Raw genomic sequence first — 57124 nt, 5'->3', positions numbered from 1 at the left:
GGACGGCTCCGCCGGGCCGGCGTGCGTCGGCGGGCGGTCGGGCGGTCGGCCCTGCCAGGTGGGCCACGGGCCGGGCGACGGCGGCGGGCCGCCGGTCGGCGAGGGCAGCAGGGGCGCGGGTGAGGGGATGACCAGGGGCGGCGGCAACCCGGGTGACTCCGTGACGCCGAGGGGGCGCATGGTCGTGGCGTCGACGATGGGCACCACGGTGACGGGAAGATTCTTCGGCTCGCCCTGCCAGGGCAGTCTGATGCCGGGCGGCTCGCCCGTCGGGGGGAAGGCCGCCGTCGCGACGCCCGACAGGCCGCCGTTGTCCCTGCCGATCTGCTGGAAGATCACCGCTATCGCCACCACGGCCGCGACCGCCGCCAGCGCACCCGCCAGCGCCTGAGGCCACCTTCCAGCGCCCTTGTCCGCGGGAACGGGAAACCCGGCGGCTCCAAGGCCGCTGGTCCGCCTGGCGACGTAGCGCCGGTAGGGCAGCAACTCCGGGTCGCCGAAGCAGCTCAGGACCCTGACCCGCAGCGGCTGCGGCAGCGCCACGGCCGGCAGCAGCGCGTAGACCTTGGGCGCCGACACCTCGCGGTCGCGGTGGGGCGCGCAGGTCTCGCAGCGCGACAGGTGCCTGACCAGGTGCTCGCGCATGTCCTGGGTCAGCTCGCCGGAGAAGCCGGCGAGGATGCGGGCGCGCGTGGGGCAGTCGTACGGGCCCTTCCTGGCGAGGATCTCGGCCGTGATCGCGCCGCCGAGTCGTTCACGGGCCTCCTCCATGACCTGCTCCACCTGGCGCGGCGGGAGCGCGAGGACCTGGGCGAGCTCGGTGGTGGGCAGCTCGTGCCGGTAGGCCAGCTCCAGCGCCTCGCGGTCGGTGACGGGCAGGCCGTGGACCGCGTTCCACGCCATGACCCGCAGGTCGGCATCGGCCGGGTCGTCCAGCGGCGGTGCCTCGGCGAGCGCCTGCGCGGGGCCGGGCGGCGCGCAGGCCCTGCGCCGGAGGCATTCGGCGCGGGCCAGCGCGTACAGCCAGGTGCGCAGCCGCTCCGGCTCTGCCAGCGCGTCGGCGTGCGCCTCGGCCGCGATCAGCGTGTCCCGGAGCGCCACCTGCGCACTGTCGGCACTCATGAGGAGGGACCAGCAGTAGCGGTAGATGCTCTCCGCGTGTGCGTCGTAGAGAGCGGCCACGGCGTCGGTGTCGCGGGCACGAAGGGCTTCCACCAGAACGCGGTCATCCATGTGACCGAAGGTAATGGATCGGTAACTAGTAGTTCCACCATTTCCGCGCCGGTGGCATGGCTTGTCGGGCGGCATGTTCCGGTTCCTCATGAATATTCGCGATAGCCCCCTGCGACTAGATTTATCGAGCTTTGAGGTAGAAAATCATTGCTTATACTTGCTGACGATCTCGGTGCTCCGGTCCACCGCGAACGGCTCGGTCGTCGGCTTGACCGTGTGCACCGGCAGAGCGCCCCCGAGCGCCAGATCCTCGTAAGGGCGGCCGGTCGATCCCCAGGTCCGCGCGGTGATCTCGGTCTTGGCCACCTTGGCGCGCGGGGGCACCCCCGACACGGTGAGGATGAAGCGCGGGGGGCGGCCCGCCTTCACGTCGTCCACGAACGTGCTGCCACCGGCCAGGAGTTTGCCCGTTTTGTCGCGCAGGAGAGCATTGACGACAAGACTGCTCGCCGCCGTACGATAGGGATTATCCACATATCCGGTAATAAGGTATGAGCCGTCTTTCTGGCGCAGAGTCTGGGTCCGGGTGATAGGAAACTCACGGAACGCCGACGGGATCCGCGCCGCCAGCCGCCACTGCGCCGGACGGTACTGGATCGTCACCTTGGCCGGCTTCTGGGTGGCGGTGGCCTGGCCGGTGAAGGCCAGCGACCCGCCCGGCGGCACGGCGTCGAGCGGCTGGTCCATCCTGACCACCTCGGCGCCCTTGGTGTCCTGTCCGACGATCGTGGCCACCACGTGCTCGCCGAAGTGCCACGGGTTGGCGTTGCTGAGCACGCCGGCCCAGTTGACGGCGTACCCGTCGGCGGACTTGACGATATTGGAGACCTGCTCCTTGAGCGCGAGCGGCTTGAGCTCTTGGACGGGTTGTTCCTCGCTCGCGCACCCGGTGAGGCAGATCGCCCCGAGTGCGAGGAGGCTGACGGTTCGGCTACGCGGGATCACTTTGCCGTGATAACCCGTGCATGGGCACGGATGGCAGGAGACACGCGCCTGCCGTACCAAGTCTTTAACGCGGGTCCCTCAACGCGGGCGCACGACCCTGGCTTCGTCCCAGACCGGCTCGGGCGACTCGTAGACCGTGCCGTCGGAGCCGAAGACCAGGAAACGGTCGAAGTCGGTGGCGAACCAGCGGTCGTGGGTGACCGCCACCACCGTGCCGTCGAACGCGTCCAGCCCCGCCTGCAGCGCCTCGGCGCTGGCCAGGTCGAGGTTGTCGGTCGGCTCGTCGAGCAGCAGCAGCGTGGCGCCCGACAACTCCAGCAGCAGGATCTGCAGGCGTGCCTGCTGCCCGCCCGACAACGACTCGAAGCGCTGCTCGGCGGCCCTGCCCGCCAGCTCGTAGCGGGCCAGCGTCTTCATCGCCTCGTTCTTCAGCCGGGCGTGCTCGGTCATGACGATCTCGACAGGCGTGCGGCCGAGCAGCTCGGGACGGGCGTGTGTCTGGGCGAAGTGCCCCGGCACGACGCGGGCGCCCAGTCGGGCCACGCCCTCGTGGCGGACCTGCTCGCCCGCCAGCAGGCGCAGGAAGTGGGACTTGCCCGAGCCGTTGGAGCCGAGCACCGCGACGCGCTCGCCGTACCAGACCTCCAGGTCGAACGGGCTCATCAGCCCGCTGAGCTCCAGACCTTCGCAGATCACCGCGCGCTTGCCCGTGCGGCCTCCGCGCAGCCGCATCGTGATGTTCTGCTCGGCCGGCGCCACCTCCGGCGGCCCCGCCTCCTCGAACTTGCGCAGCCGCGTCTGGGCGGCGTGGTAGGCGGGGGCCATGCCGTCGTTGTAGCGGGCTTTGTTCTTCAGCATGTTGACCAGGGCCCTGAGCTTGGCGTGCTCTTCGTCCCAGCGCCTGCGCAGCTCGTCGAGCCGCTCGTTGCGCGCCCTGCGCGCCTCGGCGTAGGTGGCGAACCCGCCGCCGTGGATCCAGATGCCGCCGGACTCCACGGTGATGATGCGGTCGGCCGCGTTGGCCAGCAGCTGGCGGTCGTGGCTGACCAGCAGCACCGTCTTCGGCGTCTCCCTGAGCTGCTGCTCCAGCCACTCCTTGCCGGGCACGTCGAGGTAGTTGTCGGGCTCGTCGAGCAGCAGGGTCTGGTCGGGGCCGCGCAGCAGCGCCTCCAGGACCAGGCGCTTTTGCTCGCCGCCCGACAGGGTGGCCACGTCGCGATATTTCACCTGTTCGTACGGAATGCCGAGCGCGGCGACCGTACAGGTGTCCCAGAGCACCTCGATCTCGTAGCCGCCGGCGTCGGTGTAGTCGCTGATGGCCTGCGCGTAACGCATCTGCGTCTTCTCGTCGTCGCGCTCCATCATCGCCAGCTCGGCCTCGTCGAGCCGCCCGGCCGCCTGCCGGACGGCGGGCGGTGCGACACCCAGCAGCAGGGCACGCACGTCGCTGCCGTCGCGCACGCTGCCGATGAACTGACGCATCACGCCCAGCCCGCCCGAGCCCGCCACGCTGCCCTCGACCGGCTGAAGGTCGCCGGCGATCAGCCGCATGAGCGTGGTCTTGCCCGCGCCGTTGGGCCCGACCAGCGCCGCCTTCACGCCTTCGCCGATCCGGAAGGACACGTCGTTGAGCAGGGGCCGCCCGTCGGGCAGCACGTATGTCAGATGTCCTACTTCGACGTGGCCCATGCTGCGCAGGCTACCCGGCCCGTTCGTGACGGAGCATCACCTTTTCCGGCCGCTCAGATCAACTCGGTCTTGTAGAAGATGCTGGCCTTGCGCGCCTTCGGTACGCCCGAGGCGAGTCCCAGGCACAGGCGGGGACCGCCGGAGGTGAGCTGGATGGCCATGCCCTCCGGCTCACGGAAGTCGAGCGACCTGCCCGCCTCGGTGCGCGCCCGCTGGACGCGGTCTCCCGTGCGAAGGTCGAGGCACGTGATGAACGAGTTGCCGGGCGGCGGGTTGTCGTCACTGTAGGCGTTGCCGGTCAGGATGTACACGTAGTCGCCGTAGGGGGCGTACCCCTGGAAGGTGCCCAGACCCGACATCTGCGGCACGTCGTGGATCGGGTCGGCCGAGCCCGACTTGAGCGCGGCCAGCGAGAACACAGCGAAGCGGAAAGAGCTGCCGTCGTGGTAGCGCATGACCAGCCGGCCGGTCGAGGGGTCCGTCGCGCAGGTGGTGTTCACCGCTCCTGAGATCGGACTGAACTTGGTGAGCGCCGACGACGACCTCGTCAGCGTCTGCCCGTTGACGAACTTGAAGCGGGCCAGCCTGCTTCCCCTGGCGGAGTCGCCGTCGCTCACGGCGTCGGTCTCGGTCCACAGGTACGCCGAACTCCCCGACGGCTCGACCCCGATCTGCACGCCGTGGCCGAAGCCCATGAGGTACATGTGGCCGAGAACCGAGCCGCTCAGGCTCAGCTTGGTCAGGCACAGGTCACCCGCGGCGTTGGACCCGCCGCCGTTCTTCACCTGGACGGTGTAGATGTGACCGTTGTCGTTGTCGAAGGAGAACGACTGCAGCACGGTCTCGTCGCGCAGCGCCTTCCTCCAGATGAGCGGGCTGGAGGGGGCGGTCAGCTGGAAGCGGCCCCCGGCCCAGGCGGCCGCGGCGGCTGAGGCGGTTGTCGCGCCCGCCACGGCCGTGAGGGCGGCGCCCGCCCCGATTCTGAGCAAACCCCGACGGGTGACCGGCATGTGCGAGGACATCATCACCATCCGTTCTGCTGTGATCAGCACCCGGGCGTCACTGTAGTGGTGGCGGCCTCAGATTTCGGATGGAATTCGGATGGAATACGGAGACTCTAGACAGTAAGTGATCTAATGACTAGAACTGTAGGGAGTCTCCTCCCCCAAGGACCAGTGATGACGCGATTCCGCTCCGCCCTCGCACCCCTCGCCATCGCGTTGACCGGCCTGACGGCCGTGCCGCAGCCGGTCTGGGCCGCGCCTCCCCGGCCGGCGCACTCGGCGGCGCCACAGGAGCGGCAGGCCACCGCCGCCTCCGAGTGCGCGCCGACCGTCGCCGGCGCCTCCACGAACGCCCGCCTGACCAGGTTGTTCACCGCCTACGGCAACGACAACAGCCGCCTCGACGACTGGACGGGCGCCGACGGCACCTACTCGCTCAAGCTGCCCGGCGGGAAGGACCTGTGGATCTTCTCCGACACCTTCCTCGGCCAGGTCGACCCGGACGGCTCGCGGCCGCCCGTGGTCGAGGAGGGCGGCACGACCGTCTTCCTCAACAACACGTTCGCCGTCGAGCGCGACGGCAGGCTGTCCACGATCCACGACGGCACCCCGGAGAAGCCGACCGCCGTGATGCCGCCGCGCGACGAGGACCACTGGTTCTGGGCCGGTGACGCGACGCTGGCCGGCGAGATCGTGGAGGTCACCTACCAGGAGTACGAGCGGTTCGGCGAGGGCGCGTGGGACTGGCGCTGGCACCGCAACGTGGTGGCCAGGTTCGCCCCCGGGCGGCTCGACGAGCCGATCAGCGTGCACGACCTGCCCTCGGGGCACGGCGTCTCGTGGGCCTCGGCGACGCTCAAGGACGGCGGGTACACCTACGTCTACGGCGTCGAGGACCTCGGGTCGCCGAAGTACATGCACGTCGCCAGGGTCAAGGGGCAGAGCCTGCTGGGCCACTGGGAGTATCTCAAGGCCGACGGCACCTGGTCGCCCGACGAGGCCGACTCGGCGCGGGTGATGAGCGGGGTGGCGAACGAGTACAGCGTCAGCAAGGTCGGATCCGGATATGTCCTGATCACTCATGACACCACCGAGGAGCTCAGCCCCACCATCGTCGCCTACTCCTCCTGCTCCCCGTCCGGCCCGTTCACCGGCAAGCAGCACGTCTACACGACCCCCGAGACCAAGGGCGACGTCTTCACCTACAACGCCCACGCCCATCCCGACGTCAAGGGCAACGGGCTCGTGATCTCGTACAACGTCAACAGCTTCGTGAACACCGACCACTACCGTGACGTGACGATCTACCGGCCCCGGTTCCTGGATGTGACCTTCGAGTGAGACGTAACTGGGCGGCCCGCCTGCGGTACATCACGATCGACGGGCTGCGGGCGGTCGTGCTGGAGAACGAACGGCTGCGCGTGACCGTCGTGCCCGACAAGGGCGGCGACGTGGTGGAGTTCCTGCACAAAGCCACCGACACCGACCTCGTCTGGCTCTCCCCGCAGGGACTTCGCAACCCGCGCGACCACCTCCAGGGCGCGGCCGACGACGTCGCCCAGTTCGTCGACCACTACGAGGGCGGCTGGCAGGAGGTCTTCCCCAACGGCGGCGCTCCGAGCGAATACCGGGGCGCGCGGCTGGCGCAGCACGGCGAGGTCTCGGGGCTCCCGTGGGAGTGCGAGGTCGTGGCCGACTCCGAGACCGAGGTCGCCGTACGCCTGCGCGTACGCACGCGGCGGCTGCCGTACCTGGTGGAGAAGGTCTTCCGGCTGCGCTCGGGCACGGCGGCGCTGGAGATCGAAGGACGGGCCACCAACGAGTCGGACCTCCCGCTGCACGCCATGTGGGGCCAGCACATCGTGTACGGCCTGCCGTTCCTGCGCCCCGGCGCCACGATCACGCTGCCCGAGGGCGTCACCGTGATCCCGCACGAGAGCGCGATCGGCCCGGGAGGGCGGCGGGTCAGGGCGGGCGGGCCCTGGCAGTGGCCCGTGGTGCCGGCGGACGGCGGCGGCGAGACGGACCTGAGCGTGGTGCCGGAACGGGGTACGCCGAGCGACATCGTGTACCTGACCGGCTTCGACGAGGGTTGGTACGAGATTTCTGGGGACATCGGTATGCGGGTGGAATGGGACGCCACGGTCCTGCCGTACCTGTGGATGTGGCAGGAGCTCGGGGCGTCCACCGATCACCCCTGGTGGGGGCGGGCCTACACGGTCGGCCTTGAGCCCTTCTCCAGCATGCCCACCGACGGCCTGGCCGCCGCCGTGGCCAACGGCACGGCCCTCACCCTTGATCCTCACGAGACGAAAGAACTGCGGTTGCGCGCGGAGGTGCTGGCATGAGTAGCGAGTTCGGCGGGAAGGTCGCGCTGGTCACGGGCGGCTCGATGGGCATCGGGCGGGCGGTGGTCGACCGGCTGGCCGACGGCGGCGCGTCCGTGGTCTTCTGCGGCGCCGACAAGGACGCCGAGCTCGACAGCGAGCACGTCGTCGGCAGGATCGCCGACGTGCGCAGCGCCGGCGCCATGCGCGATCTCGTGGACCTGGCCGTGGCCAGGTTCGGCGGGCTCGACATCGTGGTGACGTGCGCGGGCGTGCAGCGTTACGGCACGGTCGAGGACACCCCTGAAGAGGTCTGGGACGAGGTGCTCGACATCAACCTCAAAGGCGTCTATCTCACGTGCAAAGCCGCCGTCCCGAGGCTGCGGGCCCGCGGCGGCGGCTCGATCGTGGTCATGTCGTCGGTCCAGGCGTTCTCCTCGCAGGCCCAGGTGGCCGCCTACACCGCGAGCAAGGCCGCGCTGAACGGCCTGACCAGGGCCATGGCGCTCGACCACGCGGCCGACGGGATCAGGGTGAACGTGGTCTGCCCCGGCTCGGTGGACACGCCGATGTTGCGCTGGGCGGCCGACCTGTGGCGCGGCGAGCTGTCGCAGGCGGAACAGGTCGCGCAGTGGGGCACGTCTCACCCGCTGGGCCGCGTGGGCAGGCCCGAGGAGGTGGCCGAGATGGTGGCGTTCCTCGCGGGCCCGCGCGCGTCGTTCATCACCGGGGCCGAGCACCGCGTGGACGGCGGGCTGCTCGCCCAGAACCCGGCGGCGCTGCCCGAGTAGGTAGAGGGGAGGCCACGGGTTCCTCCACCGGCGCACCAGAGCCGGCAACAGTTCCGTCAACGCGACGAAAGCCCATGTCACAGGCCTGATACGAGTGAGTCGGCGAGCCAGGGCACGCGACCTTGCACGGGCGCGCAGCCCTTGTGGATCGGCGAGTCACAACGACTCGTGTTCGATTCGGCACGCTAAGTTACCGAGGTCGAAAACGACTCACCGATCGAGGAGAGACCTGTGAGGCTATCCAGGAAGGCCGCCGGCATCGTCGCCGTGGCCGCGATGTTCACCGTGGTCGCCCCCGCGGCTGCCGCGGTGGCGAGCCCCCGCTCGACCTGCTACGGCGGTCGTGTCTGCCTGTACGCGGGCTTCGACTACAACCGTGGCCAGATCGACCACTGGCGTGACTTCGTCAAGGACGACTCCAACCTTGCCGACAACAACTGGCTGAACTGGGACTTCAGCAACACCTGGCACAGCATGGACAACGAGACCAGCTCGGTCAGGAACCGGGTCGGCTGCAGCGCCACCCTCTGGCAGCACCCCGGCTACACCGGCGCGCACAGCACGTTCACGCACAACTCGAACGACGGCTACCTGTCGAACAACGCCATCGGCAACAACCGCACCAGCGCGATCGACATCTGGTGCCGCTGAGAATTGACGGGAGTGCCGGTTTCCGGGCTTGGCCGCCGGAAACCGGTCGCCGGGGACTCCTCGCGAGCGCGCTGCTGCTGGTGGCGTCAGCCGCGGCCTGCGCCGCCGACGAGCCAGCCGCGCCCGCGTCGCCCGACCAGGACAGCACCGCGATGACGCAGCTGGTGCTGCCGTTCGACGCCTACAAGACCACTCCCGAGCAGCGGGCCGTTCTGGGCAATGCCCACAACCATCTCGTCGTCCAGTGCATGCGCGAGCGGGGCAGCACCGTCACCCCACCCGCCGAGGACGCCGCCGAGATCGCCGCGGTCGATCCCGGCAACTCCCGCCGTTACGGTGTCACGGACATCGAGGCGGCCAAGCAGTACGGCTACCACCTGGCCAGGCCGCCCTCGCCCGACACGACCGGCGCGTGGGCCGCCAAGCTGCCCAGGCCGGTCCGCCACCGCCTGTACGGCACGGCCGCCGACCGCGGCTGCCTCGACCGGGCGACGCAGGCCCTGGACAAGGGGGCGCGCAAGGCGGACTGGCCGTGGTTCTCGCTGCAGGACTCGCTCACGCTGGAGCAGGCCGCCAAGGATCCCACGGTGAAGGAGGCGGTCAAACGCTGGCAGTCGTGCATGCGCCAGGCCGGCCACTCCTACCCGTCGCCCGAGGCGGCCATCGCCGACGGTCGCTGGAACCTGGACGATCCGGCGGTCACCGAGGAGGAGAAGCGGACGGCGACCGCCGACACCAGGTGCAAGTGGTCGTCGGGGCTCGTCCTGGCCTGGTACGGAGCCGACGCCGAGCTCCAGCAGGCCGTGATCGCCGACAATCCCCGGCGGTTCGCCGCTCTCCGCTCCAACCTCAAGCAGCGGCTGAAACGGGCTTCAGGCCTGCTCGCCCAGCACAAAAGCGGCGAGGTCGGCTGACTGGCGCAGCCTGCTGGGCTCGTGGACGTACATCATGTGGCCGGCCTCGTAGTACTTGAACTCGACGTTGGCGGCCAGTTCCGTGGGCACCGGCAGGTGGGCGACGGCGTGCTCGGCGGCGTAGTAGGGGGTCGCGCCGTCGTGGTAGCCGCAGGCCACGTGCACCCGAAGGTGCGGGTTGGCGCGCATGGCGGCGGCCAGCTTGTCGGTGACGGCGACGTGCGCGCCCTCGAACTCCTTGTACGACCACGGCCGCACGCGCGAGGTCAGCACCTCGTACGGCAGGTCGTTGGCGTAGCCGAGTTCCGCCCGCAGGTAGTGGTTGAGCGCGGCGCTGTACGGCCCCATGATCGCGTTCATGCTGGGGTCGGCGAAGAAGTGTTCCCGCCCCGCGTCGGGATCCCACCCGGTGAAGCGCCCGTCGAGGCGGCCGACGACCTGGCGGCGCGGGCGCAGCAGTTCGGTGAAGAACCGGATGTGCTCGATCCGCAGGTCCACCCGGTCGACGTAGTCCTCGGTGAGTCCCGTCAGCGCGGCGATCCTGGCCACAGCCGAGGCGCGCTCGTCGGGGGCGAGCCGGCTGCCGCGGGCCAGCGCCCAAGGGTAGTCGCGCTCGGCGAACTCCTCGGCCTCGCGCAGCACGTCGGCCAGCGGCCGGTCGCCGTGCAGGCCGTGGTAGTGGGCGATGGCCGCGTACGTCGGCAGGTAGAGGACGTGGGCCAGGTCGTTGCCCTGGTTGAACTCGCCGGTGATGAAGTCGAGCACCGAGGAGATCAGCATCAAGCCGTTGATGTACATGCCGTAGCGCGACTGCAGGTGCTCGGCCAGCCCGGCAGCCCTGACCGTGCCGTACGACTCGCCCGCGAGGAACTTCGGCGACATCCACCGGTCGTTTCTCGTGGTCCACAACCTGATGAGCTCGCCGACCGACTCCAGGTCTCCGGTGAACCCGTGGTACGGCTCCGGCTTCTCCCCCTCGGCCGCCCGCGAGTAGCCGGTGGAGACCGGGTCGATGAAGACCAGGTCGCTCACCGTCAGCAAGCTCTCCTCGTTGTCGGCCAGGCCGTACGGGGGAGGCAGGAGCGCCCCCGCGTCCCCCATGACGACCCGGCGCGGCCCGAGCACGCCGAGGTGCAGCCACACGCTCGACGAGCCGGGCCCGCCGTTGAAGGCGAACGTCACCGGCCGGCTCAGCGGGTCGGCGCCCTCCAGCGTGTACGCGGTGACGAACATCTCGGCCTTCGGGCGCAGGCCGTCGAAGGCGCCGTCGGTGAAGACCTCCTCGCGCAGCACCATCGTGCCGGCGGTGGCGGTGTAGCGCTCCCCTGACGGCAGGGCGTGGGAGGTGGTGACCAGGTTGTCGGCGGGCGGAGCGGGCCGCGAGGGTTCAGACATAAGGCACCATTATGGCGTTACCTCGACAGACACGGAGGGGTCGGCGAACCGTGCGTTCGGCACGGTCGCGTACCAGCCGGGCCTGCCGGGGTCGCGGTCGTACGGGTAGCCGCCCATCTCGCGGTAGAGCTCGGCGTACTGCGCCACCCGGTCCCTGTCGAGCCGCACGCCCAGCCCCGGGCCGTCCGGCACGGCGATGGCGCCCTCCGAGTACGCCATCTTGCCGCCCTCGATCACGTCGTCGCGCAGCTGGTGGTAGTGCGCGTCGGCGGAGTAGGTGAGGTTCGGCAGCACGGCGCCGAGGTGCAACATGGTCGCGAGCTGGATGCCGAGCTCGCCCGACGAGTGCACGGCCACGCCGACCTGGAACGTCTCGCAGACGCCGGCCGCCTTCACGCACGGCCGGATGCCGCCCCAGAAGGTCGTGTCGAGCAGCACCACGTCGGCGGCCCTGCGCAGCACGTTGGAGGCGAGCTGCTCGAAGTTGACCACGACCGTGTTGGTCGCGAGCGGCACCCTGACCTGCTCGCGCACGGCTCTGAGCCCTTCCAGCCCCCAGACCGGGTCCTCAAGGTAGTCGTTGTTCAGCCCTTCGATGGCCCGGCCGAAACGCAGGCCCTCCGCCACCGACAACACGGCGTTCGGGTCGTACCTGAGCCGGTCGCCGGGGAACGCCTCGGCCAGCGCCCGGTAACACTCCAGCTCGTGGTCCGGCGGGAACACGCCGCCCTTGAGCTTGTGCACGGTGAACCCGTGCGCCGCCTTGAGCCGCGCGGTGTGCTCGACGAGCTGGCCGGGCGTGCGGATCTCGGCGTGGCCTTCGGCGGCGTACCGGAAGAACAGGTAGGAGGCGAACGGGACGGCGTCGCGCACGCGCCCGCCCAGCAGGTCGCTGGCGGGCACGCCGAGGTGCTGCCCGATGAGGTCGACGCAGGCGAACTCGATGGCGGCCAGCAGCTGGGTGCGGTTGTTGTAGAGCGAGGCCGTCGGGTTGGCGATCTTGAAACGCAGCGCCTCAAGCTGGAAAGGATCATGATCTTCGAGGTACGGCATGAGCGCGCGGAAGGCCGCCTCCGCGCTCTCGCCGCCGCCGCCCATCTCCCCCAGGCCGATCAGCCCGTTGTCGGCCTCCACCTCGACGATCGTGCGGACGAACCGCCCCCAGTGCGCGCCGTTGCTGTGCCGCAGCGGCGCCTCCAGCGGGACCGCGACCGTCGTGGCCCTGATGTCAACGATCTTCACGCGCACGTCCCCCTGACGACGGCCACCCCGCACGCGGGCAGCCGTACCTTGACCGATTCGTCGACCACGTCCAGCCCGCGGGCCGAGCTCAGGCCCGGCAGCGTGACAGTGGCCTCCACCGGCTCGGCGGCCAGCGACTGCAGCCGCACCACCCGCTCGTCACCCGACCGGCCGAGCGACGTGACGAGCACGTCGGGGTGGTCGACGGAGACGTACGTCCGGCCGGCGGCCGGGCCGTCGCCGATGAGCGCGCCGACGAACGGCTCGGTTAGTCCCGAGGCCACCGCCGCCCCGAGCCGTCTGTCCCCTGTTCCGGCCTCGCTGGTGACCGCGTAGCGGAACGTCGTCTCGCCCTGCTGCTGGGCGGGGAAGTTCGTGTCCCAGATGTTGTTGAGCGCCCACGAGTAGACCGTGCCGTCCTCCTGGTCGAGGGTCGGCGGGAACGGCGCGTACGGCATGTGGATGGTGCCGAGCTGCACCAGCGGCGCTTCGAGCGTGGCCCAGGCGATGGTCAGCTCCGAGTCCTCGAACGCTATCCAGTGCCGGATCGGCAGCATGTATTCGGCCGAACCCGGCACCCGCGGCACGTCGGGACCGCCCACGCCGCCGGTCAGCTCCCAGGCCGTGGCCTGGCCCGCGGCGAACGGGAAGGCCAGGAACACCGCCTCCTTGGAGGAGGTGCCCTGCTTGGCGAGCTGGTAGGTCAGGTCGACCCTGGGCACGCCGTTGTGCACCTCGATCGTGGTGCGCAGCCAGTCGACGCCCTTGGCCCGCAGCTCCACGACGAGCTTCTCGCCCACGGCGGTGCGCTGGACCTCGGTGATGACGGCGTTCCTGCCGACGGCGCGGTCGCCGAGCAGGGTGCGGTCATGCGCCCCCACGTGTCCGGACATGTGGTTGAAATGCGGGGCGGTGGCGTACTGGTCGTAGACGTATTGGCCGAAGCCCGCCGCGGCCTCGCCGTTGACCAGCTCGCGGCCCGCCCTCTTGTCGAAGATCGAGCTGACGTAGCCCTCGCGCACGTCGTACGCGACCCGGTAGAACTCGTTCTCGATGACCCCGTCCGGGCCCAGCTCGACCGGCTCGGGGGCCTGGGTCTGGCCGGGCACGACGTCGAGGCGCGCGTAGCCGTAGCCCGGGATGTCCTCGACGACCGCGTGCACGTGCCGTCCGATCGGCCTGGTCGGCCAGTCCACCGGGTCGACCAGCTCCTCGTGGTGCGGGAGCGTGCGCCCGGTCCGGGCGTCCACCAGCTCGATCGGCACGTCCACGCCCACCACGTCCCTGGGCAGGAACGCGCGTACGACGTCGGTGCGCGCCCGCGTGCCGGGGTTGAAGACGGCGAACGCGGCCAGTGCCCCGCCCGTGCCCTCCTCGCCGCCGGCCCTCGTCAGCGCGGCGGCGAACCTGCGGGTCGCCGCGTGCAGCAGGTCGGACGCGTCGTCCTGGGCCTGGTAGGCGCCCGACGACTTGCGTGTCCACTGCAGGCCGCCCGAGTCGCCCGCCTCCTCGGCGTCCTCCCACGGGTTGGCCGCGCCCCAGGTGTGCTCGTTGAACAGCGCGACCTTGTCGTAGGCGGCGTCGATCTCCTCGGTGGCGTCCTCGCCGGCCAGCGTGTGCAGCGTCTCGGCCGCCCGCAGCGCCGACTGCGCCCTGCGCACGTAGCCGAGCGGGCGCGCGCCCGAGCCGAGCCCGTCGGCCCACCAGTCGGTCCAGTCGCCCTCGTGCACGGCCAGCCGGTCGAGGTAACGCTCCTCGACGTGCTCGAAGAAGTCCTTGTTGGCGGCCGAGCGCAGGCGCGGGTAGGCCCACTGCTCGTTCCACCTGCGGGCGATCGACGCCGGCACGATCGACGGGCCCGCGTTGTCGGCGTGCGCGCCCTGCACCCGCAGGTGCAGCACGTCCAGCTCGTACGGCTCCTTGGGCGCGTCGGGCCCCTGCCAGCCGAAGGTGCCCGGCCCGTACGGGTAACCACGCGTGGCCAGCGCCGACAGGTAGCGCGGCAGCAGGTCGTCGGCCAACTCGAAGGAGTCGGTCAGCCCGACCGTGTTGCCCTCCATGTACGCCATGCCGTGCGGCGTGTCCGTGAACCACACGACGACCTCGTTGCCGCTCGGCGCTCGCCATCGGAACGGCCTGGTCAGCTTGTCACCGCCGTGCAGGTAGGGCACCGAACGCCCGGCCCAGTTGTGGGCCGCCGCCAGGTAGCGCACGCCGTGCGCGCTGAGCGCGTCGACCAGGCCGACCACCGCGCCCGGCACGTCGGTGTGCATCGCGGACGTGGTGGCGAAGCCGTACCGGTCCTTGAGCTGGGAGGTGAAGCGGAGCTGCCGGTGCAGTTCCTCGGTCGAGCAGGCCTCGGTGTGCAGCTGGAACGGCAGCGCCGTCACCTCGATGACGCCCTCGCGGGCCCGCGCGGCGAACTGCTCGACCAGCTCGGGCGGCCGCGCGTCAAGCCACTTCAGCGCCGGCATCGACGACTCGACGCTCCACCGGAACTTGGCGTCGTCCGGCCAGGACGAGGTCTCCTCGGCCAGGCGAAGCGCCGCGTCCAGGTAGTCGAGGTGGTGGCGGAGCACCGTGCCCTGCGGGTCGGTGTAGCCGATGTCGAGGTGGGAGTGGTGCACGACGAACACGCTCCACTTGCGCTGCGGCGTCACCGTGACCTGGGCCGAGCCGACCACGCCCGCGTCGTCGCGGCACTCCAGCGTCAGCTCGCGGGGCGCGTCCACCTCCGGCACCAGCAGCGTCACGTCGCCGCCCGACGCGCTGTCGAGCTCGTTCTCCGCGTCCGCCAGCGTGTGGGTCAGCGGCCGGGTGCTGGACACCCTGACCGCCTGGCGGCCGTCGTGGGTGAACAGCGGCAACACCGAGACCCGCACCTCCAGCCCGCGCACGCTGATCACCGGTGTCGAGGTGTCGTCGCGCAGCGCCTGCCTGATCCCGTCGTAGTCGGGACTGCCCAGACTCTGCTGGAGCAACCGGCTCGTCATCAAAAACTCCCTAGAGACAGGCCCCTGGCGAAGAGGCGCTGGGTGGCGAGGAACAACACGACCGTCGGCAGCGAGACCACGAGGCCCGCCGCCAGGCCGACGGGCACCGGGGTTCCGGCGTACACGTCGGTCATGAGGCCGGCGATGGCGGTCATCACGGGCCGCACCTCCTCGGTCTGCGTCAGCGTCAGGCCGAAGATGAGGTCGTTCCAGATGAAGGTGAACTCGAGGATGAACACGGCGGTCAGCGCGCTGGCCGAGATCGGCAGGTAGATGCGCCAGAAGATCCGCCACGTGGACGCGCCGTCCATCCGGGCGGCCTCGAAGATCGAGAACGCCACGCCGGAGTAGAAGTTGCGCAGCACGAACGCGGCCAGCGGCACGTTGATCGCCGTGTAGATGAGGATCATGCCGAGCCTGGAGTCGTACAGGCCGGCGTCGCTGTAGCCGACGAAGAGCGGCACGAGCAACATCTGCGAGGGGAAGATCGTGCCGCCGAAGATCAGCAGGAACCACCAGAACCCGTACTTCAGCCGCAGCACCACGATCGTGTAGCCGGCCAGCGCGCCCACGAGCACGCCGAGCAGCGGCGAGACGGCGCTGTAGAGCGCGGTGCTGGCCAGGCTCTGGGTCAGGTCGGCGCCCTCCAGCGCCCGTCCGAAGTTCTCGAACAGCGCGAAGTCGCCGGACGGCACCCACGCGCTGCCCGGATCGTACGACCCGGCCGGGCGCGCGGCGTTGACCAGCAGCAGGTACGTCGGCCCGATCCAGACCAGCCCGAGCAGGACGAGCACGGCACGCCTGATCATGTGGCGGTCACCTGCCTCTTGAGATAGAGGTACGACGCCAGCCCCGTGACCACCGTCAGCATGACGGCCACCGCGGAACCGTAGCCGTATTCGCTGGCCACGAACGTCTCCTTGTACATCGTCACCGCGAGGGTCTCCGAGTTGCGGCCGGGCCCGCCCTGCGTCAGCACCCACACGATGTCGAACGTCTTCAGCCCGGCCACCAGCGCGAGCCCCACCACGACGGCCGTCAGCGGCCTCATCAGCGGCCAGATGACGTGCCGGAACAACCGCCACCCGGAGGCGCCGTCGAGCCGGGCGGCCTCGATGGGGTCCTTGGGGATCGACTGCAGGCCCACCACGAACAGCAGCGTGTTGACGCCGAGCTGCTGCCACGTCCAGACCAGCAGCATGGCGACGGTGTTGGCGGGCGCGTCCTGCAGGAACGCGGTGTCCACGCCGAGCATCAGGTTGGCGATCCCGCCGTGCGACAGGATCGGGCTCCACACCATGGCGAGCCCCGCGCCGCTCAGCGCGTACGGCAACATGAACGGCAGGCGGTACCACGCGCCGCCCCTCAGGTCGTACGACAGGACCGCCACCAGCAGCCCGAGCCCGACCGGCAGCACCATCGTGCCGACCACCCAGATGAGCGTGTTGCGGGTCGAGGTGAGCAGCGCCGGGTCGTCGAACAGCTTGGTGAAGTTGCGCAGCCCGATCCACGTCGGCGGCTCAAGGCCGTCGTAGCGGGTCAGGCTCAGGTAGGCCGTCCACAGGAACGGCGCGTAGAGCAGCCCCGCGACCAGGAGAGCGGCCGGCGCGACGTAACCGTGCCTGAAGCGGCCGAGCATGGGACCACGCGTGCTCCTGGCCGCGCTCACTACTGCGTGCTCCAGTACTCGTCGGCGGCCTGCTGGATGGTCTCCAGCACCTCCTTGTACGAGCCGGGCTGGGTGACGAACTTGCTGAACCCGTCGAGCGCGGCCGTCAGCACGGGCGGCGGCGTGGCCTCGAAGTAGCGGTTGACCAGGCGGTATTTTCCGCTGCCCGCGTCCTTGGTGACGGCGCCGAGCGCCTTGTCGTCGATCTCCACCTTCGGGTTGGCGCTCACGTCACCCCGGCTCGTCGCCCACTTCTCCTGGGCCTCCGCGGTCGTCCACCACTTGAGGTACTTCGTGCCGGCCTCGGGGTCGGCCGCCTTCGTCAGCGAGCACAGCGGCCCGCTCTCGAAGATCATCGAGGTCTTGGGCAGCGCCGGGTTGAGGTTGGGGATGACGAAGAAGTCGTAGTCCTCGCCGGCCTTCAGGTCGCGCTGCGTCATGCTGGTGTTGAACCAGCTGCCGGACGACACCATCGCGGCCTTGCCGTTCTTCAGCACGTCGGCGGGGTCGGTCTTGTCGCCCGGGTTGATGAAGTAGCCGGCGTCGATCAGTTGCTTCCACTTCTCCATGACCTGCACCACGCCCGGGTCGGTGTACTTCGCCCTGCCGGTGGACAGGCGGTCGTACAGGTCGGGGTCGGTGCCGGCCAGGAGCTGCTCGAACCAGACGAACGAGAACAGCACGCTGGTGTGGTAGAAGGCCTTGACGTCGTTCTGCTTCAGCGTGTCGGCGGTCTTGACGAGGTCGTCCCAGGTCTCCGGGGGCTTCAGGTCGTACTTGTCGAAGATTCTTTTGTTGTAGAACATGCCCCAGTAGGCGACGTTCATCGGCACGCAGTACTGCTTGCCGCCGATCGTGTAGTAGGGCAAAAGGTCCTTCGACAGGTCGCCCGCCTTGATCGCCTCCTGCCAGATGGCCGAGGTGTCGGCCACCTGCTTCTGCTTGACGATCTGCTCCAGCATTCCCCCGGTCTGCCAGGTGAACAGGTCAGGTTTGACGTCGGTGCGGAACGACGCCTTGATGAACGCCTGGTACTGGGCCGAGTCTGTGTATCCCGTCGGCTTGATGCTCAGGCCGATGCTCTGCTTGGACGCAGCGCCCATCTCCTCGAAATACTTCGTCCACGCGCCCTTGTCGTTGTACAGCGTCAGCTCGGTCTTCTTCTCCTGCGGCGCGTCGGCGCCGTTGCCACCACAGGCGGCCAGGACGAGCGCCGCCACGCCGAGCGTGACCACACGTGACCGGAACATGGCCGGCCTCCTTGTTTCCATCGGGGGTTCAACCGGGGGGTTCAACCCGGGGGGTTCAACCTGTGCTCTATGACCGTCCTGACCTCGACCAGATGGGCCCGCATGCGATCCTCGGCCTCGGCCGGGGCGCGTGCCTCGATGGCCTCCAGGATCGCCAGGTGCTCCTCGTAGTCGCGACGCCGGTCGTCGAAGATCTGCAGGATCTCCCGCTGCTCCGGCCCGTGGACGAGGAGCAGCGAGTCGACGACCTCGTGGAGCACGCTGTTGCCCGCCATCCGCGCGGTGGCCCGGTGGAAGGACATGTTCGCCTCGTGCAGCTCGGCGTCCTCGCCGCGCAGGTGCTTGCCCGCCTTGTCGAGCACCCCCTTGAGCACGGCGAGTTCGTCGCCCTCCGCGCGCTGCGCGGCCATCGCGGCCAGCGGCGGCTCGATGACGATGCGCGCCCCCAGCAGCTCGACGAGCTGGGCGGCGTGCACCTCGCGCATGTTGGGGTTGGGCAGGACCAGCCGCTCGATGGCGGCGCCCACGTAGATGCCGGAGCCGTGCCGCAACTCGATGGCGCCGGTGGCCTCCAGTCTGCGTAGCGCCTCGCGCAACGTCGGGGTGGTGACGGCGAAACGCTGGGAGAGCTCCCTGGTCGAGGGCAGCCTGTCGCCTGGCCGGTGCCCGCCCTTGCGGATGAGCTCCAGCATGCGCTCGGTGAGAGCGTCGGAAAGCGTGGGCCGCGTTACCTCGGACATATCAAGTGATCTAATCACTTATTACCATCGGCGTCTACGACGCCGGGCCGATTTCCGGCGAAAAATGCCTGGTGAGGGGTCCGGCGCTCAGCCGCTGAGCAGGTCCCGCATCATGCCGATCTGCGCCGTGCGCGACGCGCGCACCTGGGCGGCCCACCTCTTGACGGCCGGGGCCGCCCCGCCCGACACCTCCGCGGCCGCCATCCGCACGGCGTCGCCCTGGTGCTCGATGAGCAGGTCGAGCAGGTCGCGCTCGAAGCCGGCCGACCGCCTGAGCGCCCGGATCTGCTCGACGCCGGTCTCCGGCATGCCGCCGTGGTGGTCGTGCGCGCCCGCGGCGGCGGTCAGCGGCTGGTCCCAGGAGCGCAGCCAGCGCAGCAGCATCATCTCGACCTGCCCCACCGGCCCCCAATCCCCTAGGAAACCTCCCTAGGGGATTGGGGGCCGGTGCGCGAGGGAGGCCTGTACAGGCCTCCGGACGCGGCGGAACTCGTCGTCACCTGAGGCGGGCGGCCGTCCAGCAGTCAGGGGCGCCGGGCTTGCCGCAGGCGCGCAGGGTGTCGAGGACCTTGGCGAGGTCCGCGGTCCTGGCGTGGTCGGGGTCGTTGGTCAACTGGTGCGGGTCGGCGACCATGTCGTAGTACTCGGGCTTCGCCTCGCCCTCGTACTCGACGTACAGATCGCCCTCGGTGCGTACGGCGGCGTAGCTCGGCGGCTGGGAGTTGCCCGCCTGGAGGCTGTCGGCGTCGGGGTCCGGCGCGCCCGACGCCTGCGGGTCCGGCTTGACGTGCTCGATCAGCGCCGCGTCGCGCCAGTCCTTGACCTTGCGGCCCTGGATGAGCGGCAGCAGGCTGCGGCCGTCACGGCTGTCGCGCACCGACGGGTCGGCGCCCGCCAGGTCGAGGAAGGTCGCGAACAGGTCGACGTTCTGGGTGAGCGCGCCGGTCACGAGATCGCCGTGCCGTCCCGTCGCCGGCCGTCTGACCAGCAGCGGCACCCGTACGTCGTGGTCGTAGGCGGTGGACTTGCCGCGCACCAGGCGATGCTGGCCGAGGTGGAAGCCGTTGTCGCTGGTGAAGACCACGTACGTGGTGCGCTTCTCCTCCTCCGTCAGCGTGGACAGGACCCGCTCCACCATGTCGTCGACCGACTGCACCATGCGGATCCTGTTGCGGAAGTCCTTGCGCAGTTCCTTGACGAGTTTCGGGGAGAGCTTGTCGCGGCGTACCCACGCCGGCTTGTCGGCGGTGTCCTCGTCGAAGGCGGGAAGTTCGGACACGTCGATGGTGGCGCAGTCGGTGCCGCCGCAGTCGCCGTTCGGGAACTCCCCTGCCGGCCACTGGGTCTTCGGCCGGTCTCGCCGCGCCGGCGGGAAGCGCGGCTCCTTCTCGCCCGGCTTGACGCCGACCCTGGCGTGCGGAGAGAACGGCGAGACCTGGAGGAAGAACGGCTCGCCGGGCGCGTGCTCACGCGAACGCTCGATGAACTCGGCCGCCCGCCGCCCGAGCACGTCCACCAGGTACTTGCCGCCGGAGGGGTCGAGCGGTCTGTCGTCCGCCGACTCCTCCTTGATGTAGCCGGTGAGCTGGTATTTGAACTCGTTGTAGCCGCCGCCTCCGGCGACGTGCCACTCGTCCCAGCCGGCCGGCACCTTGTAGCCGGGGCCCACCGGATACTCGTTGATGTACTTGCCGAGGTAACCGGTCCGGTAGCCGGCCCGGTCGAGCGAGGCGGCGTACGTGCGGCTCTCGTGCGGCTCGAACGCCGCGTAACCGCCGCGGTCGGAGCCCTTGTTCGTCTCCACGCCGGTGTTGTGCGGGAACTGACCGGTGAACATGGAGGCCCGCGAGGGGCAGCAGAGCGAGTTGGACACGTGGTAGCCGGTGAACGTCGTGCCGTTCCTCGCCAGGCCGCTCACGGTGTCCATGTACGGCAGCAGGTCGGCTGACATGTCGTCGACCAGGAAGAAGATGATGTTCGGTTGCCGGGGCTCGGCCACCGCGCCGGCGCCCGCCTGGGACGACGCCATGGTCGTCCCGAGGACGATGGCCAGCGCCACCGCCAGGGCTCTCCGGAGGTTAGCGGTCACGGACATGACTGCCTCTTTTACCAGTATGGGAGATCAATGTTGCGACGAACGCTAACGACTGACTTATCAGCTGATCAATAGCTTTGTCGCCCCTCCTTGCAGATCCTCAACCCGTCGCCGCCTACGTTCGCAGCGGAGCACTGAACGCGGGGAGGCATAACAATGGAAGCTCTCCGCCGCCGGGTCACGATCACTACGATGGCCTCCATGGTGGGCGGGTGGAACTGGCGGATCCGGCTGCTATGGCTGTCATCGGTGCTCCTGCCGGTCATGGTGTCGGTGGCCGCCAACCAGGTCTACAACGACGGCGTGTGGAGCGGCCCCTGGATCGCCGGCACCATCGCGGTGGCGGTGCTGTCAGCGCTGGTCGTCGAGCGGTTCGGGCGCGTGCTCGCCCCCTCCCCCGGCAGCGTCGCCGACACGATGAAGGTCCTCGCCGAGCTCGTGCAGGAGCGGTGGAGCGACGAGGTGGTGACGCGTTCGCTGGGCGATCCGCCCATTCCGGTCTCCTGGCACATGACCCGCCGCTCGAAGCTCATGGATCATCCACACCTGATCGCCGACCGCGAGCAGGCGGTGGCGGGCCGATCGGACGACATCAAGGCGCTCGCCGCGGCCTTCCGATCGCTGCGTCGGCGCCGCCTGGTCATCACCGGTGGCCGGGGCACGGGCAAGACCACCCTGGCCATCCAGCTCATGCTGGAACTGATCCGCACGCGCATCGACGACGAGCCGGTCCCGGTGCTCCTGCCCGTCGCCGACTGGGACACCGAGGCCCACCCACGGTTCCAGGACTGGGTGGCCGAGCGGGTGCGCACCGACTACGCCGCCCTGCGCACACCTGGCAACAGGCAGGACGGCGCCGACGTCCTGGCGGCCCGTGGCTCGATCCTGGCCGTGCTCGACGGGCTCGACGAACTGCCCGAGCCCGCACGCGCCAAGGTGATCGCGAAACTGTCCGGCACGCTCATGGAACGCGACCAGCTGATCATCACCTCGCGCACCACCGAGTACGGCGACGCGGTCGCCGCCGCGCGTCGCCCGCTCAAGGCCGCCGCCGTCATCGCGCCCAAGGCGCTCGACCCCGTCGTCGCGGCGGACTACCTGAGTGCCCATCTGCCCGCGCTCTCCGCGTCCTCGGCGTGGACCACGGTCCTGCGCGCACTCAAGGAGGGCACCGCGCCGGCTCTGGCCGAGATCACCTCCACCGCCCTCGGCCTGTGGATGGTCCGGGCCGTCTACATCGACCGGCCGGACGCCGACCCGGCTCCGCTGGTCACCGAGTACGCAGGCGACGTGGCCGCCCTGCGCGCCCACCTGCTCGACAACCTCCTCGACGCGCTGCTGACCGCACACACCACGATCAGCCCCACGACCTGGGACGCGGCAAGAATCACCGGATGGACACGGCTGCTGGCCCGCCTGCAGGCCGAAGCCGACGGTCCTGACCTGGCCTGGTGGCGGCTGACCGACCAGGCACTGCCCGCCTCCCGGACACAGCGCGCGCTCGCCCGTACCTGGATCGGCGGTTTGAGCAGTCTCGTGTTCGCGCTCCCCACCGCGCTGACCGCCACGCTGACCTATGGGCCGGCCTTCGGCGCCGCCTTCGGCCTCTGCTACGGCCTGTCCGCGACGCAGGCGGCCCGCACCCCCGACTTCGCACCGCTGCGCGTGCGGCAACGGCTGCGGGACTTCACCCGCGGCCTGCTGTCCGACGTGGGACAGATGACCATCATCATGCCGGCCGGCCTCGGCCTGCCGTTCGTGGCCTACTCCTTCGTCGCGTACGGCTGGAAGCAGGGCCTGGCCGCCCTGTTCGCGGCGCTCGGCCTCGGCTATGTGACCGTGCGGATGCTGCGGCAGCAGGAGAAGACACCCGCCCGGCCGGACGAGAACCGGCTCCCGCCGTTCACCGCCGCCGTCACCCCGCAGTCCACGTGGCGGGTCAACCGCAGCCTCGTCGGTGTGCAGGTGATGGGCGCCCTGTTCCTCGGAGCAACCGTCGGCTTCGCCGCCGACTTCATGAACGAGGCGTCCCTCGTGCCGCCTTCCACCTCGCCTCACGTACACGCGGGGATGGGCGTCGTCTTCGGCATCGCGTTAGGCATGGTGAACAAACGCCAGCATATGTGGCTGATGTCCACCATCGCCCTGATGCACCTCGCGCCATCGGGCCGGCTGCCGTTCCGCTTGATGCGTTTCCTGCACGAGCTGCACCACCTGGGCGTCCTGCGGACCGTGGGTCCCTTTTACCAGTTCCGCCACGCCGAACTGCACGACCATCTCACCGCGGCGAGAGCGCCCTGACACCGGCCCTGCCGGAACTGTCGGTGCCGCCTGCGAGCCTTGTCCGCATGCCGACACCAGACCTCACCCCCATCTCCTCCTACTGGGACGCTACGGCCGACGCCTTCGACGACGAGCCCGACCACGGGCTGCGCGACCCCCAGGTCCGGGCCGCGTGGTCGGGCCGGCTGGCCGAATGGCTGCCCGCCGCCCCTTCCGACGTCCTCGACCTCGGCTGCGGCACCGGCTCCCTGGCCCTGCTCCTCGCCGGGCAGGGGCACCGCCCGACGGGCGTCGACCTGTCGCCGCGCATGGTCGAGCAGGCGGAGCGGAAGCTGACCTCAGCGGACTTCACCGTGCCGTTGCTGGTGGGAGACGCGGGTGACCCGCCCGTCGCCGCCGGCGCGTCGTTCGACGTGATCCTGGCCCGCCACCTGGTGTGGACACTGCCCGATCCCGAGGCGGCGCTGCGCCGCTGGCTCGGCCTGCTGCGCCCGGCCGGTCGCCTGGTGCTCGTCGAAGGACGCTGGCAGAGCGCCCAGGCGAGCGACCCCTACACGCCCGGCGCTCCGCCGCTGCGCTGGCCCGGCGGTGTCACGGCCCAGGAGCTTACCGAGGCGCTGCGGGCCGCAGGCGCCCGCGTCTCCCACCACGAGCGGCTCACCGACCCCGCCCTGTGGGGCCGCGCCGTCGAGGACGAGCGCTATGTTGTGATCACCGAGCTGATAAGCTGAAGGTGAATCCCGGGCCGTTCAGCGATCCGGGATTGTGCTTTTCATGCCTCTCCTTCAGCATCGGACGATCGCCGCGGCGGCGGTCCCGCTCTTCCTCTCCATGATCGTCAACCAGGTCGCGGGCCTGGTCGGCACGGCCGTCCTCGGGAGGCGGGCGACCGCCGCACTCGCCGCGTACGCGGTGACGGCCGCCGTGCTCAACCCCGCCTTCACCGCGATCACCGGCGACCCTCGTCGGTCTCGTCGTCCCGCTCCCACACGGGACACCGACCTCGGCCACCTCGGCAGGGCCACGGGGTGTCTCAGGCCCGCTGCGGGTCGCGGGACGGAACGGTACGGTGCACGACAATTCCGGCGACCAGGGCCACGGCGCCGGCGACGGCCATTCCGGACGACGGGCCCAGCGCCGCCATCACCCCTGTGGCGCCCGCCAGGGTGAGTGTCTCCAGGCTCATCCGCGTCGTGCCGAACAGCGCGGCGCCCGCCCCTCCCCGCTGGTAGGGCACGTACTTGAGTGCCTGCCCGTCCGGGACTCCCTCGGTCAGCCCGAGGCACAGGCCGACGGCCCCTGACGCGGCGAGCAGAGCGGCGGGATGGTCGGTGATCTGAAGGACGACGGCGGTGACAAAGCAGGCGAACAAGGCGGTCGTCACCAGTTGCCGTGCCCATCGGCGTGCGAGCCGGGCGGCGACGAGCGGAAGGACCGTCGACGGCACGGTCAGCAGACTGAGCATGACCGCTGACGTTCCTGGCCCCATGCTCCGGGCGGCGCCGAGCTGCGGGAGCACGGTCAGGCCCACCACGAGCATGCCCATGAAGGCGCCCGTCGCCACGGCGTACGCGCGATAGGCGGGGATCCGCAGCAGGTCCACAGGTATGGCGGGGTCGGGCGCACGCCGCTCCACGCGGACGAGCGCAGTGGCGCTCGCCACCGCGACGAGGATGAGCGCGACCGGCCCCCACCACGGCACTTCCGGCCCGAAGCCCAGCCCGAGCGCGGTCACCGCCGCGGCGATGCTCACCCCGAACAGGACGGCCCCGGCGAGGTCGAACCCCTCAGGCACCTCCGGGCTGCGCAGGGCCGGAAGCCCCAGCGTGGCAAGCGCCGCCAGGGCGGCGACGGCCGCCGGCGCGACGAAGACGAGCGGCCAGCCTCCGACGGCCATGAGGCCCTGGGCGACGACCGGGCCCAGCGCCAGGCTGCTGCCCAGCACGGCGCCCGAGTAGCCGTACACGCGGCGCCGCTCCTCCGGCGGATAGACCGCCAGGATCATCGAGGATCCGCCGGCCGCGCACATCGCCGCCCCGACGCCGGCGACCGTGCGCAGCGCCACCAGCGACCACAGGTCAGGAGCGAACGCGGACAGGATCCCGGTGGTCGCGACGACGATGTTGCCGACGGCGAAGAACCGGGTACGGGCGGCGCGGTCCGCGGCCACCCCCGCCAGCAGCAGGGCCGCGGCGAACAGCCCGTTGTAGGTGAGGACGATCCATGGCCCCAGGGCGTCCGCCCCGGGCAGCCGCTCGGTCACATCGGGGACGACCGCGGTCGCGCCGGTGATCGCGAGCGGGAACACCCCTGTGGAGATGAGGTCGGCGACGAGGACACGCCGACGTTGACGTACGGACAAGGTGAACACGGAAGCGCTCCGGAAAGGGAAAGATCCGAGCGCCACGAGGGCGCTCCTGGCCACAGGTCAGGAGCGACGGCGTGAACTGGGGTTATGCGCCGCCGCTCTCAGCGACGGCGCACCTTGTCCGCTTTGGGCACGAGCATAAGTTAGCAGCGCATCAGAGATGTCCCGCCCGCTTTTTCACGGCGCCTCCGGGTCCTCCGTCAGGAACTCCCTGACCAGTTCAGGGGGGTTGGCGGCTCTGGTCAGAGCGAACATCTCGGCGGGGTCGAACATGTCGTACAGGACCACCGGCAGGGGCCTGCCCAGGGCCTCGACGATCCGGCCATCGGCGTGCAGCCGCCGGGCGAGGTCGACGCAGAGCTCGTGGAACTGCTCGTCAAGCCGTTCGTCGCGCTCGTCGCGCTGCTGTTCGGAGAGGTCGTCGTCGTCTTCGTACCAGAGGCCCTGCGCCACCGCCTCACGCCGGTGCAGCTCGGCACCGGCCGGATCGTGCTCGGGGTCGTGGCCGGCGATACTGTGACCCTCCAGCCCGGACGGCGGGAAACAGGCGTAGCTCCAGCGAGCCTCCCATGCGTCCAGCGGTTTCGGCTTCGCCAGCAGCCGGGCCACCTCGGTTTCGGTGTTGTAGCCGATCGCGAGGTACGGAAATCGGGCGTCCTGGTCGACACTGTCGATCCGGAAAGTGACGACGTAGATGTCGGACTTATCCGGAAACTCAGCCAGGGCCCGCACGACCGCCTGCTCCATGTGCCGTCGGAACGTCATCCAGAACTCACCTCGGTCTTGGCGAGAACCCCGTTCCCGCGCTCTCCTCTTGGTCACCAGAAGACGCCGCATGCTATCGCGCACGCACCAATGGGCCGATCCGGCACCGCCGGTGCTGTCGCCCGTAATGCCCCCAACGTGGCCTGGCGACGCGCCCATGCCCACGGCGATGCTGTGAAGCGTGCAGTACGTGTCCAGAAAACCGCGACCGCCCCTGGCCGAGCTGATCGACGACCTCTACTACCTGGAGGGCACGCCACCGTACCCCCGGCTGTGGCTGCCGCCGATGCCGTCGGCGGTGCTCATCATCAACCTCGGAGCACCGTTCCGCATCCGCACCGGCATCGAGACGGCCGAGTACGCCGACGGCTGCGTGCTCACCACCCCCACCCGCGCCTTCGAGTTCGGTTACCCGCCGGGGACCAGGTCGGTCGGCGTGCATTTCAAACCGTGGGGGCTGGCGCCGTTCCTGCCGATGCCGGCGGCCGAGCTGTGCGACCTCCCGGTGACGGTGGAGCAGGCCTGGGGGCGCCCTGGCGTCGCCGCGTTGCGGGACCGGCTGGCGACGGCGACCGGGCCGTACGAGATGCTGACGTCACTAGAGGACGAGCTGCTGTGGCGGCTTCGCGAAACCGCAGGTCTCGGGCTGGTACGCCACACCGGCAGCGTCATCGAGGCGGCCGCGGGAGCGGTGGCGATCGGCGACCTGAGCGCGGCGGCCGGCGTCAGCAACACCCATCTGGCGCAGCAGTACAAAGCACTCATAGGCGTCACGCCGAAGCGGCTCGCCCGCACCTACCGCTTCGCCGCGACCGTGTACGCGATCGACCCCGCCGGACCGGTCAACTGGGCCGAGCTCGCCGGCCGCGCGGGCTACTTCGACCAGGCCCACTTCAGCCACGAGTTCCGGACGTTCACCGGGCTCACGCCGACCCGGTACGTCGACGTCCGGCGGCGGTTCCTGAACGAACATCCAGGCCACGCACTCGACGTGGGACCGCTGCCCGCCGATTGATTTCTTACAAGAGCCGACGGTCCCCGACCCGCCACCATGGGCACTCGCGGGAGCAAAGGAGAGAGCCCATGGGCAAAGTGGTCATGTACAGCTCGGTGTCGGTGGACGGCTTTATCGCGGACGACAACGACCAGGTGGGGCCGCTGTTCGAGTGGCTGTCCAACGGTGACGTCCCGCTGGACGAGTCCGGGGGCATAAGGGTGTCGCGGGCGTCCTACGACTACACCCGGGCGTACTGGGACGAGATCGGCGTGACGGTCGTCGGCCGTCATGTCTTCGACCTGACGGACGGCTGGGGTGGCAAGCCTCCCGGCGGGATCGACCACATGGTCGTCGTGTCGCACCGGCCGAGGCCCGAAGGCTGGCATCCCGGGGCGCCGTTCCACTTCGTCGACGGCGTCGAGGCCGCCATGGCCAGGGCGCGGGAACTGGCGGGCGAGCGTACGGTCGAGGTCGCCGCCGGCGCCGTCGGCGGCCAGGTGCTGGCCGCGGGACTGGTCGACGAGGTCGCGATGGACGTCGTTCCCGTGGTGTTCGGGTCCGGCAAACGCTATTTCGGCTCGGTCGACGTACAGCACCTGCTGGAGGACCCTCACCTGCTCATCCAGGGGACCCGGGTGCTCCACCTGCGCTACCGGGTACGCCGATGAGTGAGCCTGGCGCAACCAGCTAGGAGGCGGCGGGGTGATGGTCGGTGAGGCGGTCGAGGGCCGCGGTGGTGGCGTCGTCGGAAGCGAGGTACACCACCAGCCGCTGCTCGTCGGGGTCGGGCAGCTCCAGGCTCTCGTACGCCAACCGCAGCTCCCCCGCCTCCTGGTGCGCCCACCGCTCGACGCCGGTGCGCGAGGGCAGCGCGGCCGCCCCCTCGAACCGGTCACGGAAGCGGGCGCCAGCGGTGATCGTCAGCTCCTCGGCGAGCGCCGCCGCGTACGGATCGCCGAGCGCCGCCGCGGTCCGCAGCGCGGCGGCCCGCTCCCTGGCGACCATCTCCCAGTCTGGATGGACGTCGTGCGCCCGCGGGTCGGTGAAGACGTACCGGACCAGATTGGGCGGCTCGTCCTCCAGCAGCCCGGTCAGCCCCGCGAGCCGCGCGAACCCGGCCGTCCACGCCAGCAGGTCGCCTGACCGGTTGGCGACCAGCGCCGGCGCGGGCTCCAGCCTGTCCAGCAGCGCCCGCACGGTCGGGCGTACCGTCAGGACCCGTGTCGTGGCGACCCCCTGGCACATGCCGGCACCGCCGGCCTTGGCCAGCCGGTACAGGTGAATGTGCTCGTCACGGGACAGCCCCAGCGTCTCGGCGAGCGCGGCGAGCACCTGGGCCGACGGCCTGCGGTCGCGTCCCTGCTCAAGCCGGGTGAGGTAGTCCACGCTGACGCCGGCGAGCGTCGCCAGCTCCGCCCGGCGCAGGCCGGGGGTACGGCGGCGGGTCCCGTTCGGGAGCCCGACCGCGGCCGGCGGGACCGCCTCGCGGTGCGCGCGCAGGAACGCGCCCAACTCTGTCTCGCTCATCAACCGGAATTGTATGTACGCGAGCCTGGCCCTACCAGGGCTGGGATAAACGCGGCCTACCCGGAAACGCCGAAGGCCGGGAGGCTTGGAGGATGAACGTAGAGGTGTACAGCGATATCGCCTGCCCGTGGTGCCGCCTCGGCACGTACCAGTTCCATCGTGCGGTGGCCGCGACGGGCGCGACACCGGACGTCGACCTCGTCCACCGCCCGTACCTGCTGGACCCCGACGCTCCCGAGGAGCCGCGCCCCCTGACGGAGGCGGTGATCGAGCTGTTCGGACCGGAACAAGCCGAGGCCATGCTCACGGGGATGACTCGGCTGGGCGCCGATGAAGGAATCGAGTACCGCTTCGACCGTGCGGTGGCGGTCAGCACCCTGACCGCGCACCGGCTGCTGTGGCTGACCCTGAACGAACACGGCGCCAAGGTCCAGGCCGCGCTGGCCACCGCCCTCTTCGACGCGCACTTCCGCGACGGGGTGAACGTCGCCGACCACGCGTCACTCACCGACCTGGCCGAGCGCGCCGGCCTGGACGGGGGGCAGGTGCGGACCTTCCTCGCCTCCGGTGCGGGGGTCGCGGAGGTACGGGACCAGGCGGCCGCGGCGCGGCGGGACGGCGTCACCACCGTACCGAGGTTCGTCTTCGAGAACGGCGAGGTGATCGTCGGCGAGACCAGCACCGAAGCACTCGGCGACGCACTACGCAAGGCCGCCGCCGGCTGAGGCGATCATCCGGATCGGGCGCTATCTCTGCGGCGAGGCGCTCGAGGTCTACTTCGAGCCGGCCGGCGAGGGCACGCAACCGACGGTCCTGCGCCGCGGCGCGTGCGGTCTGCCCGGCCGGCCATCCTTCGGGGACGAAGTCCCGGCGCGAACACAGCAGCAGGCGCGCGCTGTCGGGATTGGCGCGGGACCAGTCGACCACGTACCGGGCCGCGGTACGGGCGCCCCGACAGGCGTCCCGGTCGGCAAGACAGGTGAGAAAGCCCTCCTGGAACCGGTCAACGGTACGCAGCCACAGCTCGCCGAGCAGCACCGCGCGGCTGGGAAAGCGGTGGTGGACCGAACCGCTCGGCACCCCGGCATGCCGGGCGAGTTCGGCCACCGACACGCCGGTCGGCGTGTTCGCGACCGTCAGCGCGAGGGCGGCGTCGAGCAGGTCGTCGACGTCATAGCGGGGCGGTTCACCTTCACCGGCCCGCGCGGTTTCGACGGGTTCCACGAGTACGCCGTGTCCGCCGAGCACGACCACACCATGCTCGGCCACGCGCTCGCCATGTCCACGCACGGACCGGCACGTCTGACCTGGCTATTGACCTTCCGGCCGCTGCACGACGCGCTGATCGAGGACAGCTTCGACCGCGCCGAACACACGGTCACAGGCATCGTCGCCCGGCCCGCACGCTGGAGCGCTACGGTCCGCCGGCTACGCCTCCGACTGGCTCCACGCACCTGACGAAGAGTAACGGGACAAGCCCCGGACCTCGACAAAAATCAGTGCCCTGGCAGCTGACAGGTTCACCCGAACGCCGGGCGGCGTCCAGGATCGGCTTGCAACACCGAAACAGAAGGGTTGTCAGCCGCATGTGTCGATGTCGCCCTGTCCGTCAAGCCGGCCGGCGACCGGCGGACGTTCACGCAATCCCACTGCCGGAGGACTCATGAATCTCAATCCGATCACCGGCGTGCGAAAAAGGCGCCTGACCGTCGTCAGCATTGCCGCGATCACAACATCGCTGAGTGTTGCGCTATCCGGATCGGCACACGCCGCCACGGCACCCGCCATCTCGGCGAATGCCATGATCCGCTGCTCAGTCGGCGGCGTCACCGACACCCACGACAGCTCACCGAACAAAGTCTCAGCCGGGGCTTGGATCAATTGCGCGGCTCCGAGCTGGACACCGATGAAGCTGCGCATTCGGCTGTACCGATCCGGCGCACTCGTCGACACCGGAATATGTGAGAAGGGGACTCACGGCCAGTATTGCGACGTCTCCGTGGCGGTAACCGACAGGGAACCGGGCAAACAGCGGTGGTACGGCAAGGTCAACGCCTCCTGGGACAGCGGCAGCAAGAGCTTCACCACGAACTCCATCCAGCATTGATCAACAGCAAGGAGCCGTGTCGCACATGTTCCGAGGAATGGCCGTAATCGCCATCACCGTAGCGGCTGGATCGGCGCTCGCGCCAATGGGCTCCGCCAACGCCACGACAACCGCGAGCACCGACACCGCGACGACAGCAAAAACAGCAGCCTTCTGCACCTCCTGGGCCCTGGCGGACCGGGTCGACCAACGCGGATCCGTCTATGGCGGTGGCGGTGTCCGCTGCAAGGGCGAGACATCCGGGCGGCTGGTCGTGAAGCTCTACCGCAACAACAAAAAGGTGGCCTCCGCCACGGAGAAGTGCCCCCGAAACCGGTACTGCAGCGGCGGCACCGGGCAGACACGGAACCCTAAAGGCAACCAGGAATGGTGCACGCGGATGCAGTTCCACGACATCATCGGAAATGATCACTACATTAAATGGGATTGCATGGTCTCATAGCGGTGCGATCCTGGTCGCGAACTTCTGCATCCTAGGCGCGGCCCGCATCGACGAGGGTCATCAACCACGCCGCCGCGGACGCGCAGCGCGTCCGACACCTTCTCCGATCGCTGCAGTCCTGCATCGGCCGGCCGATGAGCACCGGGCCGTTCAGCGTCACTCGTCCGAGATGTCGTCGAGCCAGTAGCCCGCCGGCAGGGCCGCTGTGGGCTGGCAGGTCGGGGCGGCACGTGGGCGGCGTGCACGCCGCTGCCGGCCAGTTCCTTGTTCAGGTTGATCACCCAGTTGCGCAGAGCCGCCCCGGCCGCGTTGACGTTGCCGAACATCGGCACCGGGTCCACGGAACCGCCACCGGTGCTGAACAGCAGGGTCCCGGCGCCCGCCTCACGCATCGCGGGCAGGACCGCCTGGGCCGCCGTGATTGCACCGTACAGGTTGTAGTCGATCATCGGCTGCAGATTGTCCACCGTGACCTCCGAGGGTACGGCCGGAGTGAGGCCGGGCACCGGGGAGTGCGGGGCAGGCGAGTACTCCAGCACGTCGATGGCACCGAAGCGGGCTTTGGCCTCGTTGAGGGCATCGGTCAGCGAGGCGCGGTCGAGGACGTCCGCGGGGAACCCGGCGGCCGTGATGCCTTCCTGGCCGAGGCGGTCGACCAGCGTTTCCAGATTCTCCTTGGTACGGGCGATCAGGGCGACGTCGAAGCCGCGGCTGCCGAAGGTACGGGCGATCGATGGCCAGGCCCATGCCGGGACCGGCGCCGACGATGGCGAGAGTGGGCACAGGAAGACCTCTTCCTTGATGTGAACCGTGTCCGGCAGGCGCGTGGGATCAGGCGTGGCCGGCGTGCTCAGCGGGAACCGCGCAGCCGTCCGGGCCGCGGATCGCCGCGTCGTTGCCGACGACGAGAACGGTCAAGCCGGCCGATGGCCGCTCAGACCGAACCAGGGGCCATGACCTCCAATTCATCCTCTTTGTGCGTAGCGCCAGTTTGAGCCAGTATTGAAGGCGTTACAAAAGGCACATCGGTGTGCGCGACGGTGAGGAACGCGCGCCATGCAGGACAGCGCGGGTACCGCGATGGCGGCTTCGGCCGGACCATGCGCGAGCATCCCGGCCGAGCACATGGATTTCATCCGCCAGGTGCTCGACCGGGTGGGCGACAAATGGAGCATGCTGATCGTCGCCGCCCTGGCAAGCGGCCCGATGCGCTACACCGACCTGCAGCGCCAGATCCCGGGCATCTCCCAGCGCATGCTGACCCACACCCTTCGCCAGCTCACAGAGGACGGGCTGACCAGCCGTACCGCCTACGCCGAGGTCCCACCACGCGTCGAGTACGCGCTCACCCCGCTCGGCGGCGGCCTGTACGAGATCGTCAAGCAGCTGATCGGCTGGGCGGCCGACCACCACCACGAGATCCGCGCCAACCGTTCCTGAGGCAGCACCCAACCTTCCTCCACGCCTCGGTCCTGAGCTGCGACAACGCGCGCCCGGAAGCCGTGTGCACGGTGGGCGCGCGCTAATCCGGCCGTGTGTCACTCCTGACCGGGCTCTTGTTGGCCGCGGCGTCGGTCCACACTCTCGGGCCGACGCAGAGCGGGCGAACCCCTGAAAATCGCCGCACGCCAGGTATTCGCTTGGAATGCTGGAGCCATGAACCGTCGGGCGAGGACATGGTGGTTCGGTGCGGGGCTCGCGATCGGGATCGTCCTGCTGGTCGCCGGCGCACTGCGGCTGTGGATGCGATACCCCGGCGAGGTGGACCCCGTCAGTGCGGTGCTGGCGCTCATCGGGATCGCCGTCGCCGGGCTGTCATGGTGGCAGGCGCAGCGACTGGCCGACACCGACGTCCAGGCGGCGACGATATTGCTCGCCGGGCGGGTGCTGGCCGCGGAGAAGGCGCAGCGGGCGCAGTTACTGGGCCGCAAGGGCAAGGACGCCGTCATCGATGTCGGCTTCTCCACCGACCCCACCGGCAGTTCCGCCCCAGCTCCGCCGACAGGCACCTTGGCAGAAGTGGCCGACTACTTCCGCAGCCTGCCCGCACCCCGACGACTCGCGATCACCGGCGTGGCAGGGGCGGGCAAGACCGTCCTCGCGATCGAGTTGATCCTGGAACTCCTCCACAACAGGCCACCGGACGATCCCGTTCCGGTGCGCATCTCGGCGGCGAGCCTGGACGCGGACGTGCCTACTGCGAAGATGCTCTCCCGGCACTTGATCACCACCTACGGTCTCAAGCCGGTGACCGCCCAACTGCTCGTGGCCGCTGAGCGGATCCTGCCCGTCGTCGACGGGTTGGACGAGATGGATGAAAGCGACGAGCCGGGCTACGGGTCACGGGCCGCCCGGGTACTGCGTGCGCTGGAGGACTACGAACACGGACTGAACCGCTGCAGCCTGGTGATGACCTGCCGCAGTGTCCAGTACGACGCCCTGGTCGCCGACCGGGCCACCCCCCACGGCGTCGCCCGCGTCAACCTGGACGAGGTGACGGGGGACAAGGCGTGGCAATTCATCCAGGCCATCACCGACCAGGAAGACCCAGACCGCTGGCTGCCGGTGCTGGACGCGCTCACCTCCGGCGGTCACGTCCTGGCCGCCGCTCTGAACACGCCCTGGCGGCTTACGCTGGCGGCCAGCGTCTACGAGGAACGCGACCCGCACACCGGGCGCTACGTCCGCTCCCCTGCGGCCCTCACGGAGTTCGCCGACGAATCGTCCGTACGAGAGCACCTCTTCAGCCTGTTCATTCCCGCCCGCCTGGCCGCCGCGGATCCGGCCGGGAAAGGGCCGACCGCTGAGCAGACCCACGCCTGGCTGGCCGTACTGGCCGGCTATCTGCGGACGAACGCGAGCCGGCCGCCGTTCCACGGCCGCATGCTGTCCAGCACCGATCTCGTACCGCACCAGTTGTGGCCGCTGGCGGGAGATCGCCCTCGGTTCATCGGCGCGCTGGTGATCCTGGCCCTCGCCCTTCCCATGGTCGCCCTCTACGCCGGCGTCGTCGTCCTGACGTTCTCGCAGATGAAAATCTTGAATGGCCGCATACCCGCACGGGATGTAGCCGCGTTCCTTCTTCTCTGGCTGCCGGGTGTGGCGACCTTGGGCGTGCTGACGGACGCTGTCAACGCCCGAAAAAAGGTGTGGCCCAAGGCGGACGTGGTCAGCTCCGGCCGAGTTCGAAACACCCGCGATCGCATGAGTACGGCGGTGTCAGGCGTACTCCTGGTCGCGGCCGGCACCCTGCTGGCAGTCGTTCTCATACCGGAATTCGGCGGCGAACTCCCGCCGTGGGCACCAGTCGTTTTCGGCCTCCTGCTCGGCATCGGGATGACACACGAGCGGAGCAAACATTTCCGTTCCCGCCGCGATGACACCGACCCGAAAGCGGTGATCCGCAACGAGGTCATCTCGATACTCATGGTCGCCCTCACTCACGGCCCCGCATTCGGACTGATGCTCGGGGCGATGTTCTCCCTGCAACTGGAAGGGCTCTCGCTCACAGCGGGGCTCACCGCAGGCGCGCTGTACGGCTCGGCTCTCGGCGCATCCATGTCACTGCGGCTGTCGCACCATTACCTGGGGCTTCTCCTGTCCACCCGAGGCCGGCTGCCGTGGCGGCTCGGCCGGTTCCTGGACCGGTGCTACGGCGCGGGGCTACTGCGGATTTCCGGAACGGCCTACCAGTTCCGGCACCGCGACCTTCAGGACTATGTCGCCGCGCACCCCGTACCGTCGCTTCACGAGCGCAGCCCTGCCCTACCATGAGGTCCGAAACCGGCCGATCGTCGTCGACCGCACCGCCCCACGTGGCCACCCGCCACGTGGGGCGGTGCAGCCGGTGTCGCGAGACGTGGCGTGACCAGCGGATGTACCTGGGGCCGGGCGCCGACCGATCTCTCCCAGGCCGCACGCCTGGTGGGCGGCAGGCCCATGGCCGGGTGGCGGAGCACAGCACCGCCACTGAGAGCGGCTGTTGAGGTCGTCACCAACCTCATGAGGACAACAGGGACAGCCCTCCAGAGGATCTGCCGGTCGCACGAAGACGCCACCAAGACATGAGACCGGGAGGCTTGGTCACCCACTTAGACACCCAGAAGCTCTCCGCGATCACGCGGAGAGCTTCTGACCTGGGAGCCGCCTTGGGGATTCGAACCCCAGACCCCTTCATTACGAGTCAAGCGGAGGGCCGTGGTCGAGAGCCGGCGCTGCTGCTCAACTGGATGACGCCGTACGGGACGATCAGGCTGCGTGAGGCGGCGTTGCTGTACGTCCCTGCTGTACAGCAGACCACAGCAACCCGCGTATCCGGTGGCAAGCCGACCCGTACCGCAGGGCCGTCAAGGCCCGAGGAACGGAAGCGGCGCGGCGTGCGCCACGAGGCGCTGTTTGACCGTGCGGAGATGGAAGGGCTCCGCCGACGGCCTGTCGTAGCAGGCTGTGTGAAGTGGGAGGCAGCCTGATCCCGGAGTCATGGGTGAGGGTGGGAGCAGCCTCGACAACGTCAGGACGTGCCGGTACTGCCAGACGGCACGGGCCTGGTTAACGAGCGGGAAAGGTGTACGTGAGGAACCAGTGGTGTAACGCCCTTCAAGGCTTCCACCAGCTCGAATCTGGCGGATATGGGCTGGGTCGCGGTGCGTACCCGCCGGGCGGAGGCGCTCGGTGGGGAACTCCTGGGCCGGTTGTCGCGCTTGGCCGGGAGGCTCTGGTGAAGGTCTACGGCGTAGCCAGGGCGATGCCGCAGGGGCATAGCTGGGCACCTCCTCTCGCGAACGGTCAGCAGTGAACGTGGGAACCATCTCGTGTCACTCCCCGAACTCGGTCTCTTCCAGGGCGGGTCCGGGGATAGGTGCGTCGTCTACCAAAGGCACGAGGTGGGGCGGAGCCTGCGTAGTACTCCGAGCGCGGGAAAGCCGCGTACACGGGGAAGGCGGGCAGCAGTTTCGGGCAGGTAGGGACGTCAGGTCAGGAGGCCGTCTGTGAACATGGGCGCGCTGCTGCTGGAGCCGAAGACGGCCGAGTGGCGGGTACTGAGCATTCAGACCAAACTGCACCGCTGGGCCGGCGAGGATCGTGCTCGCCGGTTCGATGATCTGTTCAACCTGGTCGCTGACCCGGCGTTCCTTGTGGTTGCGTGGCGTCGGGTCCGAGGCAACACCGGGTCCCGCACGGCGGGCGTCGATGGGCTGACGGCCCGAGATGTTCCTGCCGGGTGGGGCGAAGAAGCGTTCCTGAACAAGATCCGGGAGCAGCTACGCGCCCGGACGTTCCAGCCGCTGCCGGTCCGAGAACGGTTGATCCCCAAGCCGGGCACTTCCAAGAAGCGCCGTCTGGGTATCCCCGTGCTGGCCGACAGGGTCGTTCAGGCGTCGCTGAAGCTGGTTCTAGAGCCCATCTTCGAGGCCGGTTTCGCGCCGTGCTCGTATGGGTTTCGCCCGAACCGGCGCGCGCACGACGCGATCGCTGAGATCCACCACATGGGCTCCCACCGCTATGAGTGGGTGCTGGAGGCGGATATCGAGGCGTGCTTCGACACCATCTCGCACACGGCCCTGATGGACCGGGTACGGGCGCGGGTCGGGGACAAGCGGGTGCTGGCGCTGGTGAAGGCGTTCTGCAAGGCCGGGATCCTCACCGACCTCGGCCGGCAGGAGCAGACCAGCGCCAGCACCCCGCAAGGTGGGATCCTGTCCCCGCTGCTGGCCAACATCGCCTTATCGGTCCTGGACGAGTGGTTCATGGCCGAGCACCAGCAGGCGATGGCCACTGTCCGGCAGCGCGACAACCGGCGTCGGCGGGGTCTGGCGAACTGGCGGCTGGTCCGCTACGCCGATGACTGGGTCGCCATGGTCAACGGCACCCGCCACGACGCCGAACAGTTGAGGGAGCAGGCGGCCGCGGTGCTGGTCCCGATGGGTCTGCGCTTGTCGGAGGCCAAGACCTCGGTCACCCACATCGATGACGGGTTCGTCTTCCTGGGGCACCACATCCAGCGGCGCCGCAAGCGAGGAACCCGCAAGTGGACCGTCTACACCTATCCGAGCAAGAAGGCGATCAACACGGTGATCGCCAAGGTTCGGGCACTGGTCCACCCAGGACAGCCTGACCTGAGAACCCTGCTGATCCGCGTGAACGCGGTGATTCGGGGCTGGTGCAACTACTTCCGGCACGGCTCGTCCAAACGGACGTTCAGCTACCTGGGCCATTACGTCTGGCACCGCCTCTACTGGTGGCTGCGCAAACGGCACGGTGGCATGTCGTGGCGGAAGATACGGACCCGGCTGCTCGACAGCGGCTGGGAGATCTCCGCACAGGGAACCGTCCTGCTGGACGCGGCATCGATCCCGGTCACCCGGTATCGCTGGCGCGCCTGGGACATCCCCACACCCTGGTCACGACGAACAGAACCATCTCCAGCGGCATGAAGTTGTGGAGAGCCCGGTGCGGTGAAAGTCGCACGCCGGGTTCGGAGGGCGGGCCGGAGAAACGGATCAGCCGCAAGGCTGACACCGCGCTTCGGTCCGACCCCACAGCCCGCCCATCCGCTTCTCAGTCGCCTGCGGACGGTGGCCCGGATGGTCTGCGTGTGGGATGTTCTTATCAGCGCTGCTGCCACCTCGGCCGTGGTCAATGAGTTGCGAGGCCCGACGAAGGAGGGCCTTGCGACCGATCACTCCAGGCCCGTACAGCAGACACCCAAGTTCGCGCTTGTCCCGGCCTTAAGCCACCACGACGGGATGCGGTAAGCAGCAGTTCGCGAACAGCGTATGGCGTGATCGTGCTTTGGAGGTAGCGTCTCTTGCGGCGTTAGCCTGGCGTTATGGCTGCTGATAGTTGTGATCGTTTAGGTCGATTCTCCGTGCGGTGCGCCTTATGTGCGCCCTGGTCCTGGACCATATTCGGCCAGCCGTCAGCGTGGGACCTCAGTACCAGGGCCGACGAGGGGCTTTGACGGCGATCGCCACCGCCCGTGCGGGTACACCACTGAGGTAGCCGCCATCGTGATCCTTCACTGTCACACGCACCAGAGACGAGAAGATACCACCTCGATCTCGTGCTCCCTCGGATAAGGTGTAAGACAGCAGCGATAACACTTCATCTTCAGAGGCCGAATTGACATTATCATCCTCAGACCCGCTACAAGAAGACGAGCTCGTAGCTCGCGGGGCGGCTGCGCTTAGACATGTTATTGCAGCTCGCGAGCACATAAATCGCATTCCCCAAGAAATAGTAAGTAAGTGGAAGGAGGCGAGCGTTTCCGACTTCGATAGAGCCACACGCAGCAAGGAGACAACTCTACAAAACAAGATATTTCTTCTCCTTCTGCACGCCGATCTCCTCACCATCGAAGCAGCGGATCAGCGAGACCCTTCCCTATTGCGCGAATCTCTGCGGCGCCTATACTTTGCCTGCGTCTATATCGCTCGGTCTAAGCATCTCAGCCCCGGAATTCGCTTCGCAGCGCTCCGTTTGGCGGAGGAAGCAGGTAAGTCGACACGCATCCCCAAGCAGTTTCGGCAGGAAATAGAGAAGAGGATATCCGATTTCCTGAGCCGCAGCGTCGCCGAAGCCTGGGAGGGCTTTCTGGCGATAACAAAAGAGGAATGCATCAGCCTTATAGCAGAAGCCAGGAAAGCGTCCCTTGCCAGTCCGAAGTTTATAATCACGAACCCGGAAGTGGACCCAGAGTCGCAGAAAGTTTCTACTGCCGATCTGTTGGCCTCTGCTGTCGACCGACAGCATTCAAATATTCCACAATCCGAGAACGTGTATGCCGCATATGATATGTCAGACTCAAATGTGCGACTACAGGCCATTGAACTCCGTGGTTTTCGTGGATCGCCAAGCGAACTAAGTCTCGACTTTGCATCTAAAGGTTCGCCGGTGTCAGCAATCATTTTTGGCGAGAATGGCGTCGGAAAATCAACAATTGTGGATGCCATCGAGTTTGCATTGCAGGGCCGGATTGGGCGCTCGGCCTACTTCGACTCACCACTCACGCCCGCTATTGGGTCATTAGCTCAAGACGCCTTGCCCTGGACTAAAGCAAGCCTCGCTGATGGTACTCAGGAATGCAGATCCCTTGTCGATGGGGCAGAAAATCTACTGATCGCGAGTCCCGACAGCATAAGGCCGGGATTTCGTCTAGCACCAATCACCATAAAGCGGGCAGACATCCTTCGCTTCCTGGACACCGAATCACTGGAGCGAGGATCTGTTCTTCTCGACTATTTTCCAGCAGACACAGAGTCGCTCGCTGTCCGACCGGAGGAGGAGTCGCTCCGGTTGCGATCCAAGATGGCTGACTTGCGCATTCGACGGTCTGCATATGCAAAAACACTGGCCGAAATAGTTAACGTTTCCTCATCCGAGCTTGCGTCGATGGACGGGCTTAAGCGATACATTTCAACCAACATCCTTAGAGGCGAGAGTCACGCTACGTTTGAGAAACGCAATGGCTGGATGGAAGTTGATCGAGAGCTGCGGCTCGCCATCTCGAATCTGAGTCAGACCATGGGCGAGTTGAGACGACTAAAGAAGCGCTCTGAATCGACCTTGCAGTCCCTCAATCCCGTGGTTCACGCTCCACAAACCCGCATTATACGGGAGGTTCTCAAAGACGTGGGAGACGATGTTTCCCATGCCTTCTCCGAGCTGGCTTCTGAACATCCGATCGACAGCATAGATATTGTCTATGGGGAATCTGGACCTCTATCTCTTGATATCGTAGTGAGGCTGCAGAATGGTCGCAACTGCTTCCCGCAGCAACTATTCTCTGAAGCCTATAGAGACTTGCTAGCCCTGCTCTTCTTCATGAGCGTAGCAAAGAAGGCATCTGAGCGCGGACAGGCAAGAATTCTCATTATTGACGACGTCCTACAAAGTGTGGATGCAAAGATCAGGCACTCTCTAATCAACTACATGCTCACAGCTTTTGCGGACTGGCAGCTTATCTTTACCGTCCACGACCGGCTCTGGTGCGAGCAATTGAAGGATCTATTCAATGCTCATCGCCATGCGTTCGTTGAGCGTAGAATTTTATCATGGAATTTTGAAGCAGGCCCTCAAATGGCGCAATCTAATGCCGACTCTATGACGAAAGACCTTCGCGCCATCATGGCCTGCGGAGAGCCTCGCGTCGTAGGTGCAATTGCGGGGCAATTGCTTGAGAGCATATGTGATCAGCTTAGCTGGCGTCTTCAATTGAAGATTGCGAGGAAGAAAGGAGATAGGTATACGCTAGGCGACCTGTGGCCTGCCGTTAAGGAGCGGTTGGAGAACAGTCGAGTGAACGCCTTGGCACAGAAGATATCTACACACCGCGGTATGCGAAACCTCACCGTGCACGCTGATCCTCTGTCCATGGGACTCTCGACAGCTGACGCTCAAAGCTTTGCCCAGGCGATTATTGACCTATATGGCCATGTTCGTTGCGGGAGCTGCAGCGGATGGATTGTCGGCGGTTCCAGATCGGCTTCGTGTAGTTGCGGAACAACGACGATCTAGTTGCGTGGGGTTGGTTGTCTGCTGTGCGCGTTGAGCGGTGCTGGGCCGCGACCGGCCGGAGAGCCGCAGCGCGGCCCAGCGACCGCTCAGCGTGCGCCGGACGCCGCAGGCGGCCGGCCTTGAAACCGTAGAGAAAGTCCTCATCCAGGCAGTGCTGCTGCGTTGATGATCTTGCTGAGTTCTAGCGCACTCGACCCTGTAGCAGTGCCTGCCACAAGGCGTCACCGTCTCGGATGAGCATGCGGTGGGTCTCGAAGACCTCGTCAGCGGCATAGTCCGTGCGGCGTAGGAAGGACTGTCCGCCTGCGGCGCACAGCTCGTGGATGACGTTCTGGCAGTGGCAGGTCCAGGCGAGCGTCCGCCGTCGTGACTCCTTGCACGCCTTGAACCAGGTCAACCGCTTGTGGTTCGGCTCCGGCTCGGGTAGGTGCGGGGATAGGCAGTCGCTCATGTGGTCTGGTCGAGTGGGATGAGTGCCCATACTGTGCGTCCGGCTTTGTCGCCGTGGACGCCCCACCGTGTTGTCAGGCTGTCCACCAGGCGCAGTCCTCGGCCGCCCTGGTCCGTGCTGTCGGCCTGGCGTAGGTGTGGGGTGGAGGGGCCGCCTTCGTCGTGGACGGCGACGATCAGCAGGGCGGTGCCTGCGTGGAGGGTTACGCCGAATCGGCCGGCGGCCTGGCCGCTGCGGGTGTGGCGGATGGCGTTGGTGGCGAGTTCGGAGATGACGAGTTCGGCGGTGTAAGTCTCGGGGCGGTCGCCGAGGTAGCCGGCGACGAACCGGCGCGCTGCGCTGATCTGGGCCTTGGTGCCGGGGAAGTTGCGACACCAGCGGTGGATTTCTTGGCCGCTGTTCAGCGTCAGAGACATCGCCGTTTCCTTGCGTTCATGCAGGTCAACGCCCTGCGATCCGCTATCAGTACTTAAAGTACTAGTGCTATACTTCAAGTACAAGCGACTTGATGTACTTGCGCCGCACAATAAGTACTGGTCGAGTGAAGACACCCTGATCCCAGCCCGTCACGGCGACCCAGGAGGCGCGCATGTTTGGACTAATGGTGCGATTCACCTGCAAGGACGAGGAGAGCGCGGCGGCGTTCGACACCCTCGTCGGTGAGACAATCGAGGCGATCCGCCGGCACGAGCCGGGAACGATCGCGTACGCCTCACACCGGGTGGACGGTCAGCCGCTCCAGCGGATCTTCTACGAGCTGTACCGGGACCGCGACGCCTTCGACGCCCACGAGCAGACCGAGCACACCAAGCGCTTCCTGGCGGCTCGCGAAGAGCTACTGGCCTCGGTCGAGGTCGATTGGCTGGATCTGCTGAGCGGGAAGGGCACGACGTCGTGAGCATGGAGTATCAGCGGGCGCTCGGACGGCGCATCGCCCAGGAACGCAAACGGCGCGGCCTGTCACAAGTGGAGCTGGCGCGGCTGGTGGACCGGTCGGTCGCATGGATCTCGCAAGTAGAGCGGGGCGTGCGCAAGGTCGATCGCATGTCCGTGCTGGAGAAGGTCGCCGAAACTCTGGACGTGCCGCTGTCGGAGCTGGCCGCAGAGGCGCCGGTGGTGGCGGCCACGACCGAGGAGGTGCCGGGGACGGCCGGGCTGCGGCTGGTGCTGTCCGGGGCGCACTCGTTGTACGCCATGTTGCACGCCACACCGGTGCCACCGACCGACCAGCTCAAGCCGCGCGTGGACCACGCCTGGGAGCTGACGCATCAGAGCCGCTACGTCGAGCTGACGGAGCTGCTGCGTGGGCTCGTCCCGACGCTGGAGAACGCGGTACGGTCCGCGCCTGCTGAGCGGCAGGCCGAGTTGTTCGAGCTGCTGGCGGTCACCTACCAGGCGTGTTCGGCATCGTTGGCCAAGCTGGGTGAGCCGGAGGCGGCGTGGATCGCGGCCGATCGGGCCATCAGCGCGGCCGAGCGTGCCGGCAACCCGTTGATGATGGCGGCCGGGGCGTTCCGGCTGGGGTTCGTGTTCCTGGGGGCGCGTCATTTCGATCAGGTGGAGGAGACTGCGCGGACCGCTGCTGAGGCGCTGTGGTTCCTGACTGATCAGGGCAACGTGGAAGCGATGTCGTTGTGGGGTGGACTGACCTTGCAGCGGGCGGTGGCGGCCTCGCGGCTTAACCAGGCCGATGTCGCCTACGAGCATCTCTCGCGCGCCCGCGAGATGGCCACGCGGGTCGGTGAGGGGCGCAACGACTACAACACCGAGTTCGGGCCGGCCAACGTGGCGCTGCATGAGGTGGCGGTGGCCGTGGAGGTCGGCGACGCCGGGCACGCGCTGCGGGTCGGAACCGCCGTGGACACCTCGACTCTGTCGGCCGAACGACGGGCGCGACTGGCTGTCGATCTCGCGCGGGCGCATGCGCAGCGTCGCCAAGTAGACGAAGCGGTGACGCGGCTGCTGGAGGCCGAGAACGTCACGCCGGAGCAGATTCGCAACCACCGCGTCGTCCGGCAACTCGTCTCTGACCTGCTGTCGATGCAGGATCCGGCGTCCTCTGAGCTGCGGGAGCTGGCCGAGCGAGTGGCCGCGTAGAAAAAGTACGCGTCCACGTACTCTAAGTACTAGCGATTACTCTCAGTATCAGGTAGCGTTCGTGTTGTAGCTGGAACTCTCCGTAGTCGGAGGGTGGCAGCCCAGCACGAACGCTCTTCGCGTTTCAGGGGTGGATCAAGGAGGTCCGCTCACGAAAGGCGGAGAGAGGGCCACACATGAAAGTGGCCTGAGCGGGAGACCCGCCCAGGCCGGATGCGATAAGCACCCTAGTTGGCGCTTCGATGCTATCGCCTCCGAGCTGACGGCACGGCATCCCTCGTCCTGAAACGCCTGATCAACAGGCCGACGAGAGGTCATACAGCCATGCGTACCGTCCCCATCCCTGTGGACGTCAGCAAGCTCACCATCACCTGCGTGAAGGCCCCGCGCCCTCGCGTGCTCAACAAGGACACCGGCGAGATCAAGACCGACAAGCACGGCAACACCGTCTACGAGGTCACGGTCTCCGTCGAGGACGAGTTCGGCCGGATCGAACTGGTAAAGATCGGTATCACCGGAGAGCCGCCCATCAAGGCCGGCGACGCCGTCAACGCGGTCGGACTGCTCGGCTACGTCTGGGAGATCGCCGGACGCTGGGGCATCTCCTACCGCGCGACCGCCCTGCTCCCGCTGCAGGAGGCCGCCGATGTCTGACCAGTTCTACGCGATGCTCGCAGTCCTGGCCGCCTCGGCGGCCGGGCTGTGGGCCTGGCGCCGCTGGCACTACCGCTCCTTCTGGCTCGTCATCGGCTTCCCGATCACGGCCATCACCATCCGGGCGACCTGGCGCAAGGTCGCTCTCGGCTGCAACCTCACCAAGAAGCGGCAGCGCTTCTGGTTCACCACCGTCCCCGGACTGGTCGCCTCCACCCGGCGTCGTCCGCGTCCGGCGCAAGTGGCAGCGCATCGCCGTGGACACCAAGCCGTTCATGTGGCTGCCGATCCCGACCCGGCACGGCTGGCGGGTCACCCTGCACACCCTGGAAGGACAGATCCCCGCCGACTACGCCGAGGCCGCCGAACGCCTCGCGCACTCCTGGGGCGTGCACGCCGTGCGCGTCTCCTCCGACAAGCCCGGCCGGGTACGCCTCGCCGCCACCGTCCGTGACCCGCTCGTCAAGGTCGATGAACTGCCACCGTCCACCGAACTGCTCAAGGTCACCGTGGGACGCCTGGAGACCGGCACGCCGTGGGTGATCGACTTCCGAACCGTGCCGCACTGGATCAACGCGGGCGCGACGCAGTCGGGCAAGTCCAACCTGGCCAACGCGCTGATCGTCGGTCTCGCGCCGCAACCGGTCGCCCTGGTCGGCTTCGACCTCAAAGGCGGTGTCGAGTTCACCCCGTACGCACCCCGGTTGTCCGCGCTGGCCACCACGCGCGCCGAGTGCGGCGGGCTGCTGGATGACCTGGTGGCGCTCATGACCGACCGGATGGGCGTGTGCCGGATGGCTGTACGCCCACGCGAAAGGCCCTCTCGGATCATCCGGGAGGGCCTTTGACCTGGGAGCCGCCTTGGGGATTCGAACCCCAGACCCCTTCATTACGAGTGAAGTGCTCTGGCCGACTGAGCTAAGGCGGCGTGCCGTACGGCGTGAAAGAGTCTACAGGAGCCCGGAGGGTTCTCGCTCCCGCCTAACCCCCCTGCTCCCCGTACGTAGAGTCGTACGCCTTTCGCGGCCCGCACACGCTCGCCTTCGAGCAGGCGCACCGCCGTCCTCCGTCGTTGAGCCGCACCACCACCGAGTCGGACGGCACGTTGTGCCCCACCACGGTGCCGGCGCCTTCCGGGGTGTCCACGTTCATTCCCACCCGGGGGGCCGAGGCGCGGAACTCCTGGTAGAGCGGGTGTTCGTACTTGAGGCAGCACATGAGCCGCCCGCAGGCCCCCGCGATGCGCAGCGGGTTGACGGGGAGGTCCTGGTCCTTGGCCATGCGTACGGACACCGGCTCGAAGTCCTTGAGGAACGTGGCGCAGCAGAGGTCGCGCCCGCAGGGCCCGATGCCGCCCTGGAGGCGTGCCTCGTCCCTGGGGCCGATCTGCCGCAGTTCGACCCTGGCCCGCAGGTTGCGGGCCAGGTCGCGGACGAGGGCGCGGAAGTCGACCCGGTGGGGGGCCGAGAAGTAGACGGTGTAGACGTTCTCCTCGTCGAGGTAGTCGACGCCGACGACCTTCATGGGCAGGGTGTGCCGTTTGATGAGGCGTTTGGCCACGCTGCGGGCCTCGGCTCTGCGGCGTTTGTTGGATTCGTCGCGGGCGAGGTGTTCCTCCTCGGCCGACCCCGCACACACGGGTAGTCCGTCGATGTCCTCGCTGCTCCATTGAGGCGCCCACACGCACTCCGCCACCTCTGGACCCGAGTCGGTGGGTACGAGCACTTTGTCGCCCACCTTGGGGCTGTGCCCGCCCGGGTCGAGGTAGTAGAGCCTTCCGTAGCGGGTGAAGCTCACGGCCATGATCATTCCCATGGGCTCGAGCTCGCCTCCTGACGGCCTAGGGGGACTGTGCGACCTTCCGTTGCCACATTACGTGCCCATCAGCGCCGAAGGTTAGCGGCCCTTGGAGCACACGTCCGCTTCCGGCAGGTCCAGGCCGTACTTCGCCAACGCGGCCTGCTCGCGCACGCACGTCTGGTCGAGGACCTGAGCCACCCCTGGTTGCCGCTCGAGCTCGCCGATCACATGGACCCGCTCGGTCCCGGGACGCATCGTCAGCCTGAACGACTCGGGCATGTCCTCCACCTTGGTGGCTTCGAGGAGCTGCTCGTTGGACTTGTACGAGTCACGGAAATTCTTGTACGCCGCCTCCTGGTCCTCGAAGACGTACGACTCGACCTCAGGCATTTTCGCGATCAGCTTCTCGATGGCCTTCATCTCTGCCTCCGTCGCCGCCTTGCCCTCCTTGGTAACGCGTTCTGTGGTGCGCTGCCCCCCGCACGCGGGCAGGGCCGAACCCTTACCGCACAGGAAGACGGCGATTCGCTGCACTTCTCCCTTCATGACCGGAAGCTCGAAGAGCCTCGCCGGATCAGAGAACTTCGCCACGCCGGGCAACGTCGGAAGGAGCCGGAAAGTCTGCCGCAGATCGGTCCCTTCCTTGACCTTCACCCTGAACGACGGGGGCATGTCGGCGGGCTTGACGGCGGCCAGCAGCGCCTTGTTCTCCGCGTACTCCTGCCGGAACCTGCCGTAGGCGACCTCCTGGCTTTCGAAGGTCACCACCTCGACGTCCGACGACCGCCGTATCGTCTCCTCGATCATCCGCGTCTGCTCGGGACTGGCCGCCCGCCCCCGGCACGGGTCTTTCCGCGCCGACTCCGTACACAGGATGACCGCCAGGTCCGTCTCCTCGTCGGGGAGTGTCTGCGTGGAGGTCGCGACGATGTTGGCCACGTCGCCCGGCCCGCCCAGCACCGCTGCCGTCGCCGTCCCCGCGAGCACGACCGCCACGGCCGCCGCCACCAGCCGGTAGTTCGGCCGGAAGCGCCGCTCCGGCGCCCGCAGCGGCCTGAGCGTGCCGGGATCGAGCGTCGCGCCCGCCTCCGTGAGAGCCGCGCGCAGCCGGTCCTCCGTCGAACCGTGGTTCATGATTCCTCCTCGAGTGCCCGGCCGAGCGCGGCGAGTCCCCGCGCGATCGTGGATCGCGCCGTACCGGCGCTGATCCGCATGGTGTCGGCGACCTCCTGGTCGGTGAGGTCTAAGTAGTAGCGCAGGGTGAGGGCCTCGCGCTGCCGGCGCGGCAGCTCGCGCAGCGCCAGCAGCACCTCCCGCCGCTCCTCCCCGAGCATCGCGGCGCTCTCCGCCGACCAGACAGGCGGTTCGTACGGCACCGCCCGCCGCAGCACGGTCGCCCGCCGGCGTAACACCGACCGGCACCCGTTGAGCACCGCGGACCGCACGTACGTGAGCGCCTTGCCGGGGTCGCGCAGCCTGCCCCGGCCGGCGTGGGTGCGGGCGAACGCCTCCTGTACGACGTCCTCGGCGCTGGCCTGGTCACCGAGCATGATCAGAGCCAGCCGTACGAGGCCGACGTGGTGCTCGGCGAAGATGGAGGCCACGTCCACGCGCTGCCGGGCGAGGGCTTCCTGTTGGGTGAGTAGTTCGACTTCCACGTAACAGAGACGCCTGTCGGCCCCGTCTGCTGCTTCTGTCACCCGGTCATCTCATGGCCGCAGCGCCAGCATCATCGCCTCGACCGCGATCTGCGGGTTGACGTTGGCCGCCAGGCGTTCCCTGCACTGCATGATCGCGTCGATCCGCCGCAGCGTCTCCTCGGGCGTGGACGCCTTGGCCAACTGGTCGAGGTCGAAGCGGAGGTCGTCGTTGGCCAGTTCGACGGCGGCGCCGAACTGCATGGCCAACACGTCGCGGTAGTAGGACACCAGCTCCAGCAGCGCCGAGTCGAGCGAATCGCGTTTGATGCGGGTGGCCCGGGACTTCTGCCGGTCCTCCAGCTCCTTCAGCGCGCCCGCTCCGCCGCGTACGAGCCCCCGGTTGAGCCCTTTGCCCGTGGAGCCCTCGCCATAGAGCCTGCGCAGCTCGGAGGTCTCGTTGTCGTTGAGCGCGGCGGTGGCGGCGGCGGCCTCTTCCTCGGCCGTCTTCACCAGCCGTTCGGCCGCGGCGACGCACTCGCCGACCCCCGTCAGCGCGCGTGGGATGCCCAGCACGGCCTCGCGGCGCGTCCTGGCTCCCTCGTCGAGCGCGAGCGCCCGCGCCCTGGTGATGTGACCCTGGGCGGCTCTGGCGGCGAACCTGGCGAGGTCGGGTGGCACGCTGTCACGGGTGGCCAGCACGTGGGCGACGGCCTCCGTGGCGGGGGTGGTGAGGGTGACCTGCCGGCAGCGGGACCTGATGGTGATCATGAGGTCGTCGGGGGCGGGGGCGCACAGCAGCCACACCGTGCGGGGTGGCGGCTCCTCGATGGCCTTGAGCAGGGCGTTGGCCGCAGACTCCGTGGCGCGGTCGGCGTCTTCGAACAGGATGACCCGCCACCGGCCCTGCGTGGGCGCCCCGGCCGCGCGCAGGATGAGCTCGCGGGTCTGCTTGACGCTGTAGGACAGACCTTCGGGGCGTACGGACTCCAGGTCGGGGTGTGAGCCGATCAGCACCTGGTGGCACTGGTCGCAGTGGCCGCAGCCGGCGTCGGGGCACAGCAGCGCCGCGGCGAAGGCGCGGGCGGCCTCTTCCCTGCCCGAGCCCGGTGGGCCGGTGAACAGCCAGGCGTGCGTCATGCCCGCGCCGCGCCCGCCCCCGATGACCTCGCCGGCCGCCGCAGCGGCCCGCGACAGCACGGCAGTGGCTTGGTCCTGCCCGACCAGGTCATCGAAAACCGTCACGAGGCAAGGCTAGTCGCGGATGGCGGGCATCGTGCCCGTGGCGTCTTCCGACTCCCTCGGCACCGGGTCGGGAAGGATCTCGTGGATGCGGTCCTGGATCTGTCGGGTGATCACCTCGGGCGGCAGGGTGCCGTCGACCACGAGGTAGCGCTCGGGCGCCGCCGCCGCCAGCGCGCGGAACTCCTTGCGTACCCGCTCGTGGAATTCCAGCGGCTCGGCCTCGATGCGGTCGGCCGCGCCGCCCAGCCGGGTGAGCCCCACCTGGGGCGGCGTGTCGATGAGCACGGTCAGGTGCGGCACCAGCCCGCCCGTGGCCCAGGCGTTGATCTTCGACACGTCTTCGGGGTCGAGCGCCCGCCCGGCGCCCTGGTAGGCCAGCGACGAGTCGACGTAGCGGTCGGTGACGACGAGCGCGCCCCGGTAGAGGGCGGGCCTGATCACCTTCTCCACGTGCTCGGCCCGGTCGGCGGCGTAGAGCAGGGCCTCGGCGCGGGCCGACAGGCCGGCTTCGGCCGCGTCGAGCAGGATCGCGCGCAGCCGCATGCCGACCTTGGTGGAGCCGGGCTCGCGCGTCTGCACGACGTCGTAGCCCTGGTCGCGCAGCCAGATGGCGATCAGCCGCGACTGGGTCGTCTTGCCCGACCCCTCGCCGCCCTCGAACGCCACGAACAGGCCCGGAACGTGCTCGGCGGGCTCGGTGCCCAGCCGCTCGCCGCGCACCGCGGCGATCAGGTCGGCCGTGAACGGCACGCCCTTCCTGTCGTCCATGTGGCGCAGGGCGAGGATGCCGACGGCGGTCGCGAGCACGCCTCCGATCACCAGCACCAGGTTGGACCCGTCGAACTGGTAGGCGAACTCGCCCAGCTCCAGCACGTGCACGCCGAAGATGGCCGCCACCGGGTTGGCCACGGCGACCACGAGCAGCAGCGTCACGCGGGCGGTCGACTGCAGGAACGAGAACGTACGGCCGCGCAGCCCGTCTTCGACCTCGAGCCCGATCAGCGTGTAGCCGATGATCCAGGCGATGCCCGCGCACGCGCCGAGCACGACGGTCAGCATGACCACGATCGGCAGGTTGTGCACCAGCGCGATCGTGACGAGCACCAGCCCGGCCACGGTGATGGCCAGGCCGAACAGCCGCCGGCGCGACAGCTGACGCAGCAGCCTTGGCCCGAAGAACATGCCCAGCGCCATGCCGACGAAGACCGCGCCGAACACGACGCCGTAGGCCGCGTCGCCGCCGCCGAGCGCGCCGACGTAGATCTTGGCGACGCCCACCACGGCCCCGCCCGCGGCGAACGCCCCGAGCATGCCGATGATGAGGCCGCGCACCATGCGGTGGCCGCTGACGTAGCGCCAGCCCTCGATGACCTGCTTGAGCACGGACGGCGTGGAGATGGCGCCGTCACGCTTGGGGATGCTCCGCAGCGTGAAGATCAGGAACGCCGACACGAGGTAGGCGCAGGCGTTGACGATGAGCGCCAGCCCCGTGCCGTCCCTGCCGGACAGGAACGGCACCGTGCTGGTGGCCAGGTCGCCCACCACGGACAGGGCCGCGAACAGCATGGCGGCGATCGGCGCGGTGCCGTAGGTGACCAGCAGGTTGAGCTGGTTGGCCGATTCGAGCTGCTCCTTGGGCACCAGGTTGGGGACGGTGGCGTCCTTGGCCGGGACCCAGAACAGGTTGATGCACTCCACCAGGATGGTCGCGATGATCACCCACTGGTAGCTGTGCACGAACGGGATCGACAACACGATGGCGAACCGGGCGAGGTCGGCCGCGAACATCGTCAGCCGCCTGTCGAACCTGTCGGCGAACACGCCCGCGAGCGGCCCGAGCAGGATCGCCGGCAACATCTTGGCCACGAACACGCCGCCGATGGCCAGCGACTGCACGCGGTAGTCGTCGCGCATCAGGTTTCCGGCCAGCGCGGTGAGCGCCAGGATGTTGAGCCAGTCGCCGAGACTGCACACCGACATGGCGGTCCACAGCCGCCGGAAGGGCGCGTTGGCCAGCACGTGAGCCGGGCGGCGTCGGCCAGGGGCAGTCATGATTTCAGCGTATCCAGGTGTTGACCGGAAGCGGGCAGTCAGGGGAGGAGCCGGAAATGCCCGGCTGCTCGTGGCTGAGAGTATTACGTCCGCGGGCTGGTGCGCAGGTTTCGCACCTCGAAAAGGGCCCCAAATCCATCATCACTTGATAACTCCGGCCTCTTGTCGCGCCGCCTCCACCAGTGGCCGCCATTCGGCGCGGACGGCGGGCGGCAGATCCAGCTCGTCGAACAGCTCCACGAGCAGCACACCGTCGACGTGGTCGAGCAGCTCCTGTGGCCCGCCCCCGCACAACAGCGCGGTGTAGGCGGCCCGCCGCTCGCCACGGTCGGCCAGGTCGTGCGCCCGCCCGCGCACCCGCACGACGCCGAGCGCCGCCGCGACCGGCAGCCGCCGCAGCCGGCTCGGCACGTGGAAGATGCGCCCGTCGCCGGTCACGCGCGTGGCGAACTCGACCTTCGCCTCCAGCGTCAGCCGGAACCCGGCGGCGTCGAGAATGCGCCCGGCCGTCTCGAGCGTCGGCGACTTCCTGCCGTGCTCGTAGGCCGACAGCGTCGTGCGCGACGTGCCGCTCACGCTGGCCAGAGTCTTCTGGTTGAGGCTCGCGGCATGCCTGGCCTGCCTGAACAGCAGGCCGCCGCGCTCGGCCCAGAGCGCCACCTCCTGCCGCAGCGCCTGCTCCACCGGCGAAGAGCCCATGTCGCACCTCCGACTCGTATCCGGTCGGATACTGTACGCCATCATGGCACTACGTGACCAGCGGATTGCACAAAGTCAGGCGCGCAACTCCAACATCGTGACCTCGGGCGGAGCCCCCACGCGCACCGGCGGCCCCCAGAACCCCGCGCCCCTGGTCACATAGACCGGCACCCCGTCGACCGTGGCCAGGCCCGACACCACCGGCTGCTGCAGCCCCACCACCACGTTGAACGGCGCGAGCTGACCACCGTGCGTGTGCCCCGACAACTGCAGGTCGACGCCGTGACGGGCGGCCTCGGCGACCTGGACGGGCTGGTGGGCGAGCAGCACGGTGCTCCTGCCCGCCGCGCGCCCGCCGAGCGCCTTGCCGAAGTCCGGAGGCTCACCCGCGTCCGCCCCGCCGACGTCGTTGACTCCGGCCAGGTCGAGCACGGCCCCCTGATGCCGGATCTCCACCCGTTCGTTACGCAGAGAGCGTACGCCGAGCTCCGCGAGCTCCTCGATCCACTCGCCGGGGCCTCCGGACACGTAGTACTCGTGGTTACCGGTCACGAAATAGGCCCCGTAGCTGGACTCCAGGTTCTTGAGCGGCCGGGCGAGCGGCCCCAACTCGGCGACCGGCCCGTCCACCAGGTCGCCCACGATCGCCACCACGTCGGCCTCCAAGCCGTTGATCATGCGGACGATGCGCTCGGTGTGCCGCAGCCCTGTCAGCGGCCCCAGGTGTACGTCGCTCACCACCGCGAACCGCAGGCCGCTGAGCCGGGGATCCAGCTTCGGCAACACGACCCCGACCCGCTCGGTCACGGGGTCTCCCAGAGCGGTCGTCATGCCGTACCCGACCGTGCCCAGCGCACCCACGCCGGCCACGGCGGCGGTGGCCCGCCCCAGGAAGAGCCGCCTGCTCATCGGGGCCGCCTCCGGCGGGGCAGGCGCGACCGGCTCGTCCTCGGCGGGACCGCCGGCACCGGCGAGCACCGGCACCGGCTCAGGCTCGGGAGTCGCGCCCCGCGGAACGGCCCGGCGCAGCAGCAGCGCCGCCACGGCCCGCGGGATCTCCAGCACGACCAGGATGACGACCAGGTAGAACATCACGGCCACCCAGAGGTAGCCCGGCCAGGCGAGCCAGTGCCCCCACGCCACCCGCGATCCCGCGAACGCCGCGGCGACGAGCAGCACCATGCCCACCAGGCCCCAGGTCAGCGCCTTGCGCAACCGCCCGGGGCCCGTCGTCGAACGCACCATCCGATGCCACAGATAGAAATGCGCGAGCCCGACGACGCCCAGAAACATCAGGACGAACACACCCTGATGCTACTTACGATTTGGTCGCCGGCTTCTTCGCGGTGGCCTTCTTGGCGGGCGCCTTCCTGGACGACTTCTTCGGCGCGGGAGCCCGCTCACGACGCTCGGCCAGCAACTCCGCCGCCCGCTCGATCGTGATGTCCTCGACCGTGTCGCCCTTGCGCAGGGAGGCGTTCGTCTCGCCGTCGGTGACGTACGGGCCGAACCTGCCCTCCTTCACCACGACCGGCTTCTTCGAGTTGGGGTCGTCGCCCAGCTCACGCAGCGGCGCCGCGGCAGCGGCCCGCCGGCCGCGCTGCTTCGGCTGCGCGAACAGCTCCTTGGCCTGCTCGATGGTGACCGTCAGCAGGTCTTCCTCACTGCCCAGCGAACGGGAGTCGGTGCCCTTCTTCAGGTAGGGGCCGAACTTGCCGTTGTAGGCCACGACCTCCTCGCCGTCGAGCTCGCCCACCGACCTCGGGATGGACAGCAGCTTGAGAGCGTCCTCGAGCGTGATGGTGTCGAGCGACATCGACTTGAACAACGAACTCGTACGCGGCTTCGGCGCGTCGGCCTTCTTGCGCTTCTTCGGCGCCTCGTCCTCCGCCGGCTCCGGCAGGACCTCCGTCACGTACGGCCCGTAACGGCCGTCCTTCGCCACGATCGTGTGACCGGTCGCCTGGTCCTTGCCCAGCTCCCTGTCGCCCGTCGGCCGCGAGAACAGCTCCTCCGCCTTCTCCGCCGTCAGCTCGTCGGGCGTCATGTCCTCGGGCACGTTGACCCGCTGGCCGTCGCGGTCGAGATAGGGGCCGTAGCGCCCGACCCGCAGCACGATGTCGGTGCCTTTCACCGGGAACGAGCTGATCTCCTTGGCGTCGATGTCGCCGAGGTCGGTGACCATCTCCTTCAGGCCCTCGTCGCCGTCGACGCCGTAGTAGAAGCGCTGCAGCTCAGGCACCCGCTCCGCCCGGTCGTTCGCGATGTCGTCGAGCACCTTCTCCATCTCGGCCGTGAAGTCGTAGTCGACCAGGTTGCCGAAATGCTGCTCCAGCAGGTTGACCACCGCGAACGCCAGGAACGACGGCACCAGGGCCGTGCCCTTCTTGAACACGTAGCCGCGGTCGAGGATCGTGCCGATGATCGAGGCGTACGTCGACGGCCGCCCGATCTCGCGGTCCTCCAGCTCCTTGACCAGCGACGCCTCGGTGTAGCGGGCGGGCGGCTTGGTCGAGTGGCCCGCCACGTCGAGCCGGGACGCGCTGAGCGCGTCGCCCTCGGCCAGGTTGGGCAGCCGCTTCTCCGAGTCGTCGCGGTCGGTCGAAGGATCGTCCGACCCCTCGACGTACGCCTTGAGGAACCCGTAGAACGTGATCGTCCGCCCCGAGGCGCTGAACTCGACGTCCTCGCCCCCCGACGACCTGCCGGCCACCTTGACCGTGATCGACTCGCCGACCGCGTCCTTCATCTGCGACGACACCGTACGCTGCCAGATCAGCTCGTACAGCCTGAACATGTCGCCCGACAGTCCGGTCTCGCCCGGCGTGCGGAACTCCTCGCCCGACGGCCTGATCGCCTCGTGCGCCTCCTGCGCGCTCTTCACCTTGCTGGCGTAGACGCGAGGCTTGTCGGGAATGTACGCGGCGCCGTACAGCTTGAGCGCCTGGGACCGCGCGGCCGCCACCGCCGTCTCCGACAGCGTGATGCTGTCGGTACGCATGTAGGTGATGAAGCCGTTCTCGTAGAGCCGCTGCGCCACCTGCATCGTGTATTTCGCGGAGAACCCCAGCTTCCTGCTGGCCTCCTGCTGCAACGTGGTCGTCCTGAACGGCGCGTAGGGCTTGCGGGTGTACGGCTTGCGCTCGACCGACTTGACCGCGAACGACGAACCCCGCAACCGGCCCGCCAGCTCACCCGCGGCCGCCTCCGACAGGTGCAGCACGTCGGCGTTCTTCAGCCGGCCGGTGCTGGCGAAGTCGCGCCCCTGCGCCACCCGCCTGCCGTCGACCACGGTCAGCGTCGCGGTGAAGTCGCGCGGCCGCTCCTCCGCCTTGCCGGTGTCGAACAACGCCTGCAGATCCCAGTAGTGGGCAGGCGTGAACGCCATACGGTCGCGCTCGCGCTCCACCACCAGGCGCGTCGCCACCGACTGCACGCGGCCCGCCGACAGACGCGGCTTGACCTTCTTCCACAGGACGGGACTGACCTCGTAGCCGTAGAGCCGGTCGAGGATGCGGCGCGTCTCCTGGGCGTCCACCAGGCGCAGGTTGAGGTCGCGCGGGTTGGCCACGGCGTCCTGGATCGCCTGCTGGGTGATCTCGTGGAAGACCATGCGGTGCACGGGGACCTTGGGCTTGAGCACCTCGCGCAGGTGCCAGGCGATCGCCTCGCCCTCGCGGTCCTCGTCAGTGGCGAGATAGAGCTCGTCGGCGTCCTTCAGCAGCTGCCGCAGCTTGTTGACCTGCGATCGTTTGTCGGGGTTGACGACGTACAGCGGCTCGAACTCGTGCTCGACATTCACCCCGAGCCGTGCCCAAGGCGCTCCCTTGTACTTCTCAGGGATGTCGTCGGCCTTCTCCGGCAGGTCGCGGATGTGACCGATGCTCGATTCGACGATGTAGCCGCGCCCGAGGTAGCCCGCGATGGTCTTCGCCTTGGCGGGCGACTCGACTATCACCAGGCGTGTTCCGCCGGCGCTGCCGTTCTTGGCTGGCACGCTGCTTCCTACCTCGCTGTTCGCTAGCTAATCCCCCTGCCGGGAGTCGGCACAGACTGAAAAGGTAACCCGACTCGCGGAAATTTCCTTCCCCCCGGGCTACCCACTGGCTTCCGGGTCCACCCACAAGCACGCAGAATAAGGCTCATCGAGCGGCATGGCGCCCTGACCCACCCTGGAGACTAATCGTTGTGCTCGACTACTCCTACATGGATATCTTCATTCCGCGCGACCTCACTCGCGAAGCAGCACGTCAACTGCTGACCGAACACGCAGAGTACGGTCAGTGGGAGCTCGCGCGCGTACGCGTACACCCCGACGGGAGCCGGCACGTACGCCTGCGCCGGAAGATCATGCGAGTCCGGCGCACCCTCTGAACCCGAACGCGGAAATGGCTTTGCCCGCCCCGGGCCGCGCCCCCGGAACGGGCAAAGCATCTCTCGCCGACCGCTCGCCGGACGCGAGGGTCAGCCGATCTGGTCAGGCGCGGTCAGGCGCCTGCGCTGTCCTGCTGGATCGCTTGCGGCTTCCTGCTCAGTGCTTGCGGCTCGGGCGGAACCGGCGGGCGGTCGCGAACAGGGTCGCCGAGGCGGCGAGCAGGCCTCCCAGCATGAGGGCGAGCAGCGAGCCGGAGTTCATCCCGGTCACGCCGGCCGGCTGCTCGGCGCTCATCAGGCCCAGGTTGCCGACGGGCAGGCTGCGAGTGGCGGAGGTCACCGCGCCGCCGACCGGGGTCGAGGCGACCAGCGACGTCGCCGGAGCGAGCGGCGAGGCGGCGCCGGAGGGCCGGGCGCGACCCGCCCTGTCAGCCGGCGCGGCGGACGCGGCGGTCCGCTTCGGGGTGACCGCGGTGCGCTTGGGCTTGGCCGGGGTCACGGCGGTCCGCTTGGGCTTGGCCGGGGTCTTCGCCTGACCGGGGTTGGCCGGGGTCTTCGCCTGAGTGGGCAGCCCCGGCAGGCCGGGCAGGCTCGGCAGGCCCAGCGTGCGGGAGGCGTCCTCGACGAGGGGCAGCGAGGTCAGGCCGCCACCCTGCAGCTTGGCGACATCGCCGACGCCACCGACGTCGGGCGTACCGCCCAGGACCGGTACGGCCGGGACCACGGGCAGTACGCCGCCCTTGGCCGCCGCGAACCTGGTGCGGCCCAAGTGCTCGTAGCCGCTGTGGCCTCCGTGGCCCGGCTTGCCGACGTGCGCCCCGCCGAGGCACCCGGCGGCGGCATCGCCCAGCACGGCCACGGCGTTGCCGCAGACGTTGACCGGCGCGGTGATCGGCGCCACGGCCTGGTTGCCGCCGAGAATGCTCGCGTTGCCCGACGTACGGTTGCCGCCCGCGCCCCTGCCCGGGTTCTTCACGTGCGCGCCGCCCCTGCAGCCGGCGAACGCCCGCCCGACCAGCGCCACCGCGTTGCCGCAGACGTTGACCGGCGCGGTGATCGGCGCGACGACCTGGTTGCCCGCCAGGACGCCCGCCCGGCCCGAGGTGCGGTTGCCGCCCGTACCCTTGCCCGAGTTGTGCACCGTCGCCCCACCCGCGCACCCGGCCGTGGCG

At 68.7% G+C, this 57124-nt stretch carries 51 protein-coding genes and 1 tRNA gene; 22 read left to right on the top strand and 30 right to left on the bottom strand.

Annotated elements, in window-relative coordinates; all coding sequences use genetic code 11:
- The 4 genes from E1267_RS09245 to E1267_RS09230 form a co-directional block, all read right to left on the bottom strand.
- The coding region (locus E1267_RS09245; protein ID WP_132331775.1) for an RNA polymerase sigma factor at positions 1-1233 on the bottom strand (1233 nt) is incomplete at its 3' end.
- Between the two features lie 144 nt (positions 1234-1377).
- Positions 1378-2178 (bottom strand): hypothetical protein, encoded by an 801-nt coding sequence (locus E1267_RS09240; protein ID WP_132331773.1) that lies wholly within the window; start codon positions 2176-2178, stop codon positions 1378-1380.
- A gap of 78 nt (positions 2179-2256) precedes the next feature.
- Positions 2257-3867, bottom strand: a complete 1611-nt coding sequence (locus tag E1267_RS09235) for an ABC-F family ATP-binding cassette domain-containing protein (RefSeq protein ID WP_132331771.1) — start codon at positions 3865-3867, stop codon at positions 2257-2259.
- Between the two features lie 53 nt (positions 3868-3920).
- The gene (locus E1267_RS09230) at positions 3921-4856 is read right to left on the bottom strand and encodes a phage baseplate protein (protein WP_220449392.1); all 936 of its coding nucleotides are present in this window, start codon (positions 4854-4856) and stop codon (positions 3921-3923) included.
- 189 nt (positions 4857-5045) lie between these two features.
- On the opposite strand from E1267_RS09230, the gene E1267_RS09225 reads away from it, so the two are divergent.
- The 5 genes from E1267_RS09225 (at position 5046) to E1267_RS09205 (ending at position 9554) form a co-directional block, all read left to right on the top strand.
- Positions 5046-6212: a glycoside hydrolase family 183 protein gene (locus E1267_RS09225; RefSeq protein ID WP_132331769.1), complete on the top strand. Its 1167-nt coding sequence runs from the start codon at positions 5046-5048 to the stop codon at positions 6210-6212.
- Positions 6209-7219 carry a DUF4432 family protein gene (locus E1267_RS09220; protein ID WP_132331767.1) on the top strand — a complete coding sequence of 337 codons (1011 nt, stop codon included), beginning with the start codon at positions 6209-6211 and terminating at the stop codon, positions 7217-7219. Before E1267_RS09225 ends, E1267_RS09220 begins: the two co-directional genes overlap by 4 nt.
- On the top strand, positions 7216-7989 hold the full coding sequence (locus tag E1267_RS09215; RefSeq protein WP_132331765.1) for an SDR family NAD(P)-dependent oxidoreductase: 774 nt from the start codon (positions 7216-7218) through the stop codon (positions 7987-7989). The genes E1267_RS09220 and E1267_RS09215 overlap by 4 nt, the downstream gene beginning before the upstream one ends.
- Positions 7990-8220: 231 nt before the next feature.
- A complete protein-coding gene (locus tag E1267_RS09210) occupies positions 8221-8640 on the top strand; it encodes a peptidase inhibitor family I36 protein (protein ID WP_132331763.1) in 420 nt (139 codons plus the stop codon).
- 80 nt (positions 8641-8720) lie between these two features.
- Positions 8721-9554, top strand: a complete 834-nt coding sequence (locus tag E1267_RS09205; protein WP_132331761.1) for a hypothetical protein — start codon at positions 8721-8723, stop codon at positions 9552-9554.
- On the opposite strand, the gene E1267_RS09200 is transcribed toward E1267_RS09205, so the two are convergent.
- The 9 genes from E1267_RS09200 to E1267_RS09160 all read right to left on the bottom strand — a co-directional run bounded on the left by E1267_RS09200 (position 9513) and on the right by E1267_RS09160 (position 20938).
- Complete coding sequence (locus tag E1267_RS09200; RefSeq protein ID WP_132331759.1) at positions 9513-10949, bottom strand: S10 family peptidase; 1437 nt, start codon at positions 10947-10949, stop codon at positions 9513-9515. The two genes, E1267_RS09205 and E1267_RS09200, sit on opposite strands and share 42 nt — an antisense overlap.
- 9 nt (positions 10950-10958) lie before the next feature.
- A complete protein-coding gene (locus E1267_RS09195) occupies positions 10959-12191 on the bottom strand; it encodes an enolase C-terminal domain-like protein (RefSeq protein WP_132331757.1) in 1233 nt (410 codons plus the stop codon).
- On the bottom strand, positions 12188-15184 hold the full coding sequence (locus E1267_RS09190) for a glycoside hydrolase family 38 N-terminal domain-containing protein (RefSeq protein WP_132331755.1): 2997 nt from the start codon (positions 15182-15184) through the stop codon (positions 12188-12190). Before E1267_RS09190 ends, E1267_RS09195 begins: the two co-directional genes overlap by 4 nt.
- Entirely contained in the window at positions 15184-15993 is an 810-nt protein-coding gene (locus E1267_RS09185) for a carbohydrate ABC transporter permease (protein WP_132331753.1), read from the bottom strand. The genes E1267_RS09190 and E1267_RS09185 overlap by 1 nt, the downstream gene beginning before the upstream one ends.
- Entirely contained in the window at positions 15990-16823 is an 834-nt protein-coding gene (locus tag E1267_RS09180; protein WP_132331751.1) for a carbohydrate ABC transporter permease, read from the bottom strand. The genes E1267_RS09185 and E1267_RS09180 overlap by 4 nt, the downstream gene beginning before the upstream one ends.
- A gap of 29 nt (positions 16824-16852) precedes the next feature.
- A complete protein-coding gene (locus E1267_RS09175; protein ID WP_132331749.1) occupies positions 16853-18103 on the bottom strand; it encodes an ABC transporter substrate-binding protein in 1251 nt (416 codons plus the stop codon).
- Positions 18104-18144: 41 nt separating this feature from the next.
- Positions 18145-18843 carry a FadR/GntR family transcriptional regulator gene (locus tag E1267_RS09170; RefSeq protein ID WP_132331747.1) on the bottom strand — a complete coding sequence of 233 codons (699 nt, stop codon included), beginning with the start codon at positions 18841-18843 and terminating at the stop codon, positions 18145-18147.
- Positions 18844-18930: 87 nt separating this feature from the next.
- A complete protein-coding gene (locus tag E1267_RS09165) occupies positions 18931-19245 on the bottom strand; it encodes a DUF305 domain-containing protein (RefSeq protein WP_132331745.1) in 315 nt (104 codons plus the stop codon).
- Between the two features lie 94 nt (positions 19246-19339).
- A complete protein-coding gene (locus E1267_RS09160; RefSeq protein ID WP_132331743.1) occupies positions 19340-20938 on the bottom strand; it encodes a sulfatase family protein in 1599 nt (532 codons plus the stop codon).
- Between the two features lie 156 nt (positions 20939-21094).
- On the opposite strand from E1267_RS09160, the gene E1267_RS09155 reads away from it, so the two are divergent.
- The gene (locus E1267_RS09155) at positions 21095-23239 is read left to right on the top strand and encodes an NACHT domain-containing protein (protein ID WP_132331741.1); all 2145 of its coding nucleotides are present in this window, start codon (positions 21095-21097) and stop codon (positions 23237-23239) included.
- Positions 23240-23286: 47 nt separating this feature from the next.
- Positions 23287-23952, top strand: a complete 666-nt coding sequence (locus E1267_RS09150; RefSeq protein WP_132331739.1) for a class I SAM-dependent methyltransferase — start codon at positions 23287-23289, stop codon at positions 23950-23952.
- A gap of 54 nt (positions 23953-24006) precedes the next feature.
- On the opposite strand, the gene E1267_RS44165 is transcribed toward E1267_RS09150, so the two are convergent.
- The 3 genes from E1267_RS44165 to E1267_RS09140 form a co-directional block, all read right to left on the bottom strand.
- The gene (locus E1267_RS44165; protein ID WP_165959526.1) at positions 24007-24174 is read right to left on the bottom strand and encodes a hypothetical protein; all 168 of its coding nucleotides are present in this window, start codon (positions 24172-24174) and stop codon (positions 24007-24009) included.
- Between the two features lie 80 nt (positions 24175-24254).
- Positions 24255-25592 (bottom strand): MFS transporter, encoded by a 1338-nt coding sequence (locus tag E1267_RS09145; protein WP_132331737.1) that lies wholly within the window; start codon positions 25590-25592, stop codon positions 24255-24257.
- A gap of 174 nt (positions 25593-25766) precedes the next feature.
- Entirely contained in the window at positions 25767-26354 is a 588-nt protein-coding gene (locus E1267_RS09140) for a hypothetical protein (protein WP_220449391.1), read from the bottom strand.
- Between the two features lie 190 nt (positions 26355-26544).
- On the opposite strand from E1267_RS09140, the gene E1267_RS09135 reads away from it, so the two are divergent.
- Both E1267_RS09135 and E1267_RS09130 read left to right on the top strand, forming a co-directional pair.
- Positions 26545-27369, top strand: a complete 825-nt coding sequence (locus tag E1267_RS09135; RefSeq protein WP_220449390.1) for a helix-turn-helix domain-containing protein — start codon at positions 26545-26547, stop codon at positions 27367-27369.
- 68 nt (positions 27370-27437) lie between these two features.
- Positions 27438-28019: a dihydrofolate reductase family protein gene (locus E1267_RS09130; protein ID WP_132331735.1), complete on the top strand. Its 582-nt coding sequence runs from the start codon at positions 27438-27440 to the stop codon at positions 28017-28019.
- A 19-nt stretch (positions 28020-28038) separates the two neighbouring features.
- Here the strand turns inward: E1267_RS09130 and E1267_RS09125 are convergent, their stop codons facing one another.
- On the bottom strand, positions 28039-28878 hold the full coding sequence (locus E1267_RS09125; protein ID WP_132331733.1) for a helix-turn-helix transcriptional regulator: 840 nt from the start codon (positions 28876-28878) through the stop codon (positions 28039-28041).
- 92 nt (positions 28879-28970) lie between these two features.
- On the opposite strand from E1267_RS09125, the gene E1267_RS09120 reads away from it, so the two are divergent.
- Positions 28971-29603 carry a DsbA family oxidoreductase gene (locus E1267_RS09120; RefSeq protein ID WP_132331731.1) on the top strand — a complete coding sequence of 211 codons (633 nt, stop codon included), beginning with the start codon at positions 28971-28973 and terminating at the stop codon, positions 29601-29603.
- Here the strand turns inward: E1267_RS09120 and E1267_RS47845 are convergent.
- Positions 29500-29985, bottom strand: a complete 486-nt coding sequence (locus E1267_RS47845) for a TetR/AcrR family transcriptional regulator (RefSeq protein WP_425465072.1) — start codon at positions 29983-29985, stop codon at positions 29500-29502. The two genes, E1267_RS09120 and E1267_RS47845, sit on opposite strands and share 104 nt — an antisense overlap.
- Here E1267_RS47845 and E1267_RS46230 point away from each other — a divergent pair.
- The 3 genes from E1267_RS46230 to E1267_RS09100 all read left to right on the top strand — a co-directional run bounded on the left by E1267_RS46230 (position 29938) and on the right by E1267_RS09100 (position 31427).
- Entirely contained in the window at positions 29938-30336 is a 399-nt protein-coding gene (locus E1267_RS46230; protein ID WP_246063648.1) for a hypothetical protein, read from the top strand. The two genes, E1267_RS47845 and E1267_RS46230, sit on opposite strands and share 48 nt — an antisense overlap.
- A gap of 205 nt (positions 30337-30541) precedes the next feature.
- Entirely contained in the window at positions 30542-30985 is a 444-nt protein-coding gene (locus tag E1267_RS09105) for a hypothetical protein (RefSeq protein WP_132331729.1), read from the top strand.
- Positions 30986-31001: 16 nt separating this feature from the next.
- Positions 31002-31427: a hypothetical protein gene (locus E1267_RS09100; protein ID WP_132331727.1), complete on the top strand. Its 426-nt coding sequence runs from the start codon at positions 31002-31004 to the stop codon at positions 31425-31427.
- Here the strand turns inward: E1267_RS09100 and E1267_RS45550 are convergent.
- A complete protein-coding gene (locus E1267_RS45550) occupies positions 31397-32158 on the bottom strand; it encodes an SDR family NAD(P)-dependent oxidoreductase (RefSeq protein ID WP_281283608.1) in 762 nt (253 codons plus the stop codon). The two genes, E1267_RS09100 and E1267_RS45550, sit on opposite strands and share 31 nt — an antisense overlap.
- Positions 32159-32552: 394 nt before the next feature.
- Here E1267_RS45550 and E1267_RS09090 point away from each other — a divergent pair, with 394 nt between their 5' ends.
- From E1267_RS09090 to E1267_RS09070, 4 genes are all read left to right on the top strand, one after another.
- Positions 32553-32867 (top strand): winged helix-turn-helix transcriptional regulator, encoded by a 315-nt coding sequence (locus E1267_RS09090; RefSeq protein ID WP_246063645.1) that lies wholly within the window; start codon positions 32553-32555, stop codon positions 32865-32867.
- 339 nt (positions 32868-33206) lie between these two features.
- Positions 33207-35201 carry an NACHT domain-containing protein gene (locus tag E1267_RS09085; protein WP_132331723.1) on the top strand — a complete coding sequence of 665 codons (1995 nt, stop codon included), beginning with the start codon at positions 33207-33209 and terminating at the stop codon, positions 35199-35201.
- 1220 nt (positions 35202-36421) lie between these two features.
- Positions 36422-37861 (top strand): group II intron reverse transcriptase/maturase, encoded by a 1440-nt coding sequence (ltrA, locus tag E1267_RS09075; protein WP_132331719.1) that lies wholly within the window; start codon positions 36422-36424, stop codon positions 37859-37861.
- 952 nt (positions 37862-38813) lie between these two features.
- Positions 38814-40943: an ATP-binding protein gene (locus tag E1267_RS09070; RefSeq protein ID WP_132331717.1), complete on the top strand. Its 2130-nt coding sequence runs from the start codon at positions 38814-38816 to the stop codon at positions 40941-40943.
- A 447-nt stretch (positions 40944-41390) separates the two neighbouring features.
- Here E1267_RS09070 and E1267_RS09065 read toward each other — a convergent pair whose 3' ends face one another.
- Positions 41391-41810, bottom strand: a complete 420-nt coding sequence (locus E1267_RS09065; RefSeq protein WP_132331715.1) for an ATP-binding protein — start codon at positions 41808-41810, stop codon at positions 41391-41393.
- 185 nt (positions 41811-41995) lie between these two features.
- Here E1267_RS09065 and E1267_RS09060 point away from each other — a divergent pair, with 185 nt between their 5' ends.
- From E1267_RS09060 to E1267_RS09045, 4 genes are all read left to right on the top strand, one after another.
- Positions 41996-42292: a putative quinol monooxygenase gene (locus E1267_RS09060; protein ID WP_246063644.1), complete on the top strand. Its 297-nt coding sequence runs from the start codon at positions 41996-41998 to the stop codon at positions 42290-42292.
- 2 nt (positions 42293-42294) lie between these two features.
- Positions 42295-43491, top strand: a complete 1197-nt coding sequence (locus E1267_RS09055) for a helix-turn-helix domain-containing protein (RefSeq protein WP_246063649.1) — start codon at positions 42295-42297, stop codon at positions 43489-43491.
- 324 nt (positions 43492-43815) lie between these two features.
- Positions 43816-44145, top strand: coding sequence for an SCO3933 family regulatory protein (locus E1267_RS09050; protein WP_165959524.1), 330 nt, complete (start codon positions 43816-43818; stop codon positions 44143-44145).
- A gap of 257 nt (positions 44146-44402) precedes the next feature.
- Positions 44403-44993 (top strand): FtsK/SpoIIIE domain-containing protein, encoded by a 591-nt coding sequence (locus tag E1267_RS09045; protein WP_246063641.1) that lies wholly within the window; start codon positions 44403-44405, stop codon positions 44991-44993.
- Between the two features lie 6 nt (positions 44994-44999).
- Here the strand turns inward: E1267_RS09045 and E1267_RS09040 are convergent.
- The 9 genes from E1267_RS09040 to topA all read right to left on the bottom strand — a co-directional run bounded on the left by E1267_RS09040 (position 45000) and on the right by topA (position 55575).
- A tRNA-Thr gene (locus tag E1267_RS09040) sits at positions 45000-45073 on the bottom strand.
- 53 nt (positions 45074-45126) lie between these two features.
- Positions 45127-45960, bottom strand: a complete 834-nt coding sequence (locus E1267_RS09035; RefSeq protein ID WP_425465071.1) for a PSP1 domain-containing protein — start codon at positions 45958-45960, stop codon at positions 45127-45129.
- Positions 45961-46041: 81 nt separating this feature from the next.
- The gene (locus E1267_RS09030) at positions 46042-47079 is read right to left on the bottom strand and encodes a permease-like cell division protein FtsX (protein ID WP_132331709.1); all 1038 of its coding nucleotides are present in this window, start codon (positions 47077-47079) and stop codon (positions 46042-46044) included.
- Positions 47076-47603: a SigE family RNA polymerase sigma factor gene (locus tag E1267_RS09025; protein ID WP_246063639.1), complete on the bottom strand. Its 528-nt coding sequence runs from the start codon at positions 47601-47603 to the stop codon at positions 47076-47078. Before E1267_RS09025 ends, E1267_RS09030 begins: the two co-directional genes overlap by 4 nt.
- A 51-nt stretch (positions 47604-47654) precedes the next feature.
- The gene (locus E1267_RS09020; RefSeq protein WP_132331707.1) at positions 47655-48827 is read right to left on the bottom strand and encodes a DNA polymerase III subunit delta'; all 1173 of its coding nucleotides are present in this window, start codon (positions 48825-48827) and stop codon (positions 47655-47657) included.
- Positions 48828-48836: 9 nt separating this feature from the next.
- The gene (gene tmk, locus E1267_RS09015; RefSeq protein ID WP_132331705.1) at positions 48837-50879 is read right to left on the bottom strand and encodes a dTMP kinase; all 2043 of its coding nucleotides are present in this window, start codon (positions 50877-50879) and stop codon (positions 48837-48839) included.
- Positions 50880-51020: 141 nt separating this feature from the next.
- Positions 51021-51578: a helix-turn-helix transcriptional regulator gene (locus tag E1267_RS09010; RefSeq protein WP_132331703.1), complete on the bottom strand. Its 558-nt coding sequence runs from the start codon at positions 51576-51578 to the stop codon at positions 51021-51023.
- 75 nt (positions 51579-51653) lie between these two features.
- Entirely contained in the window at positions 51654-52883 is a 1230-nt protein-coding gene (locus E1267_RS09005; protein ID WP_220449389.1) for a metallophosphoesterase, read from the bottom strand.
- Between the two features lie 13 nt (positions 52884-52896).
- Positions 52897-55575, bottom strand: a complete 2679-nt coding sequence (topA, locus tag E1267_RS09000; protein ID WP_132331701.1) for a type I DNA topoisomerase — start codon at positions 55573-55575, stop codon at positions 52897-52899.
- A 191-nt stretch (positions 55576-55766) separates the two neighbouring features.
- Here topA and E1267_RS08995 point away from each other — a divergent pair, with 191 nt between their 5' ends.
- Complete coding sequence (locus tag E1267_RS08995; RefSeq protein ID WP_103957247.1) at positions 55767-55952, top strand: DUF5703 family protein; 186 nt, start codon at positions 55767-55769, stop codon at positions 55950-55952.
- Between the two features lie 157 nt (positions 55953-56109).
- Here the strand turns inward: E1267_RS08995 and E1267_RS44160 are convergent.
- Positions 56110-57124 (bottom strand): chaplin family protein (locus tag E1267_RS44160; RefSeq protein WP_165959523.1); only part of this gene is annotated, 1015 nt, incomplete at its 5' end.

The organism is Nonomuraea longispora (assembly GCF_004348345.1).
Taxonomy (GTDB): Bacteria; Actinomycetota; Actinomycetes; order Streptosporangiales; family Streptosporangiaceae; genus Nonomuraea; species Nonomuraea longispora.
This window is presented reverse-complemented; position numbering and strand designations above follow the sequence as displayed.

What these genes read in the sequence shown, in the direction of transcription:
- E1267_RS09235 (WP_132331771.1), bottom strand. Translation starts at nt 3,867, where the DNA reads ATGGGCCACGTCGAAGTAGGACATCTGACATACGTGCTGCCCGACGGG.
- E1267_RS09225 (WP_132331769.1), top strand. Translation starts at nt 5,046, where the DNA reads ATGACGCGATTCCGCTCCGCCCTCGCACCCCTCGCCATCGCGTTGACC.
- E1267_RS09215 (WP_132331765.1), top strand. Translation starts at nt 7,216, where the DNA reads ATGAGTAGCGAGTTCGGCGGGAAGGTCGCGCTGGTCACGGGCGGCTCG.
- E1267_RS09200 (WP_132331759.1), bottom strand. Translation starts at nt 10,949, where the DNA reads ATGTCTGAACCCTCGCGGCCCGCTCCGCCCGCCGACAACCTGGTCACC.
- E1267_RS09190 (WP_132331755.1), bottom strand. Translation starts at nt 15,184, where the DNA reads ATGACGAGCCGGTTGCTCCAGCAGAGTCTGGGCAGTCCCGACTACGAC.
- E1267_RS09185 (WP_132331753.1), bottom strand. Translation starts at nt 15,993, where the DNA reads ATGATCAGGCGTGCCGTGCTCGTCCTGCTCGGGCTGGTCTGGATCGGG.
- E1267_RS09180 (WP_132331751.1), bottom strand. Translation starts at nt 16,823, where the DNA reads ATGCTCGGCCGCTTCAGGCACGGTTACGTCGCGCCGGCCGCTCTCCTG.
- E1267_RS09175 (WP_132331749.1), bottom strand. Translation starts at nt 18,103, where the DNA reads ATGTTCCGGTCACGTGTGGTCACGCTCGGCGTGGCGGCGCTCGTCCTG.
- E1267_RS09170 (WP_132331747.1), bottom strand. Translation starts at nt 18,843, where the DNA reads ATGTCCGAGGTAACGCGGCCCACGCTTTCCGACGCTCTCACCGAGCGC.
- E1267_RS09160 (WP_132331743.1), bottom strand. Translation starts at nt 20,938, where the DNA reads ATGTCCGTGACCGCTAACCTCCGGAGAGCCCTGGCGGTGGCGCTGGCC.
- E1267_RS09155 (WP_132331741.1), top strand. Translation starts at nt 21,095, where the DNA reads ATGGAAGCTCTCCGCCGCCGGGTCACGATCACTACGATGGCCTCCATG.
- E1267_RS09150 (WP_132331739.1), top strand. Translation starts at nt 23,287, where the DNA reads ATGCCGACACCAGACCTCACCCCCATCTCCTCCTACTGGGACGCTACG.
- E1267_RS09140 (WP_220449391.1), bottom strand. Translation starts at nt 26,354, where the DNA reads ATGACGTTCCGACGGCACATGGAGCAGGCGGTCGTGCGGGCCCTGGCT.
- E1267_RS09130 (WP_132331735.1), top strand. Translation starts at nt 27,438, where the DNA reads ATGGGCAAAGTGGTCATGTACAGCTCGGTGTCGGTGGACGGCTTTATC.
- E1267_RS09125 (WP_132331733.1), bottom strand. Translation starts at nt 28,878, where the DNA reads ATGAGCGAGACAGAGTTGGGCGCGTTCCTGCGCGCGCACCGCGAGGCG.
- E1267_RS09120 (WP_132331731.1), top strand. Translation starts at nt 28,971, where the DNA reads ATGAACGTAGAGGTGTACAGCGATATCGCCTGCCCGTGGTGCCGCCTC.
- E1267_RS09105 (WP_132331729.1), top strand. Translation starts at nt 30,542, where the DNA reads ATGAATCTCAATCCGATCACCGGCGTGCGAAAAAGGCGCCTGACCGTC.
- E1267_RS09090 (WP_246063645.1), top strand. Translation starts at nt 32,553, where the DNA reads ATGGATTTCATCCGCCAGGTGCTCGACCGGGTGGGCGACAAATGGAGC.
- ltrA (WP_132331719.1), top strand. Translation starts at nt 36,422, where the DNA reads ATGGGCGCGCTGCTGCTGGAGCCGAAGACGGCCGAGTGGCGGGTACTG.
- E1267_RS09065 (WP_132331715.1), bottom strand. Translation starts at nt 41,810, where the DNA reads ATGTCTCTGACGCTGAACAGCGGCCAAGAAATCCACCGCTGGTGTCGC.
- E1267_RS09060 (WP_246063644.1), top strand. Translation starts at nt 41,996, where the DNA reads ATGGTGCGATTCACCTGCAAGGACGAGGAGAGCGCGGCGGCGTTCGAC.
- E1267_RS09055 (WP_246063649.1), top strand. Translation starts at nt 42,295, where the DNA reads ATGGAGTATCAGCGGGCGCTCGGACGGCGCATCGCCCAGGAACGCAAA.
- E1267_RS09050 (WP_165959524.1), top strand. Translation starts at nt 43,816, where the DNA reads ATGCGTACCGTCCCCATCCCTGTGGACGTCAGCAAGCTCACCATCACC.
- E1267_RS09035 (WP_425465071.1), bottom strand. Translation starts at nt 45,960, where the DNA reads ATGGGAATGATCATGGCCGTGAGCTTCACCCGCTACGGAAGGCTCTAC.
- E1267_RS09030 (WP_132331709.1), bottom strand. Translation starts at nt 47,079, where the DNA reads ATGAACCACGGTTCGACGGAGGACCGGCTGCGCGCGGCTCTCACGGAG.
- tmk (WP_132331705.1), bottom strand. Translation starts at nt 50,879, where the DNA reads ATGACTGCCCCTGGCCGACGCCGCCCGGCTCACGTGCTGGCCAACGCG.
- E1267_RS09010 (WP_132331703.1), bottom strand. Translation starts at nt 51,578, where the DNA reads ATGGGCTCTTCGCCGGTGGAGCAGGCGCTGCGGCAGGAGGTGGCGCTC.